51 protein-coding genes and 4 pseudogenes (1 of these 55 only partly in view) are annotated in these 57,337 nt (G+C 66.7%); 27 read left to right on the top strand and 28 right to left on the bottom strand.

Going from position 1 to position 57,337, the window contains the following annotated elements; genetic code table 11:
• From pks13 to glf, 10 genes and pseudogenes are all read right to left on the bottom strand, one after another.
• A protein-coding gene (gene pks13 / locus BN972_RS21970; RefSeq protein WP_036362523.1) for a polyketide synthase Pks13 crosses the window boundary here: on the bottom strand, positions 1 to 3,313 show its 5' portion. It extends 2,087 nt beyond the left edge of the window; only the first 3,313 of its 5,400 coding nucleotides appear in the window; the start codon lies at positions 3,311 to 3,313; the stop codon falls past the left edge of the window.
• Positions 3,314 to 3,347: 34 nt separating this feature from the next.
• Complete coding sequence (fadD32, locus tag BN972_RS21965; protein ID WP_036362521.1) at positions 3,348 to 5,237, bottom strand: long-chain-fatty-acid--AMP ligase FadD32; 1,890 nt, start codon at positions 5,235 to 5,237, stop codon at positions 3,348 to 3,350.
• Between the two features lie 267 nt (positions 5,238 to 5,504).
• Entirely contained in the window at positions 5,505 to 6,515 is a 1,011-nt protein-coding gene (gene culp6, locus BN972_RS21960; RefSeq protein ID WP_036362519.1) for a carboxylesterase Culp6, read from the bottom strand.
• Between the two features lie 164 nt (positions 6,516 to 6,679).
• A pseudogene (locus BN972_RS21955) lies at positions 6,680 to 7,592 on the bottom strand (esterase family protein).
• Between the two features lie 158 nt (positions 7,593 to 7,750).
• Positions 7,751 to 8,800: a diacylglycerol acyltransferase/mycolyltransferase Ag85A gene (gene ag85A / locus BN972_RS21950; RefSeq protein WP_036362515.1), complete on the bottom strand. Its 1,050-nt coding sequence runs from the start codon at positions 8,798 to 8,800 to the stop codon at positions 7,751 to 7,753.
• A gap of 373 nt (positions 8,801 to 9,173) precedes the next feature.
• Entirely contained in the window at positions 9,174 to 11,105 is a 1,932-nt protein-coding gene (aftB, locus tag BN972_RS21945; protein WP_051545772.1) for a terminal beta-(1->2)-arabinofuranosyltransferase, read from the bottom strand.
• A gap of 34 nt (positions 11,106 to 11,139) precedes the next feature.
• Entirely contained in the window at positions 11,140 to 12,054 is a 915-nt protein-coding gene (locus BN972_RS21940) for a decaprenyl-phosphate phosphoribosyltransferase (RefSeq protein ID WP_036362511.1), read from the bottom strand.
• Positions 12,054 to 12,590, bottom strand: a complete 537-nt coding sequence (locus tag BN972_RS21935) for a phosphatase PAP2 family protein (RefSeq protein ID WP_036362509.1) — start codon at positions 12,588 to 12,590, stop codon at positions 12,054 to 12,056. Before BN972_RS21935 ends, BN972_RS21940 begins: the two co-directional genes overlap by 1 nt.
• On the bottom strand, positions 12,583 to 14,490 hold the full coding sequence (locus tag BN972_RS21930; protein WP_036362507.1) for a glycosyltransferase: 1,908 nt from the start codon (positions 14,488 to 14,490) through the stop codon (positions 12,583 to 12,585). Before BN972_RS21930 ends, BN972_RS21935 begins: the two co-directional genes overlap by 8 nt.
• A complete protein-coding gene (gene glf, locus BN972_RS21925) occupies positions 14,487 to 15,689 on the bottom strand; it encodes a UDP-galactopyranose mutase (protein ID WP_036362504.1) in 1,203 nt (400 codons plus the stop codon). The genes BN972_RS21930 and glf overlap by 4 nt, the downstream gene beginning before the upstream one ends.
• A gap of 232 nt (positions 15,690 to 15,921) precedes the next feature.
• Here glf and BN972_RS21920 point away from each other — a divergent pair.
• The 3 genes and pseudogenes from BN972_RS21920 to BN972_RS30590 all read left to right on the top strand — a co-directional run.
• Positions 15,922 to 16,800, top strand: a pseudogene (locus tag BN972_RS21920) (hypothetical protein); the annotation flags it as partial.
• 367 nt (positions 16,801 to 17,167) lie between these two features.
• Positions 17,168 to 18,760 carry an LGFP repeat-containing protein gene (locus tag BN972_RS21915; RefSeq protein ID WP_036362502.1) on the top strand — a complete coding sequence of 531 codons (1,593 nt, stop codon included), beginning with the start codon at positions 17,168 to 17,170 and terminating at the stop codon, positions 18,758 to 18,760.
• Between the two features lie 22 nt (positions 18,761 to 18,782).
• On the top strand, positions 18,783 to 20,699 hold the full coding sequence (locus tag BN972_RS30590) for a spermine/spermidine synthase domain-containing protein (protein WP_235192545.1): 1,917 nt from the start codon (positions 18,783 to 18,785) through the stop codon (positions 20,697 to 20,699).
• On the opposite strand, the pseudogene BN972_RS21900 reads toward BN972_RS30590, so the two are convergent.
• Positions 20,696 to 22,034, bottom strand: a pseudogene (locus BN972_RS21900) (HNH endonuclease signature motif containing protein). The gene BN972_RS30590 and the pseudogene BN972_RS21900 sit on opposite strands and share 4 nt — an antisense overlap.
• A gap of 218 nt (positions 22,035 to 22,252) precedes the next feature.
• On the opposite strand from BN972_RS21900, the gene BN972_RS21895 reads away from it, so the two are divergent.
• Both BN972_RS21895 and BN972_RS21890 read left to right on the top strand, forming a co-directional pair.
• Positions 22,253 to 23,476 carry a hypothetical protein gene (locus tag BN972_RS21895; protein ID WP_142277154.1) on the top strand — a complete coding sequence of 408 codons (1,224 nt, stop codon included), beginning with the start codon at positions 22,253 to 22,255 and terminating at the stop codon, positions 23,474 to 23,476.
• Positions 23,477 to 23,610: 134 nt separating this feature from the next.
• Complete coding sequence (locus BN972_RS21890; protein WP_036362499.1) at positions 23,611 to 25,164, top strand: PE family protein; 1,554 nt, start codon at positions 23,611 to 23,613, stop codon at positions 25,162 to 25,164.
• 5 nt (positions 25,165 to 25,169) lie between these two features.
• Here the strand turns inward: BN972_RS21890 and BN972_RS21885 are convergent, their stop codons facing one another.
• The 7 genes from BN972_RS21885 to BN972_RS21855 form a co-directional block, all read right to left on the bottom strand.
• Entirely contained in the window at positions 25,170 to 25,628 is a 459-nt protein-coding gene (locus BN972_RS21885) for a DUF350 domain-containing protein (RefSeq protein ID WP_036362496.1), read from the bottom strand.
• A 24-nt stretch (positions 25,629 to 25,652) separates the two neighbouring features.
• Positions 25,653 to 26,819, bottom strand: a complete 1,167-nt coding sequence (locus tag BN972_RS21880) for a glutathionylspermidine synthase family protein (RefSeq protein WP_036362493.1) — start codon at positions 26,817 to 26,819, stop codon at positions 25,653 to 25,655.
• Positions 26,816 to 27,613 (bottom strand): hypothetical protein, encoded by a 798-nt coding sequence (locus BN972_RS30585; RefSeq protein ID WP_235192544.1) that lies wholly within the window; start codon positions 27,611 to 27,613, stop codon positions 26,816 to 26,818. The genes BN972_RS21880 and BN972_RS30585 overlap by 4 nt, the downstream gene beginning before the upstream one ends.
• A gap of 103 nt (positions 27,614 to 27,716) precedes the next feature.
• Positions 27,717 to 28,535: a Cof-type HAD-IIB family hydrolase gene (locus BN972_RS21870; protein ID WP_036362490.1), complete on the bottom strand. Its 819-nt coding sequence runs from the start codon at positions 28,533 to 28,535 to the stop codon at positions 27,717 to 27,719.
• A gap of 13 nt (positions 28,536 to 28,548) precedes the next feature.
• Entirely contained in the window at positions 28,549 to 29,352 is an 804-nt protein-coding gene (locus BN972_RS21865; protein ID WP_036362488.1) for a lysophospholipid acyltransferase family protein, read from the bottom strand.
• A complete protein-coding gene (locus BN972_RS21860; RefSeq protein ID WP_036362484.1) occupies positions 29,345 to 30,124 on the bottom strand; it encodes a lysophospholipid acyltransferase family protein in 780 nt (259 codons plus the stop codon). The genes BN972_RS21865 and BN972_RS21860 overlap by 8 nt, the downstream gene beginning before the upstream one ends.
• Positions 30,125 to 30,127: 3 nt before the next feature.
• Positions 30,128 to 30,907, bottom strand: coding sequence for a lysophospholipid acyltransferase family protein (locus tag BN972_RS21855; RefSeq protein ID WP_036362481.1), 780 nt, complete (start codon positions 30,905 to 30,907; stop codon positions 30,128 to 30,130).
• 78 nt (positions 30,908 to 30,985) lie between these two features.
• On the opposite strand from BN972_RS21855, the gene BN972_RS21850 reads away from it, so the two are divergent.
• From BN972_RS21850 to BN972_RS21840, 3 genes are read left to right on the top strand one after another with little or no spacing between them, the layout of a single operon-like run.
• Entirely contained in the window at positions 30,986 to 31,717 is a 732-nt protein-coding gene (locus tag BN972_RS21850; RefSeq protein ID WP_036362478.1) for an aminoglycoside phosphotransferase APH(3'), read from the top strand.
• Positions 31,718 to 31,776: 59 nt separating this feature from the next.
• Entirely contained in the window at positions 31,777 to 33,327 is a 1,551-nt protein-coding gene (locus BN972_RS21845; RefSeq protein ID WP_036362476.1) for an MBL fold metallo-hydrolase, read from the top strand.
• 5 nt (positions 33,328 to 33,332) lie between these two features.
• Positions 33,333 to 33,662 (top strand): hypothetical protein, encoded by a 330-nt coding sequence (locus tag BN972_RS21840; protein WP_036363672.1) that lies wholly within the window; start codon positions 33,333 to 33,335, stop codon positions 33,660 to 33,662.
• Here BN972_RS21840 and BN972_RS21835 read toward each other — a convergent pair.
• Both BN972_RS21835 and BN972_RS21830 read right to left on the bottom strand, forming a co-directional pair.
• Positions 33,659 to 35,239, bottom strand: coding sequence for a phytoene desaturase family protein (locus BN972_RS21835; protein WP_036362472.1), 1,581 nt, complete (start codon positions 35,237 to 35,239; stop codon positions 33,659 to 33,661). The genes BN972_RS21840 and BN972_RS21835 overlap by 4 nt on opposite strands.
• A 98-nt stretch (positions 35,240 to 35,337) precedes the next feature.
• Positions 35,338 to 35,949, bottom strand: coding sequence for a TetR/AcrR family transcriptional regulator (locus BN972_RS21830; RefSeq protein WP_036362470.1), 612 nt, complete (start codon positions 35,947 to 35,949; stop codon positions 35,338 to 35,340).
• An 88-nt stretch (positions 35,950 to 36,037) separates the two neighbouring features.
• On the opposite strand from BN972_RS21830, the gene BN972_RS21825 reads away from it, so the two are divergent.
• Positions 36,038 to 36,541, top strand: a complete 504-nt coding sequence (locus BN972_RS21825) for a DUF2834 domain-containing protein (RefSeq protein ID WP_036362467.1) — start codon at positions 36,038 to 36,040, stop codon at positions 36,539 to 36,541.
• A gap of 18 nt (positions 36,542 to 36,559) precedes the next feature.
• Here BN972_RS21825 and serS read toward each other — a convergent pair whose 3' ends face one another.
• Entirely contained in the window at positions 36,560 to 37,816 is a 1,257-nt protein-coding gene (gene serS, locus BN972_RS21820) for a serine--tRNA ligase (RefSeq protein WP_036362465.1), read from the bottom strand.
• 87 nt (positions 37,817 to 37,903) lie between these two features.
• On the opposite strand from serS, the gene BN972_RS21815 reads away from it, so the two are divergent.
• Genes BN972_RS21815 through BN972_RS30580 form a run of 3 tightly spaced genes read left to right on the top strand, consistent with a single transcriptional unit; the run spans position 37,904 to position 40,023 of the window.
• Entirely contained in the window at positions 37,904 to 39,406 is a 1,503-nt protein-coding gene (locus tag BN972_RS21815; protein ID WP_390176228.1) for a septum formation family protein, read from the top strand.
• Positions 39,407 to 39,410: 4 nt separating this feature from the next.
• Complete coding sequence (locus BN972_RS21810; protein ID WP_036362462.1) at positions 39,411 to 39,758, top strand: metallopeptidase family protein; 348 nt, start codon at positions 39,411 to 39,413, stop codon at positions 39,756 to 39,758.
• 52 nt (positions 39,759 to 39,810) lie between these two features.
• Complete coding sequence (locus BN972_RS30580) at positions 39,811 to 40,023, top strand: hypothetical protein (protein ID WP_080697077.1); 213 nt, start codon at positions 39,811 to 39,813, stop codon at positions 40,021 to 40,023.
• Here BN972_RS30580 and BN972_RS21805 read toward each other — a convergent pair.
• Together BN972_RS21805 and pheA are read right to left on the bottom strand one after the other, a co-directional pair.
• Positions 40,000 to 40,689, bottom strand: coding sequence for a histidine phosphatase family protein (locus BN972_RS21805; protein WP_036362460.1), 690 nt, complete (start codon positions 40,687 to 40,689; stop codon positions 40,000 to 40,002). The two genes, BN972_RS30580 and BN972_RS21805, sit on opposite strands and share 24 nt — an antisense overlap.
• Positions 40,686 to 41,642 (bottom strand): prephenate dehydratase, encoded by a 957-nt coding sequence (gene pheA / locus BN972_RS21800; protein ID WP_036362459.1) that lies wholly within the window; start codon positions 41,640 to 41,642, stop codon positions 40,686 to 40,688. Before pheA ends, BN972_RS21805 begins: the two co-directional genes overlap by 4 nt.
• A 72-nt stretch (positions 41,643 to 41,714) precedes the next feature.
• On the opposite strand from pheA, the gene BN972_RS21795 reads away from it, so the two are divergent.
• From BN972_RS21795 to BN972_RS21785, 3 genes are all read left to right on the top strand, one after another.
• Positions 41,715 to 42,515, top strand: coding sequence for a DUF2470 domain-containing protein (locus BN972_RS21795; RefSeq protein ID WP_036362457.1), 801 nt, complete (start codon positions 41,715 to 41,717; stop codon positions 42,513 to 42,515).
• 283 nt (positions 42,516 to 42,798) lie between these two features.
• Positions 42,799 to 43,686: an LCP family protein gene (locus tag BN972_RS21790; RefSeq protein ID WP_315968810.1), complete on the top strand. Its 888-nt coding sequence runs from the start codon at positions 42,799 to 42,801 to the stop codon at positions 43,684 to 43,686.
• Positions 43,687 to 43,863: 177 nt separating this feature from the next.
• Positions 43,864 to 44,409: a ferritin gene (locus tag BN972_RS21785; protein WP_036362456.1), complete on the top strand. Its 546-nt coding sequence runs from the start codon at positions 43,864 to 43,866 to the stop codon at positions 44,407 to 44,409.
• 9 nt (positions 44,410 to 44,418) lie between these two features.
• Here BN972_RS21785 and BN972_RS21780 read toward each other — a convergent pair whose 3' ends face one another.
• Entirely contained in the window at positions 44,419 to 45,234 is an 816-nt protein-coding gene (locus BN972_RS21780) for a glycerophosphodiester phosphodiesterase (RefSeq protein WP_036362454.1), read from the bottom strand.
• A gap of 4 nt (positions 45,235 to 45,238) precedes the next feature.
• Complete coding sequence (locus BN972_RS21775; RefSeq protein ID WP_080697073.1) at positions 45,239 to 46,285, bottom strand: DUF4328 domain-containing protein; 1,047 nt, start codon at positions 46,283 to 46,285, stop codon at positions 45,239 to 45,241.
• A gap of 526 nt (positions 46,286 to 46,811) precedes the next feature.
• On the opposite strand from BN972_RS21775, the gene BN972_RS29810 reads away from it, so the two are divergent.
• The 9 genes from BN972_RS29810 (at position 46,812) to rraA (ending at position 52,284) form a co-directional block, all read left to right on the top strand.
• The gene (locus tag BN972_RS29810; protein WP_167659592.1) at positions 46,812 to 46,964 is read left to right on the top strand and encodes a hypothetical protein; all 153 of its coding nucleotides are present in this window, start codon (positions 46,812 to 46,814) and stop codon (positions 46,962 to 46,964) included.
• Positions 46,965 to 47,120: 156 nt separating this feature from the next.
• Entirely contained in the window at positions 47,121 to 47,744 is a 624-nt protein-coding gene (locus BN972_RS21770; RefSeq protein ID WP_036362451.1) for a superoxide dismutase, read from the top strand.
• A 178-nt stretch (positions 47,745 to 47,922) separates the two neighbouring features.
• Entirely contained in the window at positions 47,923 to 48,456 is a 534-nt protein-coding gene (locus BN972_RS21765) for a hypothetical protein (protein ID WP_036362450.1), read from the top strand.
• A gap of 232 nt (positions 48,457 to 48,688) precedes the next feature.
• Positions 48,689 to 49,378, top strand: coding sequence for a TMEM165/GDT1 family protein (locus tag BN972_RS21760; RefSeq protein ID WP_036362448.1), 690 nt, complete (start codon positions 48,689 to 48,691; stop codon positions 49,376 to 49,378).
• 484 nt (positions 49,379 to 49,862) lie between these two features.
• A complete protein-coding gene (locus BN972_RS21755) occupies positions 49,863 to 50,261 on the top strand; it encodes a GreA/GreB family elongation factor (protein ID WP_036362447.1) in 399 nt (132 codons plus the stop codon).
• A gap of 125 nt (positions 50,262 to 50,386) precedes the next feature.
• A complete protein-coding gene (locus BN972_RS21750) occupies positions 50,387 to 51,043 on the top strand; it encodes a DUF6474 family protein (RefSeq protein ID WP_036362445.1) in 657 nt (218 codons plus the stop codon).
• 4 nt (positions 51,044 to 51,047) lie between these two features.
• Positions 51,048 to 51,245 (top strand): hypothetical protein, encoded by a 198-nt coding sequence (locus BN972_RS21745; RefSeq protein WP_036362444.1) that lies wholly within the window; start codon positions 51,048 to 51,050, stop codon positions 51,243 to 51,245.
• Positions 51,246 to 51,363: 118 nt separating this feature from the next.
• Positions 51,364 to 51,792 (top strand): Rv3852 family protein, encoded by a 429-nt coding sequence (locus BN972_RS30895; protein WP_036362442.1) that lies wholly within the window; start codon positions 51,364 to 51,366, stop codon positions 51,790 to 51,792.
• 6 nt (positions 51,793 to 51,798) lie between these two features.
• Positions 51,799 to 52,284, top strand: coding sequence for a ribonuclease E activity regulator RraA (gene rraA, locus BN972_RS21735; RefSeq protein ID WP_036363664.1), 486 nt, complete (start codon positions 51,799 to 51,801; stop codon positions 52,282 to 52,284).
• 7 nt (positions 52,285 to 52,291) lie between these two features.
• Here rraA and BN972_RS21730 read toward each other — a convergent pair whose 3' ends face one another.
• The gene (locus tag BN972_RS21730; protein ID WP_036363661.1) at positions 52,292 to 53,761 is read right to left on the bottom strand and encodes a flavin-containing monooxygenase; all 1,470 of its coding nucleotides are present in this window, start codon (positions 53,759 to 53,761) and stop codon (positions 52,292 to 52,294) included.
• Positions 53,762 to 53,831: 70 nt separating this feature from the next.
• On the opposite strand from BN972_RS21730, the gene BN972_RS21725 reads away from it, so the two are divergent.
• Together BN972_RS21725 and dinB are read left to right on the top strand one after the other, a co-directional pair.
• Entirely contained in the window at positions 53,832 to 54,533 is a 702-nt protein-coding gene (locus BN972_RS21725) for a TetR/AcrR family transcriptional regulator (protein WP_080697072.1), read from the top strand.
• A 23-nt stretch (positions 54,534 to 54,556) separates the two neighbouring features.
• Positions 54,557 to 55,756, top strand: coding sequence for a DNA polymerase IV (dinB, locus tag BN972_RS21720; RefSeq protein ID WP_036362441.1), 1,200 nt, complete (start codon positions 54,557 to 54,559; stop codon positions 55,754 to 55,756).
• Here the strand turns inward: dinB and BN972_RS21715 are convergent.
• On the bottom strand, positions 55,745 to 56,755 hold the full coding sequence (locus BN972_RS21715) for a PHP domain-containing protein (RefSeq protein WP_036362440.1): 1,011 nt from the start codon (positions 56,753 to 56,755) through the stop codon (positions 55,745 to 55,747). The two genes, dinB and BN972_RS21715, sit on opposite strands and share 12 nt — an antisense overlap.
• Positions 56,755 to 57,180, bottom strand: coding sequence for a hypothetical protein (locus BN972_RS21710; RefSeq protein WP_036362439.1), 426 nt, complete (start codon positions 57,178 to 57,180; stop codon positions 56,755 to 56,757). The genes BN972_RS21715 and BN972_RS21710 overlap by 1 nt, the downstream gene beginning before the upstream one ends.
• Positions 57,181 to 57,242: 62 nt before the next feature.
• Here BN972_RS21710 and BN972_RS28920 point away from each other — a divergent pair.
• Positions 57,243 to 57,337: pseudogene (locus tag BN972_RS28920) on the top strand (LLM class F420-dependent oxidoreductase); the annotation flags it as partial.

Below are 57,337 nucleotides of genomic sequence, written 5' to 3'. Positions count from 1 at the left end.
ACACGTGCCGGCCATCCGGCAGCGCGACATGGTTGCCGGGAATCAGCACCGACGCGTCGCCGGAGAAGTGCACGGGCAGCCAGTGCTCCTTGCGCTTGAACCGGGTCGGCGGGATGTTCGCATAGTCCTCGGGACCGGAAGCCCGGGTGAACAGCGTCCGCACGTCCAGGTCGTGGCCGTGCACGTACAGCTGGGCCATCGCCGAGATCATCGACTCGACCTCGTCCTGCTTGCGGGCCAGCGTCGGGATCAGCTGGGCGTCGTGCAGACCGGCCGACGCGGTCGTCAAACCGACCTGCATCAGCGCCACCGGGTTGGGCGCGAGCTCGAGGAAGGTGGTGTGCCCGCTGTCCACCGCGTTACGGATGCCGTGGGTGAAGTAGACGCTGTGCCGCAGACCCTTCTTCCAGTAGTCCACGTCGTGGATCGGGTCGCTACCGGGCTTGATGTAGCTGCCCTCGTGCACGGTTGAGTAGATGCCGCAGGTGGGGCTCATCGGCTTGATGCCCTGCAGTTCGGCCGACAGCTCACCGAGCAGCGGGTCCATCTGCTGGGTGTGGCTGGCGCCCTTGGTCTGGAACTTGCGAGCGAACTTGCCCTCGGATTCCGCCCTGGCGATGATCGCGTCGACCTGCTCGGGCGGGCCGCCGATCACGGTCTGGGTGGGTGCCGCGTAGACGCACACCTCAAGGTCGGGGAAGTCGGAGAACACCGTCTTGATCTCGTCGGCGGAGTACTCCACCAGCGCCATCAACCGGATGTACTCGCCGAACAGCATCGCCTCGCCCTCGCCCATCAGGTGCGAGCGCGAGCAGATGGTGCGGGTGGCGTCGCGCAACGACAGGCCGCCGGCGAAGTACGCCGACGCGGCCTCGCCCAGCGACTGCCCGACGACCGCCGCGGGCTTGGCGCCGTGATGCTTGAGCAGCTCACCCAGCGCGATCTGAATCGCGAAGATGGTGACCTGTGTCGTCTCGATGCCGTAGTCCTGCGAGTCGTCCAGAATCAATTCCAGCACCGAGTAACCCAGCTCGTCCTGGATCAGCGCGTCGACCTTCTCGATCCACTCGGCGAACACCTCGTTGCGCAGATACAGGCTCTTGCCCATCTTGCGGTGCTGCGCACCGAACCCGGCCAGCACCCACACCGGGCCGTTGGTCACCGGCCCGTCGGCGCTGAACACGTTGGGTCGCTGCTTGCCTTCGGCGATCGCGCGCAGACCCTTGATGGCCTCCTCGTGGTCGCGGGCCAGCACCACCGCGCGGGAGCGGCCGTGGTTACGCCGCGACAGCGACCGACCGATCGACTCCAGCGACGCAGCCTGGCCTTCGGGACTCTCCATCCAGTCCGCCAACTCGGCGGCCGCGGCCTTCTTGCGTGAGGTCAGGAACGCCGACACCGCCAACGGAATCACCGGGGCCGGAAGTTCTTGCGTGGCAAGCTCTTCGGATGCCGCCGCCTTGAGCGCCAGCGCCTCTTCGGTGATGCCGGGCAGTTCCGGCTCGTCCTCGGCGACGGCCACTGGGACGTCGTCGGTGATGATCTCGCCGTACTCGTCGAAGCGCAGCGAGTGGCCCTGACCTTCGGCCAGGTCGCCACCGGCCGACACCACCGCGGCTTGCGGGGAGGTCTCGGGCTCCGGCTCACGCTCGATCACGTCGCGCGGCAATGCCTCGCGCACAACAATGTGCGCATTGGCGCCGCCGAACCCGAAGCTGGACACACCGGCGAGTGCGTAGCCACCGTAGCGCGGCCAGTCGGTGGGCTGGTCGATCACCTTCAAACGCGTGGCCTCGAAGTCGATGTAGGGGCTCGGGCCTGCGAAGTTGATCGACGGTGGCAGCTTGTTGTGCTGCAGCGCCAGCACCACCTTGGCCATGCTGGCCACACCGGCGGCCGACTCCAGGTGGCCGATGTTGGTCTTGATCGCGCCGAGCAGCGCGGGCCGATCAACCGGACGGCCCTTGCCGACGACGCGTCCCAGCGCTTCGGCCTCGATCGGGTCGCCCAAGATGGTGCCGGTGCCGTGCGCCTCGATGTAGTCGACAGTGCGCGGGTCGATGCCGGCGTCCTTGTAGGCCCGGCGCAACACGTCGGCCTGCGCGTCCTGGTTGGGAGCGATCAAGCCATTGGATCGCCCGTCGTGGTTGACCGCGCTGCCGGCGATGACGGCCAGGATCTGGTCGCCGTCGCGGCGGGCGTCGTCGACCCGCTTGAGCACGACCATGCCGGCGCCCTCGGAGCGGGTGTAGCCGTCGGCGTCGGCCGAGAACGACTTGATCCGGCCGTCCGGTGACAGCACCGCGCCGATCTCGTCGAAGCCGAGTGTGACGGCCGGCGTCACGAGGGCATTGACGCCGCCGGCGATCGCCACGTCGGCCTCGCCGTTGCGCAGCGCCTGCACGGCCTGGTGCATCGCCACCAGTGAACTCGAGCACGCGGTGTCGACCATGACCGACGGCCCGCGGAAGTCGTAGAAGTAGGACACCCGGTTGGCGATGACCGCTCCCGAGTTACCCGTGATCGCGTAGGGGTGCGCGACGGTCGGGTCGGAGATCGCCAGGAATCCGTAGTCGTTGTTCGTGACGCCGACGAACACGCCGACCGACTCACCGCGCAGGCTGGAAGCCGGGATCCGGGCGTGCTCGAGCGCCTCCCAGGTGAGCTCCAGTGCCATCCGCTGCTGCGGGTCGATGTTGTCGGCTTCGGTCTTGGCCACCGCGAAGAACTCGGAGTCGAAACCCTTGATGTCCTTCAGGTAGCCGCCGCGGGTGCGGGCCTTGGCCACCCGCTCGGCCAGTCGCGGCTCCTCGAGAAATTCCGACCAGCGGCCCTCGGGCAGGTCGGTGATCGCGTCCCGGCCCTCCATCAGCGCCTGCCAGGTCTCCTCCGGGGAGTTCATATCGCCCGGGAAGCGGGTGGACAGGCCGACGATCGCGATGTCGACCCGTTCGGCCGGGCCGTTGCGGGTCCAATCCGCACCATCGGAGTCGTCGTCGGCCGTCTCCGGCTCGCCCTCGATGATGCGGGTGGCGAGCGACTCAATGGTCGGGTGCTGGAACGCGACCGCGACCGACAGGGTGACCCCGGTCAGGTCTTCGATGTCGGCCGCCATCGCGACCGCGTCGCGCGACGCCAGGCCGAGTTCGACCATGGGCACCGACTCGTCGATGTCGTCGGGAGACTTCCCGACCGCCTTGCCCACCCAGTTGCGCAACCATTGCCGCATTTCGGGCACCGTCATGTCGGTCTTCTTGGCGGGCTCGGCGCTTGTGGCGGGCAGGTTCTCCTGGGAATCGCTGATGTCAGACATTGACTACCTTTAGTTCTGCGCTCTGGTTCTGCGCTCAGTTGTTGGCGGCGAATGCCGTCGGCGAGCCGATGCCACTGCGCAGGCTGCCGTCGATGTAGGCCGCGCGGCAGGCGCGACGGCCGATCTTGCCGCTCGAGGTCCGGGGGATCGTGCCGGCGGAAACCAGCAGCACGTCACGCACGGTCACCCCGTGCCCGACGGCGATGGCCGCGCGGATGTCGTCGGCGATCGGCTGGTACTCGAGCTTGTGCGTACCGGCCGCGCGCTCCCCGACGATCACCAGTTGTTCGGAGGTGTCCTCCGGGTCGAACTTCAGGCCGGCGTGCGGGTCGTCGAACACCTTCTGCGGCAGCTGGTTGGCCGGCACCGAGAACGCCGCCACGTAACCGACCCGCAGCGCCTTGGTGGATTCCTGCGCGGTGTACTCGAGGTCCTGCGGGTAGTGGTTGCGGCCGTCGATGATGACCAGATCCTTGATCCGGCCCGCAATATAGAGGTGGCCGTCGTGGTAGGTGCCGTAGTCGCCGGTGCGCACCCACAACCCGTCGTCGGGGGCTCCCTCGGCGTGCGACTGGTTGATCCGCGATTTGAGGATGTTCTTGAAGACGTTGGCCGTCTCCTCCTCCTTGCCCCAGTAGCCGATGCCCAGGTTGTTGCCGTGCAGCCAGATCTCACCGATCTGCCCGTCCGGCAACTCGCTGGCGGTGTCCGGGTCCACGATGACGGCCCACTCGTCGACGCCGATCTTGCCGGCGGAGACCTGCGCGACGGCCTTGGGCGAGTCGGCGGGCACCTCCACGAAGCGCTGCTTGTTCAGCTCGTCGCGGTCGACGTGAATGACGGTCGGCGTCGCATCGGGCGCGGTGGTCGAGACGAACAACGTTGCCTCGGCCAGCCCATAGGACGGCTTGATCGCGGTTTCGGGCAGACCGTAGGGCTCGAAAGCCTTGAAGAACTTACGCATGGACGCCGGTGACACCGGCTCGCTGCCGTTGAGGATGCCCTTGACGTTGCTCAGGTCCAGTGGCGGCTCGTCGTCGCGGGGCAGACCGCGCACCGCGGCGTGCTCGAACGCGAAGTTCGGGGCGGCGGAGAAGGTGCCGCCGGTCTCCCCCGGCTTGCGCGCCAGCTCACGGATCCAGCGGCCGGGCCGGCGCACGAACGCGGCCGGGGTCATGAAGGTGAAGCTCTGGCCGAGGACCGACGTCAGCAACACCGTGATCAGCCCCATGTCGTGGAAGAACGGCAGCCAGCTGACGCCGCGGTCGCCTTCGGCGCCCTCCAGCGCGTTGAGCACCTGCAGCACGTTGGTGGGCAGGTTCAGGTGGGTGATCTGCACACCGGTGGGGGTGCGGGTGGACCCGGAGGTGTACTGCAGGTAGGCGATCGTGTTCTCGTCGGCGTCGGGCTCCACCCAGGTCTGGGCGACCTCGTTGGGCACCGCGTCGACGGCGATCACGCGGGGCCGTTCCTTGACCGACCTGGCCCGGATGAACTTGCGCACACCCTCGGCGGATTCGGTGGTGGTCAGGATGGTCGACGGCGTGCAGTCGTCGAGCACCGCGTGCAGCCGGCCGACGTGGCCCGGTTCGGACGGGTCGAACAGCGGCACCGCGATCCGGCCGGAGTACAGCGCGCCGAAGAAGGAGACCATGTAGTCCAGGTTCTGCGGGCACAGGATCGCGATCCGGTCACCCGGCTGGGTCACCTGCTGCAGCCGGGCCCCCACCGCACGGTTGCGGGCGCTGAACTCCGACCAGAGGATGTCGCGTTCGATGCCGTCCCGCTCGGTGGAAAAGTCCAGGAACCGGTACGCCAGCTTGTCGCCGCGCACCTTCGCCCATTTCTCGACGTGACGAACCAGGTTGGTGTTGGACGGGAACCTGATCTTTCCGTTCACGATGAACGGGTTGTGGTACGCCATGTCGCCCTCTCTGTTAAAAGCTCTCTAGGTGTCGGCTCGGCCGACTGAAGTTCTACGCGCGGCTTGGCTCCGACCCGCGCCCGTCGCCCACGGCGCGTGTCTCAACCGACTTCGACCCAACCGGGTCAACCACATGCTCTTAATTTTCTCTTAATGTTAAGGGGCCGCGAGCGGCAGACCAAATCACAAGGTACGCCTGATCGCGTGACTTACCGCCGCACGAGCGGTGTGTCTAATAGCCCAGCTAGATAATCCCGCTTACAGCGCTCACCCGTGCTTGGGATGCGGAGCCTTGTCCAGCACGCCCTGCGCCCAGTTCAGCGTCCACTGGGTGGCGGACTGGCCGTCCGAGCTCCAGAAGTCCGTCGTGGCATAGAGCGCGTGGATGGGTTGTCCCGCACCGCCGGCGAGGGTATTCAGCGTGGTGGGAAGGTTGGCGGGACTGAACGCCTCCTTCGGGGCGGCGCAGATCAGATCGCCTTCGGCGCAGATCTCGTTGGTGCGGCCGTTGAGGTCGCCGAAGCCGCCCGGCCGGGACCCGGTCATGGTCAGGCCGAGGCCGGCGAGCACGGGCACCTCGTGCAGTGTGATCTCGGCGCCCACGCCCGGCGGCGTCGGGGGAATGTTGTTGCCGACCCCCTCTTCACGCCGCCCGTCAGCGATCAACGTCACACCCAAAACCAGGTCCTCGTCCACCGGACCGCGCCCGTTGCCGATGTCACTGGCGACGTCACCGGCGATCACCGCACCCTGCGAGAAGCCGATGATGACGTAACTGGTCAGCGGGCACTTGTTGTTCATGTCGGTGATTGCCTTGACGGTCGCACGGGTGCCCTCGGCGCGACTGTCGTTGTAGGTCATCTGCCCGTCGGCGGACAGCGGGTTCCGGAACTGGGCGGTGTAGGGAACGGTGTAGGTCTGCACCCGGCCGCCGCCGAACTGCTGGCTGATGGGCCCGGTCACGTTGAGCAACAGGGCCCGCGGGAACTGCGTCGGGTTCAGCGGGTCGTCGGTAGGCCAGGATTCCCAAGTACCGGGAACGGAGACCAACTGCACGTCCGGGCAGGAGGCGTCTTGGGAGGCGGGACGCGGCTTCTTCGGGTGGGAACTCGTCGGCCCTGTCGGCAGCACACCTGGCGGTACCGCGCTGGGCGGCACGTCATGGTGACGCAGCAGCATCACTCCGCCGATGATGACCAGCGCGACCACCAAAGCCAGCGAGCCGGCCGCAAGCCAGGCCAGGCGTCGGTGGCGTTTACGACGGGCGTTGTTGGCCATGTTCTCCCGCTAACAGAGTCGGATGGGGCAAGTGGTCTGCACGAAGATGCGGGAGCGCCACTTCGCGCCCTGACTCACCTCAGTACACGGTACCGGCCCGCCAGGGCACTCCCGCGGATTCTCAGCCGGCCCTCAGGGTGCCGGCGTCGGGTCGGATCGGAAGGCTAGCGAATCGCGCCGACGATGTCACCGGACATCGCGCCAAGCTGCCCGGCCCACGAACCCCAGCCGTTGTCACCGCCGCCCGGGAAGTCGAAGTGGCCGTTGTGGCCGCCGACCTCGCGGTAGTGCTGGTAGAAGTTGCGGCTGGTGCCCATCGCCGCATCCTGAGCACCAAGCATGGCGGCCGGATTGCTGGCCCACCCCGATGGTCGGGCTCCAGACCCACACCCGGGTGTTGTTCTGCGCCAGCAGCGCTTCGTGCACCCAGGGGTCGTGCCACTTCCAGCGGCCCAGCTGCGGGGCGCCCCACATGCCGTTGCCGTCCACGCCGCCGAACTGCTGCAGCCCGGCCAGGATCGCGCCGTTGGTGAACGTCTCCGACGGGTACAGGAACCCGGACAGGGACCCCGCGAAGCCGAAGCGGTCGGGGTGGAAGGCCGCCAGCGCCATTGCGGCGTACCCGCCCTGGGAGGCGCCGACCACGCCGTGCCCGCCGGGCGCCAGTCCCTTGTTAGCCGCCAGCCAGTCGGGCAGCTCGCTGGACAGGAACGTGTCCCACTGCTTGCTGCCGTCCTGCTCCCAGTTGGTGTACATGCTGAACGCGCCACCGGCGGGCGCCGCCACCGAGATGCCCTTGCCCGCAAGCGTGTTCATCGCGTTGCCGGCGGTGACCCAGTTGCTGACGTCCGGGGCCGCGTCGGCCGCGTCCAGCAGGTACACGGCGTGCGGGCCGCCGGCCAGGAACGCCACCGGGATGTCGCGGCCCATCGCCGCCGAGGGCACCATCAAGGTTTCGTACGGGGCCGCGTTGGCGTGACCCGCGAGACCAAGTGACCCCCCGGCCGCCAGCCCAGCGAAGGCGACTGCCAGCACGGCAACGCCGAGCAGTCGTACCAGCACCGACAGACCCCTCATGTGCACCTCCATGGTGTTTTGCCGCGCAGCGCATCCTGCCCGCAAGGTAGCTAACCACACCTGTATCTACCGGATAAAGGGGAGCTGACAAGCCGATAACAAACGGCGGCGACCCGAGTGGGTCGCCGCCGTTTGCAGCGGTTCTTACGCCTGACGGCTTAGGTACCGGTGCCAGTGCCCTGGTTCACCCCGACCTGAGCGGCGGTCGCGGGACCGGCGCCCGGGGTCGCACCCAGCGTGCTCTGCAGGTCACCCTTCATGGCGTTCAGCTGCGAGCCCCAGTACGGCCAGTCGTGCGTGCCGTTGGCGTCGAAGTTGAACACCGCGTTGTGGCCACCGGCCGCGTTGTAGGCGTCCTGGAACTTGATGTTGCTGGTCCGCACGAAGCCTTCCAGGAACTTGGCGGGCAGGTTGTCGCCACCGAGGTCCGAGGGCTTGCCGTTACCGCAGTAGATCCAGATGCGGGTGTTGTTCGCGACCAGCCGGCTGACCTGAAGCGACGGGTCGTTGCGCTGCCACGCCGGGTCTTCCTTCGGGCCCCACATGTCGGAGGCCTTGTAGCCACCGGCGTCACCCATGGCCAGGCCGATCAGCGACGGCCCCATGCCCTGGGACGGGTCCAGCAGCGCCGACAAGGAGCCGGCGTAGATGAACTGGTCGGGGTGGTAGGCGGCCAGGATCAGCGCGGACGAACCGGCCATCGACAGACCGACAGCAGCGCTGCCGGTCGGCTTGACCTGCTTGTTGCTCGACAGGTAGGCCGGGAGCTCGCTGGTCAGGAAGGTCTCCCACTTGTAAGTGGTGCAGCCGGCCTTACCGCAGGCCGGGTTGTACCAGTCGCTGTAGAAGCTGGACTGGCCGCCGACGGGCATGACCACCGAGATGCCCGACTGGTTGTACCACTCGAAGGCCGGGGTGTTGATGTCCCAGCCGTTGAAGTCGTCCTGCGCACGCATGCCGTCGAGCAGGTACAGCGCGGGCGAGTTGGCTCCACCACTCTGGAACTGGATCTTGATGCTGCGGCCCATCGCGGCCGAGGGCACCTGAAGGTATTCCACCGGAAGGCCCGGGCGCGAGAACGCACTCGCGGTCGCCGAGCCGCCGACGAAACCGACCAGACTCGCCAGCAGGGCCGCACCAACGGCTCCCACAGCGAGACGGCGCGGCATCCCCGTCAGGGCGCCACGAAACCTGTCAACAAGCTTCATCCTTGCTTCCTCATCCTCATCCTTTTGGGCGCATCCTTGCGCATCGCTGTGCTTGGGGGGCGCGTCCCGATTTGGGTCAGACTGCACGCACGCGGCGCTGCAGTGCTCGTGTAGTCAACCACACGATGCCCCAACCGCTCTTCTCCAGGAGGTCGCTGGCGGCGTTATCCAGGCGTGATCCGAGGCCGTTTACGACTCCGAAAGCGGGTCTCGCATCGGCATTTCCGCATGTGCCCGTCGACCGGTGCGCGCAGGTGAAGGGCAGATGTGATGTTGCTGTCAGTCTCATGGCAGTACCAGAATCGGTGTCGCGACCAGCTCGCGCAAAAAATATTCGCAACCGCGTCGAGCGGCCGCTGATTTCGCCCGGCGCTCACTCCCGCGGCGGGGACGGTGGGACGTGCGGAACCGGCAGACCACAGCGGGCGAGTTCGTACCGCGGCACCCGGTCGATGCGGTACTGGGTGAACTCGAACGAGTGCAGCAGGTTGGAGAGGAAGCGGCGCGGCGTCATCGGTGCCCGTACCGAATTGAGCACCGCGCGGGTGCCGGGGCACTGCAGTGCCGCCTCCGCCTCGGCCACCCACTGCTGGTCGAGATAAGCGGGGATGCCCGGCGGCCACTTCACCCACGGCCCGTCGGCAACCACCCAGTCCGGGAACAGGTTCTTGTCGTGGCCGATCCGTCCGTGCTTGAGCCGCTCGGTGTGCGCGGCCAGCGGGTTGGCCAGCCCGATCTGATCGAGTACCCGGACGTCCAGACCCACGTTCATGCCCAGCATGCCCAGGTTGGTGAAAAACACCGCGTGCTGCGGCTTTTGGTTCGCCGGGACAGCGGGCGAGCTGCCGGGCGGGATCATCGGCACCAGGTCCCATTGGGTGTAGTTGCCCGACGGCAGCAGCAATGCTCCTTCCGGGGTGTTGTCCAGGGCGACCAGAACGGCGGCCATGCGCGGGTAGTCGAGGTAGTCGGCGGCCGTCAGCGGGTGCGCGCGGCCAGTGGCCTGGGCGTAGAAGCGGCGCTCGTCGACGATCCCGGAGTAGGTCACGTGCGTCGCGTCGTCGCCGAGGCCCGGCGAGTTCGCCGCCCACAACGACCAGCCGGCGACACCCAGCCAGAGCACGCTGACCGCCCCGGCCAACCAGTAGCCGGTCTCGCGCGAGAAGTCCTTGCCGTCGGGAATCGCCACCGGGATCACCGCCACCGGCGCCAGCAAACAAAACAGCGGCGTCAGCAGCACCCGGCCGTGCATGAAGTCGCCGCCTTGGCGGATCCAGTACAACGCCTGCAGGAGGCCGCTGCCGACCATGAAGATCACCACTGCGGCCGGGCTCTGCACCGCACGGGCCACCCGCCCGTAATCGGGCGCGAGCGCCGGCCGCATGAACGAGGGCCTGCGCCGTGCCGCCATCAGCAGGATGCCCAACGGCACCAGCAGGACGACGGGCACCCACAGCGCGTAGGGCCGGTTGAAGTTCGAGAGATAGATCAGGCCTTGTGACCACTTGTCTCCGGCAGCGTCCTTGGCCAGCGCGGTCCCCGGTACCAACAGTCCGTAATAACCCATCCGGAAGATCTGGTAGGCCACCGGCAGCAGGCCGCCGGCCAGCACGATCAAACCCCGCCGGCGCCAGCTGCGCGCGGCGATCATCATCATGACCAACGCCGCCCCGCCGATCAGCGCCAGCTCTGGACGCACCAACACGCTGCAGCCCGCGACGAAGGCCAGCGCGACGATGAACCACTGGCTCTCCGCACGCACCCGCAGCGGCTGGGCCCAGCAAACCATCATCCACCAGAGCAGCCCGAGATAGGCCATCACCAGTCCGCTTTCCAGACCGGATGTCGCGAAGTCTCGGGCGGGTGGCACGGCGATGTAGACCAGCGCCCCGGCCGGCAACATGATCGCCCGGCGGCCGCGCAGGCTGGGCGCAAACAGCCGGGCCGTACCCAGCATCAGCAGCACCATGCCCAGCACGGACAGCGTCAGGGCAACGGCCAGGGCTACGTATTCCAGGCGCAGCGGGCCGCCCACCCAGCTCGCCACGTACAGCAGATACGTCCAGACCGTAGAGGTGTTGGCCTCCACCCGCTCGCCGGCATTGAACACCGGCCCGTTGCCGGCCAACAGGTTTCGCACCGTGCGCAGCACGATCAATCCGTCGTCGGCGATCCAGCGGCGTTGCCAGGCACCCCAACCAAACAGCACGGCGACCACCGCCACGCTGACCCACAAGCTCACCCGAGCGCTGAGATCGAGGGGAAAGACCGGCCACTTGACCCGCCGCACCGGCGACCGCCGCACGAGCGCCGCCTGTTGTAGGGCTTTGAACTTCTCGCTAGCCGAAAGCAACAGCAGCACCAACTGTTGCGATCCACGCCAGCGCCAGCAGTTGCAGAACCCGGTCGCGCAGCGCGATGTCTTCGGGCTCGCCGGCCAGCCCGCCGTCGACGTCCACCGCGTACCGCAGGATCGCGATGGTGAACGGAATCATCGACACCGCGAACCAGGATCCGCTGCGGCCGTCGCGTTCGAAAGCCCACAGTCCGTAGCACAACACCACCGCGGTGGCCGACAACGTCCACACAAAGCGCAGGTAGGTGCTGGTGTAGCTCTCCAGTGACTTGCGGATGGCCGCGCCGGTGCGCTCGGCCAGCTGCAGCTCGGCGTAGCGCTTGCCGGCCACCATGAACAGTGACCCGAATGCCGCCGTCAACAGGAACCATTTGGACAGATAGATATTCGTGGCAGCACCGCCGGCGATGGCGCGGATCAGGTACGCCGACGAGACGATGCAGATGTCCATCACCGCTTGGTGTTTGAGGCCGAAACAGTAGCCCAGCTGCATGCCCAGGTAGACGGCCATCACGACGGCCAGATTTGGCGTCAGCCAGAAAGCCAGCAGCAGCGAACCGACACCCAGCGCCACCGCCAACGCGTACGCCAGCCATTCGGGCACGACACCGGCCGCGATCGGCCGGAACCTCTTGGTGGGATGTTCGCGGTCCGCTTCGACGTCACGCACGTCATTGACCAGGTACACCGCCGATGCGGCGAGGCTGAACACCACGAACGCCACGGTGACCTGGAACGCCAGTTTCTTGTAGTCGTAGGGGTCGGGACCGCCCAACGCGGCCAACGGCGCGGCGAGCACCAGCACGTTCTTCACCCACTGCCGCGGGCGGATCGCCTTGATCACCCCGGCGACCAGGTTCCCCGGCGGTCCAGCAACCTTCGTCGCGTCGTCGCTCATCACACCCACCTCTTTCGAACCGCGCTGTCCACCCGAACCGCTAGTCCGGCGACCCCGGCGCCGAGCGCAACACCTGCGGCCACGTCGCTGGGATAGTGCACGCCCAGCAGAATTCGCGACAGCGCCATCGGCGGGACCAATAGCGCAGGCAGCGGCAGATCCGTCACCCGGCCAAGCAGGATCGCCGCGGCCGTCGTCGAAGTGGCGTGCGCCGACGGGAAGCTGAGCCGGCTGGGCGTGCCGACGTTCACCGCGACGGCCGGATGGTGCGGCCGTTCCCGCCGCACCACCCGCTTGACGAGGACGGCCGCCGCGTGGGCGGCGAACGCGCCGCCGCCGGCCAGGATCCACTCCCGGCGGCGGCTCGGCGAGAGGAACGCCCCGAGCAGTGCCACCACGAGCCACCCGAGGCTGTGCTCGCCGAAGTGCGACATCGCGCGGGTGGCGGGCAGCACCCCGGGGCGGTCAGCCAGCGCCGACTGAACGGCCACCATCGCGGCAACCTCGCCGCGCGGTGACTCCGCGGTATCAGCCATGTCTGGGCTCTTGGCTGGCTGCCGCGCCGCTGGGAAGCAGCACCGTCTCCCACTTCTGCTTGCTCGACAGCACCGGCAATGCTTCGCGGTAGACCCGGCGCATCTCGTCGAATCGGCGGGCCAGCTTGCGCTGCCGGCGGATCGACTGGAACAGCAGCGAGAGCATCTTTGCCCGGTCACGCTGCCGGTAGACCACACCGCACCCGTCGGCGGTGGTGACGGTGACGCCGTCGACCGTGCACAGCCGGAACCAGCGCGCGTCCTGGGTGGGCACGTTGTACTCGGGCCGTACGTGGTGCGCCGGGTCGGCCGCCTTCATGTTGTGCAGAATCCCGCGGGCCAGTCGGTAGCTGATGGTCACCGGGTTCACCGGCGGCTTCATCTCCCTGGTCATGTTCAGCGGCGCGGGAAGTTCGCTGGCCGCCGGCAACACCACCGCATCCGGGTAGGCCTTGCGCAGCCGGTGCACTTCGGGCAGCGCCGATTCCAGGATCGAAAAGATGTGCTCCGGCCCGGCCAGGAAGTCGTCGATGGCCCGGTTCTGAATTTCCACCGTCGAATACTCAAGGCAGGCAAGGTGTTTCAGTGTGGCCTTGAGGTGGCTGCGGACCAGACCGGAGATGTCGCCATCCCAGTGCATGGCCGCGACCACCAGCCGGTTGCGCAGGTGGAAGTAGGCCTGCCAGTCGATGGCGTCGTCCTTGTCACTCCACGCCATGTGCCAGATCGCCGCCCCGGGCAGCGTGACGGTCGGGTAGCCGTGCTCGGCGGCCCGCAGCCCGTAATCGGCGTCGTCCCATTTGATGAACAACGGCAGCGGCTGGCCCAGCTCCTCGGCGACCTGCCGCGGGATCATGCACGTCCACCAGCCGTTGTAGTCGACGTCGATGCGCCGGTGCAGCAGCTTGCTCTTGTCCTCTTTGTCGCTGAGCGGGTACTCGGCGAAATCGTGGTCGTATTCGGTGTGCGGCGCGGCGGTCCACATGAAGTTCGACCGGTTCACCACTTCGCCCATGATGTGCAGGTGCGAGGGCTCCTGCAGGTTCAGCATCTGGCCGCCGACGAGCATCGGGCTCTTGGCGAACCGGCTCATCGCCAGCACCCGCAGGATCGAGTCCGGCTCGATTCGGATGTCGTCATCCATGAACAGGATCTGTTGGCAGTCAGTGTTTTTCAGCGCTTCGTACATCACCCGGCTGTAGCCGCCGGAACCGCCCAGATTCGGCTGGTCGTGAATGGATAGGCGGGCACCCAGTTTCGACGCCGCCGCCGGGAAGTTCGGGTGATCACGCACCTTTCGGGTGCCCTGATCGGGCACGATTACCGCGCCGATCACCTCATCCACCAGCGGGTCCGCGGTGAGCTCGGACAGTGCGTTGGCGCAGTCCGACGGCCGGTTGAACGTCGGGATCCCGACGGCGATGTTGGCCGTCCCCGGGGCCGGCATCGGCGCGTACCAGCCGCCGCTGACCAGGGTGACCTTGGTGTCGGTGGTGATGTCGAACCAGATCCAGCCGCCGTCCTCGAACGGCCGCAGTCCCACCTCTATTTCCAGCACCTGGGGCTGGTCCTCGCTGCCGGCGAATTCGCGGCCTTCGATGAAGATCCGCGCCCCGGTGGCCTTGGTCCGGTAGAGGTCGACACGCCCGGTTCCGACGAGTTCGACGCGCAGCACCACGGCGGGGCAGATGGACCAGCGCCGCCAGTAGCTGGCCGGGAACGCATTGAAGTACGTCGCGAACGACACCTCGGACTCGGCGCCGATCTGCAGCGATGTGCGGCTGGTCGCATGTGCGCGACGGGAGTTGGTCGAGGACTCCTCGAGGTAGAGCTTGCGGACGTCGAGGGGTTCACCCGGCCGCGGCAAGATGATGCGCGACAGCAGGCTCACGGCACTCATTTGGCGCCTTCTTCGATCAGTGGGGCGCCGTCTCGCAGATGCGGCGCAAGGACGTTGTCGTACATGCTCAAAGCGCTGGCAATGGCCATATGCATATCCAGATACTGATAGGTGCCCAAGCGTCCGCCGAAGAGGACCTTCGATGACGCCGTCTCGGACTTCGCCCTGGCCCGATAGGCGGCCAACAGGGCGCGGTCGGCCTCGGTATTGATCGGATAGTAGGGCTCGTCGTCGTCGGCGGCGAACCGGGAGTACTCGCGCATGATGACCGTCTTGTCGGTCGGGTAATCGCGCTCGAGGTGGAAGTGACGGAACTCGTGGATGCGGGTGTAGGGGACGTCGGGGTCGTTGTAGTTCATCACCGGCGTGCCCTGGAAGTCACCGATCGGCAGCACTTCGACCTCGAAATCCAGTGTGCGCCAGCCGAGTCGGCCTTCGGCGTAGTCGAAGTAGCGGTCCAGCGGCCCGGTGTACACCACTGGCGCGTCCGGGTTGGCGGCGCGCAGTTCGTCGCGGACGTCGAACCAGTCGGTGTTCAGCCTGACCTCGATGCGGTCGTCGGCGGCCATGTTCTGCAACCACGCGGTGTAGCCGGCGGCCGGGAGGCCCTCGTAGGTGTCGCTGAAGTAGCGGTTGTCGAAGGTGTAGCGCACCGGCAGTCGGGTGATGTTCGACGCGGGCAGCTCCTTGGGATCGGTCTGCCACTGCTTTGCGGTGTAGCCCTTGACGAACGCCTCGTACAGCGGCCGGCCGATCAGCGAGATGGCCTTCTCCTCGAGGTTCTGCGCGTCGGCGGTGTCGATCTCGGACGCCTGCTCGGCGATGAGTTTGCGAGCCTCTTCGGGACTGAAATAACGGCCGAAGAACTGGGACACCAGGCCGAGTCCCATCGGGAACTGGTAAGCCTGCCCGTTGTGCATCGCGAACACCCGATGCCGGTAATCGGTGAACTCGGTGAACTGCCGCACGTAGTCCCACACCTTTTTATTGGAGGTGTGGAACAGGTGGGCGCCGTACTTGTGGACCTCGATCCCGGTCTGCGGTTCGGGTTCGGAATAGGCGTTACCGCCGATGTGCGGGCGCCGGTCGACAACGAGAACCCGCTTGTCGAGTTGGGTAGCCACGCGCTCGGCGATCGTCAGGCCGAAAAATCCGGAGCCGACGACATAGAGGTCATAGCGACCTGAAGGAGAAGTCATCGGTTGCCTAGGGTATCGGACCTCGCAGCCAAAACCCGATTTGGCGGGCGGGGGGCTCCCGGTTTTCCCAGGTATCAGAGGATACGAGGCCAGACGTCGGTCGAACGTCACACCTGTGAACCACTCCCCTCACGATTCGGTATCGCCACTCTAGTCACAGCATTCTCACTCGTACCATCGGTCGTGTGGGTCTACGACCCGACTCCACATAATCCAGATTGAGGAGACTTCCGTGCCGAACCGACGCCGACGCAAGCTCTCGAAGACCATGAGCGCGGTCGCCGCCCTGGCCGTCGCAAGTCCGTGTGCCTACTTCCTCGTTTACGAGTCGACCGCCGACAGCAAACCGGTGGAACACCACGAGTTCAAGCGAGCGGCGAACATCGCCGACCTGCCCAACGAACTGATCGGCGCCCTCTCGCAGGGGCTGTCCCAGTTCGGGGTGAACCTGCCCCCGGTTCCCGCGCTGGGCGGCGCCAGTGCCGCCAGCACCGGGCTGGGTACCGGCGGGCTCGGAACCACTCCGGGCCTGGCCAGCCCAGGCCTCGGCGGCGGTGGCCTGACCAGTCCTGGCCTGGCCAGCCCCGGCCTGTCGCCCAGCACCGCCCTGACGCCCAGCACGCCCGGCTCGTTGGCGCTGCCGGGTACCACGGTGACGCCGCCGACCGCGGCAACCGGCACGGGCGTCAACCCGGCGCTGACCAGCCCCACTGGAGTGGCGCCGGGCCTCAGCAGCCCGTCGGCGCTGAGCCCAGCGACCGGCACCGGCGAGGTTCCGATCAGCACGCCGGTCGGCCTCGACCCGGGCGCGGACGGCACCTACCCGATCCTTGGTGACACCTCGGGTCTGGGCGGTGGCGGCGGCGGCCTGACTCCGCTCAGCCCGGTCGCTAGCGGCGGTGGCGGTGGCGGTAGTGGCGGCGGCGGTTTGGTCAACGACCTCATGCAGGCGGCCAACCAGCTAGGCGCCAGCCAGGCGATCGACCTGCTCAAGGGCCTGGTGATGCCGGCAATCATGCAGGGCGTCCAGGGTGGCGCTGCAGGAGCCCCGGCCGGTGCGGCGCCCGCGCTGCCCGGCGTTCCCGCCATACCCGGCGCACCGGCGCTGCCCGCCGCCGGAGCCGCACTTCCGGCTGCCGGTGCCGCGCTGCCCGCTGCCGGTGCCGCGTTGCCCGCTGCCGGTGCCGCGTTGCCGGCAGCCGCCGGCGCGGCAGCGGCACCAGCGGTGCCTGCCGTGCCGGGCATTCCGGCGGCGGCCGCATTGCCGGCAGCCGCCCCGGCGGCGCCGGCGGCAGTGCCCGCGGCGATCGTGCCGGAAGCTCCGCCCGTCTAGTCCCTACGAACCTGTCGCTGGACGGCACCGCGGAGTTGCTCTGCGGTGCCGTCGACAGGTTTTTGGCCCTCCTACCGTGTCGTCTCATATGAAACATCAGACACACACGTAACATCGCCTGGTGCCCCGCGGTCGCGCTCCGACGATGCTGCTTACTGCCGCCTTGGCGACGGTTGTCATCGTGACCTGGGTATTGATGCGTCCCCCGACCGGAACGCAGGCACCGGCGTCCGCCCGCGACACCCAGTTGGCCGAGCGACCGCTGGTGGGCCTTGGTGGCGGCGTGACGGTGCGCGAGCTCACCCAGGACACCCCGTTCTCCCTGGTCGCGTTGACCGGAGACCTCGCCGGCTCCTCCACCCGGGTGCGCGCCAAGCGGCCCGACGGGTCGTGGGGGCCCTGGTATCAGACCGAGTTCCAGACGTCGGCGCCCAACGGTGTCGGAGCCACCGGTGACCCGCGCAGCACCGACCCGGTCTTCGTCGGCAGCACGACCGCGGTGCAGATTGCGGTGACCCGCCCGGTGGATGCACCGGTGACCCAGCCGCCGCCCGCCCCAGGCCCGGCCGACCTCGGGTACCGACCGGTGACCAAGGAGCAACCGTTCGGCCAGAACATCAACGCGATACTCATCTCACCGCCCCGGGCACCCGTGGAAACCCATTGGACGCCGCCGACCGGAGTCAACATGCCGGGACAGGCGCCGCCGATCATCAGCCGCGCGGAATGGGGTGCTGACGAATCGCTGCGCTGCGGCAGCCCGCAGTATGACCGCGCCGTGCGGGCCGCCGTCGTCCACCACACCGCCGGCAGCAACGACTACTCGCCACTGGAATCGGCCGGCATCGTGAAGGCGATTTACACCTACCACAGCAAAACTCTGGGTTGGTGCGACATCGCCTACAACGCGCTGGTGGACAAATACGGTCAGGTATTCGAGGGCAGTTCCGGCGGACTGACGAAGCCGGTGGAGGCCTTCCACACCGGGGGGTTCAACCAGGACACCTGGGGTGTGGCGATGCTCGGCAACTTCGACGACGTGGCGCCCACCCCATTGCAGATCCGTGCTGTAGGCCGGCTGCTGGGCTGGCGGCTCGGCATGGCCGACGTCGACCCCAAAGGCACCGTCGAATTGGTGTCGGCCGGCAGCTCTTACACCACCTATCCCAGCGGCGCCGTCGCGAAGTTGCCGACCATCTTCACCCACCGCGACGTCGGCAACACCGATTGTCCGGGCAACGCCGCCTACGCGTTGATGGACGAGATCAGAGACATTGCAGCGCATTTCAACGATCCGCCGGGAGAGCTGATCAAGGCGCTGGAAGGTGGTGCGATCTACCAGCACTGGCAGGAAATCGGCGGGATGACCAGCGCGCTGGGCGCTCCGACGTCACCGGAGGCGGAGGGCGCGAGTGGTTCGCGGTTCGCGACGTTCGCCAAAGGCGCCATGTACTGGTCGCGCGAGACCGGCGCCCAACCGGTCGGGGGCGCCATCTACGACGCCTGGGCCGCGCAGAGTTATGAACGCGGACCGCTGGGGCTGCCCACCAGCGCAGAAATCCACGAGCCGCTGCGCATCACCCAAAATTTCCAGCACGGGGTGCTGAACTTCGAACTCCTCACCGGCAACATGACCGAGGTCATGGACGGGATCACAACACCGCTCGCCACCCAGCCGCCGAGCGGGCCCGAAGTGCCGCCCGAGCACTTCTCGATGCCGGCCCATCCGCCGAACTGAGCCGGCCGCTAATCTGCGACGTGTGCCGGAGACGCCCTATCTGAGGATCGATCTCGATCGGGTGCGCGGTAATTTCCATACGCTGCGGGCCGCGCTGCCCAGCGCGCGGATTCGCTACGCGGTCAAGGCGAATCCGGCCCAGCCGGTGCTGCGCTTGCTCGCCGACGAGGGGGCCGAGTTCGATGTCGCATCGGTGGGCGAGGTCGACGCCTGCGCCGCGGTCGGCATCGACGGCCGGCGACTGACCTTCGGCAATACCGTCAAGAAGCCGGCCGCGGTGCTTCGCGCCCATGGGTCTGGGGTGCGGCGGTTTGTCTTCGACACTGCGCACGATGTGACTGTGCTGGCCGAGCATGCTCCCGGCGCCGGCGTGGAATGCCGTGTGGCGCCGTTGTTCCCGGCGTCGGTTACACCATTCGGGCACAAGTTCGGTTGCTCGCCGGGGGAGGCTTTGGAGCTGTTGCACCAAGCTCGAAAGCTCGGACTCAGACCGGAGGGAGTGTGCTTTCATGTCGGGTCGCAACAGCTGGACCCGAGCGCGTGGGAGCTGGGGATTCGCACTGCTGCAGAGATATTCGGTGTTTTCGGAGAGCTGACCACACTGAACGTCGGCGGCGGGTTCCCGCTGCCGTATGCGGTTGGAGCGCCATCCCTGACGGTGGTCGCCGACACCATCACGTCGGCACTGGACCGATATTTCGGCTCCCGCCCACCACAATTGGTGATCGAGCCGGGACGGGTGATCGTCGGCTCGGCCGGGACGATCGAGTGCGAGGTAGTGTCGGTGCGCACCGGCACCGACGGGCACCGTTGGGTGTATCTCGACATCGGCCGCTACGGCGGTCTTGCGGAAACCGAGAACGAGTACATCCGGTATCGGTTGCGCACCCAGCGTGACGGTGATGCCGTCGGTGACGCGGTGGTCGCTGGTCCGACGTGTGACGGGGACGACGTGATCTACCGCAGTTATCCGCTGCCCGTCACGCTGCGGCCGGGGGATTCCGTCGAGATCGAGGACGCCGGTGCCTATACGGCGAGTTACGCATCCGTCGACTTCAACGGCTTTCCGCCACTATCAACATTTTTCACCCCCGCCATCGGTGACGGCCGGACGATCGTGGAACCTCTGGCACCCGGACTAACCCGGAACTGGTGGTTGTCGGAGGTCATCTGCGACGTACGGACCGAGTATCAGCAGCTGGTGATCGGCCGGACCTCGCAAGGTGTAGCACTGTTCAGCGACGGCGAACGACAAAGCACGGAGTTCAGCCAGCTGGTCTATCACGAGGCGCTGCTGGTTCCGGCGCTGCTGTTAGCCGAACGGGTAGAGCGCGTGTTGATCATCGGCTCCGGCGAGGGCGTGGTGAGCCAGCTCGCGGTTGCGGCCGGGGCCACGCACGTCGATCATGTCGACATCGACCGCGACGCGGTTCGGCTGTGCGCACAACACCTGCCTTATGGCTACTCAGTGGACGAATTGGACAGAGCCGAACAGGGATTCGGCCCGGTCACGGTGCACTACCATGACGGCTGGGACTTCGTCCAGCACTGCTCGGAGCCCTACGACATCGTGGTCATCGACCTGCCCGACGAACGCGCGGAGACCGCTCAGCACAACCGCCTGTATGACGCCGGCTTCCTGGAAAGGTGCCGCGGGATCGGCCAGGTGGTGGTCGACCAGGCCGGCTGCCCAACGCTGTGGCGGAATGAAACGTTGCGGCGGTCCTGGCGGCGGTTTCACGAAACCTTTGCCACTGTGGTCTATTTCGGCAGCGACGAACACGAGTGGGCTTTCCTGTCCGGCCTTGCCGGCGACCTGCACGATGACCCCGTGACTCTGATGTCGGCGCGGTTGGCGACGCTGCCGTATCGGCCGCGCACCATCGACGCCGCCGCACTGGCCGCGTGCACCGTTCCGCCAAAGACGCTGCGTGGTTAAGGATCTTCGTCGTCTTCATCCGCGAAGAGTTTCTCGGGGTGGTGGAAGGTGTTGATGCGTGGTTGGCCGTGGTCGAGGTGGGCGGGTGGGAGCCATTCGGTTTGGCCGCGGGCGTTTTTGCGGGTGGTCCAGCCCTTTTCGGCCAGTCTGTTGTCAGGTCCGCAAGCCAGGGTGAGGTCGGTGATGTCGGTGCGCCCGGTGCTGGCCCAGCCGCTGACGTGGTGGACCTCGGTGTGGTAGGCCGGTTGATCGCAGCCGGGGCGGGTGCAGCCACCCTCGAGGGCGTGCAGCATGAGCCGCTGCGCCGGGTTGGCGAATCGCTTGGTGTGATACAGCGCTAGGGGTTTGGCGTGGTCGAAGATCGCCAGATAGTGATGCGCGCCCTGGGCGGCCATGCGGATCAGGTCGGCCATCGGCAGCAGGGAGCCCCCACTGGTGCGGGCCGTGCCCGCGCCGGCTTCGAGGTCCTTCAGCGTGGTGGTCACGATCATCGTGACCGGCAGGCCGCGGTGTGAGCCGAGCTGCTCGGAGGCGAACAGCGCCCGGATCGCGGTGATCAGGGCGTCGTGATTGCGCTGGCCGCTGCTGCGGGTATCGCAGCCCGCGGCGTGGTCGGGGTCGCGGTGGGGTCGGGGTGCCGGGGGCGGCCAAAGCGGCGAGCAGGGCTTCGAACAGCGCCCGCAGCTCAGGGGTGATCAAACCGCTGATCCGGCTCATCCCGTCGTAGTCCTGGTTGCCCAGCACGAAGCCGCGTTTGCGGGCCCGGTCCTCATCGGAGAAGTCGCCGTCGGGGTCCAGGGTTCCCATGAGCTTGCGGGCGTAGGCCGCGACCTGATCGGGGCGAAACTCACACGCGCGGCCGGCCAGGTCGGCCTCGGCGGCCTCACGGGTGAACACATCCACCTGGGCGGGCAGGTGGGCGAAGAACCGGCGGATCACCTTCACATGGGCGTCCCCGATCAGGCCCCGGCACTGGGCGGCCGCGGTCGCGATCAACAGCGGCCCCAGCGGTTGCCCGGTCAACGCCCGCCGCGGGCCCAGATCTTCGGCTTCGGCGATACGCCGGCCCGCCTCGGCCTTGGTGATCCGCAACCGATCCGCCAGCGCGCACGTCAGCGTGCCGCCGAGTTCTTCCGTGCTGGCTTGGGCGCCGAGTTCATTGATCAACCCGTGCTGCGGGGTCCGTAGCCGCCGAGCGACGCGCTCCAAACGCTCCAAGGCCCGCAACCGCTCTGGATTCGTCAACACCTCAAAGGACAACCCACACACCCGATCCACCTCGGCATCGAGCGCATCGAAGACCTCCACGATCTCCTCACGCGAACTCGAAAGCATGTTCGAATGATACGTCCGCCTACCGACAAGAATGCCCCGCGATCGACGCCAATTCCGAACTTATGCAACGCCTTTGAATATGGAACCGGCAAAGGGCTGGCTGCGTCTAACGCCCGGGGGTGTGACCGGCCGCCCAAATGGGTAAGTAGTGCAGTTACCGACTACCTGAGTAGCGTGGTCAATCTTGTTCCCAGAGTGCTGAGGGAGGCTGTGCGCCGATGGGGTCCGAGCTGCTCACACTGCAAGCACCCACCCCGACGGTTCCGCTATCCGCGACAACGCCGCCCACACGCACGCGCTCGGGATCCCGTAAGTCGGACCTAGCCATCGGTCTCACCATTGCCGTGCTGTGGCAGGTGCTGATGACAATTCTTGGCGCCGTTTTGTCACCAGATCGTGCCGCCATTTTGGACCACACCATGTTGTGGGACGCGCAGTGGTATTCGAACATTCTGCACGAGCATTATGAGATCAACCCGGCGTCGGCCGCGTTCTATCCGTTGTTCCCGCTTATCGTCGGCACTCTGTCGACGCTGACTCTCCACATCATTCCGAACTCAGCGCTCGGGTTGTTTGTCAACACCGTTGCCCTCGGGTTCGCAATCGCCGCGCTACTGTCCATTTCGCGCGAATTCGAGATCAGACAGTTCCGCTACGCCACAGTCGCGATGTTCCTCGCCGCCCCAGCCGCGGTCTTCATGCACCTTTTCTACACAGAAGCGGTCTTCGTCGCCCTCGGATTCTGGGCGTATGCCTTTGCGCTGCGCAGGCGTTGGGCGCTGATGGCCATTACCCTCGCTTTCCTCACGGCGACCCGTCTACCGGCACTTCTCTTCGTCGGTCTGTGTGGTTTGGAATACCTGCGGGCGTACGACTGGAGCATCAAGAAGGCCGCAAATCGCAAGGCTGCGTACTTCCTACTGGCGCCCGTCGGGTTCCTGCTGTACGGGACGTACCTATGGACCGTGCGCGGCAACTTCCTCGGCATGTTCACCGCGTACCAGTCCACCAAAGCGTGGGGCTACCTCAATTTCGAGCCGAACTTCGCCTATTCCATTTTCCGGTCGACCCGTGAGACGGTCCGGGCCGTCATCGGTCAGCGGCCGATCGACAACGACATAGTCGTCAACTACTCAATCCCCCTACTTTGCCTTGCATTGCTGTTGAGTTGCTCGATTTACCTACTTTGCGGGTATCGGGGCAGGGGCATTCCGCTCGGCATCTTCGGACTGTGTTCCCTGGTGTTCTTCACGATCAACAGCAGCTTCGTGGCGGTACACCGCTATGCACTGCCATGCCTGGGTATCTATGTCGCTCTGGCTCTGATCTACGCCGACCCGCGGCGCGGACGGGCGCTGGTGTTGGGCGCCGGTCTCGCAATGCTTTTCGCCCAAACGGTAATCATCCACCTGCTGTTCGTAACCCGGGATTTCGCCGGATAGCCGGGACGGCCACGAAACGACTGCGGCGCAGCTAAAAAGACCAAACTCCAACGCGTGCGACCCACGTCACATTAGGCTCGACACCGTCTGACGGGCGCGGACGCACCCCAAGATTTTGTCGAGAGGAATCGACCATGTCGTTCGTGGTCACCACGCCGGAGTGGGTAACGACGGCTGCGGAAAATCTAGCCGGCATCGGTTCAACCTTGGAGCAGGCAACCGCGTCGGCGGCCAGCCCCACCACCGGCCTGGCCGCGGCGGCGGCCGATGAGGTTTCGGCCGCCATTTCGCGGGTGTTCGGCGCCTTCGGCGAAGAATTTCAAGCCGTCAGCGCCCAGGGCGCAGCTTTCCATGCCGAGTTCATCCGTCTGATGAGTTCGAGCGCGGCGGCCTACGCCGGCGCCGAAATCGCCAATGCGGCACAGACTTTGGCGAGCATATCCAACGGGACCTCGGTGGGGACGGCGGCGCCCGCGCCTGGCGGCGCGTACGCGCAACTGGTAGTCAATACCGCGAACAACCTGCAGGCGCTGGGCAACAGCTGGGCCGCCAACCCGTTCCCGTTCTTGAGGCAGGTCGCCGCCAACCAACTGTCCTACGCGCAGCAGGCGATCACCGGATTTGCCAACACCATCCAGAACCTCCCGGCGATCATCGCGAATCTGCCGACTACCGTCCCGGCCGCGATCCAGCAGTTCCTCAACATCAACTTCGCGGCGCGCATACAGCAATTCATCGCCACCCAGGCCGGCTTCGCGCAAACGTTCCTCAACGCGACGAGCAGCGGCCTCAGTGGGCTGGTGGCCGGCCTGCCCGCGTTCGCGTCCGGCGTGCAGACGTCCTTCCAAACGCTCGTCACGACCGGAAATTACAACGCCGCGATCGCCCAGCTCGCCGACGCGTACCGACAGCTCCTGATCACCGGGTACGACGTCAGCAACTACTCGGTGAACTTCGACACAACTACGCTGACGCTGACAGGGACCGCCTACCCCAAATTAGTTGGGCCACTTAACGATTTCTTCACCGTCCTGAACATTCCCGCTCAGGAGGCGCAATACTTCACCGATTTGATGCCGCCGTCGATTCCGCGGCAGATATCGCAGAACTTCACCAATGTACTGAGTGCGTTGACGGCCACCAATGTGGAAGCAAAACTGGTCGCGCCGTTCCTCGCACCGCAGACTGCATTCGTTAGCCTCACCTACAGCGTGCCGTTGATCACCACCTATGCCCTGGCGGGTCCGCCCTTCGCCGCTTTGGATGCCTTCACAGCCAGCTTGGTGTCGTTCAACCAAGCGATATCGGCAGGCAACGCAGTCGGGGCGGTCAGCACCCTGATCGACGCGCCGGCCAACATCCTCAATGGTTTCCTCAATGGTCAGGTAATCGTGAACGACACCATCTTGGTGCCGACGGGGCTCAATGACGTCGTCATCGGACCCGTCACCATCCCTCTCCCCCACACCATTTCGATCACACCGCACATCCCGTTTGACGGGCTTCTCGTTCAACCGCACTACCTCACGGCGACGGTCGGGTTGCCCGGCTATGTGCCGCCGCCGCCCTTCCCCCCGCCACCTGACCTCGACTTCACCGTATTCGGTACGCCGTTCATGGGACTCGGGCCGCTGCTGGTCAACTACGTCCCGCAGCAGCTCGCGCTGGCGATCAGGCCCCCCGGGTAGCCAACTCAGAGAATCGCGACCGCCACCACAATGCCCAGCGCGAACTGCGCTGCCGCCACAATCCGCGATTCCCATCGGTACTCGTCCGACTCGAACAACACGTCCATGTCGATACCGATCACCACCGTGGCGATGCGCATCATCAACACCTGTGCCGCAATACCCACCAACCCGAAGACCGCCGACGCCAGCAGCCCCTCACCGAGCTTGCCCGACGACGAGTAGATCGCCAGCACCACGATGAGCGCCATGCTGACCATCCCGGCGGCAGCCACGATGACGGCGTTGGGTTTGCCGGCATTGACCATCTTGCGCAGCGGTCCCGGAGTCGTCAGGTCAATGGCGTAGAACCCGACGACCATCAGGACCAACCCAAGGATGGAATACAGGACGATGGCGGCGGCACCGCCACCGAGCCAGGTCCAGTAGTCCGAGTGCGGCAGCGCCACAATGCTTGTCGTCATCGAAGATCAACTCCCTTGTTTCGGTTACCTGAGCGGGATTCGGTGCGGCACGAACGCGGCGCCGTCGTCGGTGATGAGCCCGGCCGTCTCGCGGATACCGAGCCCCGCGGAGGTGTCGCCGACGATCCAGGCGCCGAGAGCGGGCCGCATGTCGTCGAATTCGGGCAACGGGTCGAGCAACTGGTAGACAAAGCCTTCCTCGCCGTAGAAGCCGCCGGTGGCGGTCTCCATGCCGGCGCCCACGATGGTGACGTTTGCGCCCTCACGACCGAGTTTGGGCTTGCGCACATACTCGGTGAGTTCGTGTGGGTCGTCGAGGTATGCGGGCAGCAGGTTGGGGTGGCCTGGGTACATTTCCCACAACACGGCCAGAATGGCCTTGTTCGACAGCAGCGTCTTCCACAACGGTTCGATCCACATCGTCTGCGGCAGCGTTGACACGACGTACTTGCCGAACTGGTCATCGAGCACCCACTCCCATGGGTGCAACTTGAAGATCGCCTGGATCGGATCCTCTTCCAGATCCACGAACCGCTCCAACGCGGAGTCCCAGCCGACGTCCTCGATCAGTAACCCGACGGTCTGAAAGCCCGCCTCCGCGGCGGTCTCCTGCATGTAGGTCGTGGTGATCTGATCCTCGCCGGTCGCCTCAACGCCGGACCACGAGAAGTGCAACTCGTTGCTGGGCAACAGATCTCGCACTGCCTTCCAGCGGTCCACCAGCTGTTCGTGCAACGAGTTCCATTGATCGTCGCCGGGAAACTTGTCCTTTAGCCAATACCACTGCACGATCGCCGCTTCCAACAGCGTGGTCGGGGTGTCGGCGTTGTACTCGAGCAGCACGGCCGGCCGCCGCCCGTCGTAGCGTAAGTCGAAGCGGCCGTAGACATGTGGGTCGGATCGGCGCCAGGATTCAGCGATATGTGGCCAACTCCACTCCGGCAGACCGAAATCCGCGTACCGCTCCATCAAGATCACCTGCTCGACGGCATTCAGGCACATCGAGTGCAGCAGTTCCACGTCGGCTTCGAGAGCCAGGATCTCGTCCATCTCGAACTCGTAGTAGACCGACTCGTCCCAGTAGGGCCGATCCGCGCCCCCGGCATCGCGCGCCGGTGTCCCATATACGAGCCCTTGCGATTCGACGATCGACTGCCAGTTCGGCCGCGGCGGCGTCCTGCCGCGTTTCACGAGCCCCCGCCGCCCTTGCCACCACTGCCACCGATGCCACCGCGCTGAATTGTGGTGCCCGATTTGGTGGTGACGGTGGCCCCCTTCGGCAGAGTGGTCGAACCGCCGACCGGCCGTTGCCCCACTGACCCCGAGCTGCCGTAGTAGTAGCGGTAAGAATGCCCGCCCCAGAAAAAGAACCCGTTGAGGCCCGGGGTGTGACCGGTGCAGTAGCTGTCGGGAACGATCACCGGCTGACCGTTCGGGTCGTCGCGGACGCATTGGGCGGTGACATGGTTGGGCGACAGCAACCAGTAGCCCACGCCGGCGACCAAGCCGACAACGCCCACCGCGGCCGCGGAGCCCATCAGGATCCGCTTCTGCTTCTGGCGCTTGGCCTCGGCCGCGAGCCGCTGCTCCTCGAGTTCGCGCTGCTTGTCCTCGTATTTCTGCCGGGCGCGCAACTCCGCGGGGGTGGGCGGCCGTGGCTTCGTGGTGGCCGCGTCCTGGAACTGGATGCTGCCGAGCGGCTTGAGCTTGGGTGGCGAGTCGGGCACCTTGCCCGGGCCGTCCTTGCGATTCGCACCCAGCGAGCTCTTGCGGGGCCGTTCCGGGGCGGGACGGTCGCTCGGGGGCTTGGGCTTCTCGGCGGCGTCGGCCTCGCGAGCTTTCCCCCGGCGCTCGATCTCACCCAGGTCGAACTGCTCGGTGACGCCGTCGGCACGGGCTTTCCGCTTACGCTCGATCTCCTCGAGATCGTCGGGCTTGCCCGCCGCGGGCTCGTTACCTTCCCGCGGGTCTTCTTCTGACCCCACTAGCTGTCCTCCCGGTCCCCTCCGGTCGTCGCGCTACACGCGGGCAGTCTCCCACATCCTTGGGGCTGAGGGGGCCAAGGTGGCCTCGGCAGCCGCAAGGTGGCTAAGACCACCAACGCTCCAGGACGCGGGCGACGCCGTCCTCCGAATTGCGGGCGGTCACCTCGTCGGCCGCGGCCAGCGCCTCGGGGTGCGCGTTGCCCATCGCCACGCCGCGCCCGGCCCGCAACAACATCGGAACGTCGTTGGGCATGTCGCCGAAGGCGATCATCTCCGCTTCGCTGATCCCCAACGGCTCGGCGACCTCGCGCAGGCCGCTGGCTTTGCTGATACCCCGCGGCACTATCTCGAGCAGGCCGTTGTTGGTGGAATACGTCAGGTCACCTTCGTCACCGATGTGTGGGGCCAGCGACTTGGCCATCGCCGCGCTGGACGCGCCCGCCTTGCGAATGAGCAGCTTGATCGCCGGCGCGCTGAGCAGGTCGGCAACGGATACCTCCGTGTTGTCGGGGTTGAGCCATGCGTGCTCGTAGCCAGGCGAGCTGACGAACTGCGGGGTTGCGGTGTCATGAGCCCGCTCACCGATCCGCTCCACCGCCAGCCCCGCACCCGGGATCGCGCGCTCGATGATCTCGGCGAGTGCAGCAAGGGTGTCGACGGCCAACGTGCGCGCCGAGATCACCCGGTCGTGTTCGGGGTCGTAGACCACGGCCCCGTTGGCGCAGACCGCCGTCGGTGCGAAGCCGAGCGCGTCCACGACCGGCCGGATCCAGCGCGGCGGCCGACCGGTGGCCAGCACGAAATGAGCTCCGCCGTCGACCGCGGCGCGCACCGCGGCACGGGTGCGCGGGCTGAGGGTTTCGTCGTCGTCGAACAGGGTGCCGTCAACGTCGCACCCGATGAGTGCAGGATGGTTGAGCAATAGGTTCCGTCGGTCAGAGTTTGCCGGTGTCGTCAGCGGGGGTCGGCTTCTTTCGCCGCTTGGACCCGACGCCCTCTTGCGCTCGCTTCTGCGCCCGCTCGGCCAGTTCGGCGATGCGGAATTCTCTGGACTCATCCGGGGTAGGCGCGCTGCCGCCGAGCCGGCGCGGTACCCAGTATTCTCCCTTGGGATGCGGGTAGCGCTCCTGCACCCAATAGAGCATCGACTCCATCGCCTGGCGCAGTACGGCATTGAACTCCTCCGCGGTGCCCTGCGGCCACAGCGGTGGTCCGATCGCGACGGCGATCGGAATCTTGTTGCGCAGCAGTTTCTTCGGATGGTCCTTGGGCCAGATCCGGTGCGCGCCCCAGACGATCATCGGCACGATCGGCACCTGCGCCTCGATCGCCATCCGGGCGGCGCCGGTCTTGAATTCCCGTAGTTCGAAGCTGCGGCTGATGGTCGCCTCGGGATGCAACCCAACCAGTTCGCCTTCCCTGAGGCGCTGCACCGCGACCGCGTACGCCTCCGAGCCCAGGCTGCGATCAACCGGGATCAACTGGGTGTGCTTGATCACGTAGTTGACCGCTTTTACTTCCTGCATCTCGGCTTTGATCATGAAACGCAACCGCCGCTTGCGTTCCAGCGCGGCGAGCGACGCCGGGATCCAGTCGACGTAGCTGGTGTGGTTGAGCGCGATGATCGCGCCGCCGCTCTCGGGGATGTTCTCCAGCCCCTGATATGTGATCTTGTTTCCGTTCAGCGCAACGACCGAGGGAACGAAGAATTCCATAAACCGGAAGAACGGCTCAGCCATGTCTCGACTCTCCTCCCCGCTTCCGCTGCGGTGTACGGCGCGCGGCCTTCGCCCCATTCTTCTCGTCAGCGTCCATTTTCGCTGCTTCCGCCACCGTCGGCGCTGCACCACCGAGCCGATGCGGCACCCAGTAAGCACCCGCCGGATGCGGGTAGTCCCGCTGCACCCGGTGCAGCAGCGCCGTCATCGACGAGCGCAGCGTTTGGCCGGTCGAGGAGATGTCGGCGGTGGCACGGATCGGCGGCCCCGCCGCGACGGTGACCGGTATCTTGTTGTAGCCCAACTGTTTCGGGTGGCCCTTGGTCCAGATGCGCTGCGTGCCCCAGACGATCAGCGGCACGATCGGAACGTCGGCTTCGACGGCCATCCGCGCGGCACCCGTCTTGAACTCCTTGAGTTCGAAGCTGCGACTGATCGTCGCCTCGGGATAGACCGCTACCAATTCGCCCTCGCGTAACGCCCGGAGGGCGAAGGTGTAGGCGTCCGCGCCGGAGCTGCGGTCCACCGGAATGGCGCCGTTGCGTTTGATCAGGAAGTTCACAATCTTGACCCGTTGCATCTCTGCTTTAATCATGAACCGCAACCGACGGCCGCGTCGGCGCATCGCCAATCCGGCTGGTAACCAATCGACGTAGCTGGTGTGGTTGATGGCGACCACCGCCCCGCCGCGCTCCGGGATGTTTTCCTCGTCGAGGTACGTGATCCGGGTTCCGGTTGCTAGAACCAGGAACTGGGCCAGGATCTCGCAGGCGCGATAGGTGGGCTCCGCCATCGTTCACTGCTCCGGCGCTCCAGACGGATGCGCTCGCTCGGCACGGCGCGCCGCCTTCTCCGCAGCCTCATCGGCGTCCATGCGGGCCGCTTCGGCCAACGAGGGTGCGCCGCCACCGAGCCGGTGCGGTACCCAGAACTCGCCCGCCGGGTGCGGCCCGTACTGCTCCTGCGCCCGGATCAACAGGTGCTGCATCCGGGAGTGCAGCAGCGCGGTCAACTCGGCGGTGGACAGCGTGGGTTCGATCGGTTCACCGACGATCACCTGGATCGGCACCTTGGGCCGGAACAACTTCCGTGGATGGCCTTTGGTCCAGATCCGCTGGGCGCCCCAGATGACGTGCGGCACGATCGGTACGCCGGCCTCCACCGCCATCCGTGCGGCGCCGGTCTTGAACTCCTTGATCTCGAAGCTGCGGCTGATCGTGGCCTCGGGGTAAACGCCCACCAGTTCACCGGCCTTGAGTTTCTCGACCGCCGCGGCATACGACGCGGCGCCGCTATCGCGGTCCACCGGGATGTGCCGGAACGAGCGCATGAGCGGGCCGGCGATCTTGTGGTCGAAGACCTCCTGCTTGGCCATGAACCGCACTTTCCGGCCCAGTCCCTGCCGGTAGGCGGGCAGGCCGGCAAGGGTGAAGTCCAGGTAGCCGGTGTGGTTGATCGCGACCACGGCGCCGCCACTGGTGGGCAGGTTCTCTACCCCCGTCACGGTGATCTTGAGACCCTGTAGACGAAATATCAGGCGGGCAAGAGTTATGGCAGTGCCGTATGCCGGTTCCACAGCAGATCAGCCTAGTGCGCTCGGCTGGCAGGCACCTGAAGTGGTGCAAACCGGACGGGTGACGAGACGGGATCATCGGTGAGCTACCCAGCTAATTTCCCCCGCACGGGGGTGCCCGCGGTGGTGCGCCGGCTGGCGGCCGGCAGACCGGTGCGCGCGGTCTGGCGCAACGAGTTGGGCGACGTCACGTTCCGGGTGGATTCGGGGGCCGAGTTCATCAAGGTGGGCGCCGAATACTCGGTTGACTTCACCGCCGAGGCGCGGCGGCTGCGCTGGGCCGCGCGGTACATCCCGGCGCCGCCGGTGCTGGATTTCGGGGTCGACGACGGCTGCGCATGGCTGCGCACCCGCGGGCTGCCGGGGCGGTCCGCGGTGCACCCGCGCTGGCGGGCGCAGCCGGCGGTTGCGGTCGCCGCGATCGCAGTGGGGTTACGCACCATGCACGACGCGTTGCCGGTGTCGTCGTGCCCGTTCGAATGGTCGGTAGCGAGCCGGTTGCCGTTGCTGCACCCCGCGCACCGGGCGAACCTTCCCGATCCGCCGCCGATCGATCGGCTGGTGGTGTGCCACGGCGACGCGTGCGCCCCCAACACACTGATCGACGACGCGGGGCGCTACTGCGGACATGTCGACCTCGGTGACCTGGGCGTGGCCGATCGGTGGGCGGATCTCGCGGTCGCCACCCTCTCGCTGAGCTGGAACTACCCTGGTCGGGACTGGGCGGCGGAGTTCTTCAACGCGTACGGCGTCACCCCGGATCCGGTTCGGATCGACTACTACCGGCGGTTGTGGCAAGACCCCGACCTTTGACGCCAGCTAAACTCGGGACGAACTCCCAGCGTCTTCTCAGCCGAATCTGAAGGGTATTTGTGCAGGTCACCAGCGTCGGCCACGCCGGCTTTCTAATCCAGACCCGGGCGGGCAGCATCCTGTGCGACCCGTGGGTGAACCCGGCGTACTTCGCGTCGTGGTTCCCGTTCCCGGACAACAGCGGGTTGGACTGGGACGCCCTCGGCGACTGTGACTACCTGTATGTGTCGCATCTGCACCGGGACCACTTCGACGCCCGGCTGCTGACCGCCCACGTGAACAAGGACGCGGTCGTGTTGCTGCCCGACTTCCCGGTGCCCGACTTGCGAAGTGAACTGGAGAAGCTCGGGTTCCACCGGTTCGTCGAGACCAGGGACTCGGTGCAGCATCGGCTGTCCGGTCCCAAGGGCGATCTCGACATCATGATCATCGCTCTGCGCGCCCCCGCCGACGGCCCCATCGGCGATTCGGCGCTGGTGGTTTCCGACGGCGACACCACGGTGTTCAACATGAACGACGCGCGACCGGTCGACCTGGACATCCTGGCCGCCGACTTCGGTCCGATCGACGTGCACCTGCTGCAGTACTCGGGCGCGATCTGGTACCCGATGGTTTACGACATGCCGGCCCGCGCCAAGGAGGCGTTCGGCACCCAGAAGCGGCAACGCCAGATGGACCGCGCCCGCCAGTACATCGCCCAGGTCGGGGCGACCTGGGTGGTGCCGTCGGCCGGCCCGCCGTGCTTCCTGGATCCCGAACTGCGCCACCTCAACGACGACAGCGGCGATCCGGCGAACATCTTCCCGGACCAAATGGTGTTCCTCGATCAGATGCGCAGCCACGGGCAGGGCGGCGGCCTGCTGATGATGCCGGGGTCAGTCGCGGACTTCACCGGCTCGGCGCTGAACTCCCTGACCCATCCCCTGCCCACCGAAGAGGTCGAGGCGATCTTCACCACCGGTAAGGCGGCCTACATCGCCGACTACGCGCAGCGGATGGCGCCCGTCCTGGCCACCGCGAAGGCCGGCTGGGCTGAGCCGACCGGAGAGCCGCTGCTCGAACCGCTCCGCGCGCTGTTCGAGCCGATCATGCTGGGCAGCAACGAGATCTGTGACGGCATCGGCTACCCGGTGGAGCTGGTGATCGGTCCTGAAACGGTAGTCCTGGACTTCCCCAAACGAGCGGTTCGGGAACCCATCCCGGACGAGAAGTTCCGCTACGGATTCGCGATCGAACCCCAGTTGGTGCGCACGGTGCTCCGCGACAACGAGCCGGACTGGGTCAACACCATCTTCCTGTCGACCCGCTTCCGGGCCTGGCGCGTCGGTGGCTACAACGAATACCTCTACACCTTCTTCAAGTGCCTGACCGACGAGCGGATCGCTTACGCCGACGGGTGGTTCGCCGAAACCCACGACGACTCCGCATCGATCACCATGGACGGCTGGGAGATTCAGCGACGGTGTCCGCACCTGAAGGCCGACCTGTCGAAATTCGGTGTGATCGAGGGTGACACCCTGACGTGCAATCTGCACGGGTGGCAATGGCGGCTGGCCGACGGCCGTTGCCTGACCACGCGCGGCCACGAACTGCGGAGTAGCCGGGCATGACCACCATGGCCGAACGGTGCTATGACGACGGCGTGGTCCAGCTGGACCAGATGGCGATCACGTTGCGCCGCTACCACTTTCCGTCCGGCACGGCGAAGGTGATTGGGCTGGACCAGATCCGGTCGTACAAAGCCGAGCCGCTGGGCCTGTTCACGGTCCGATTCAACGTCTGGGGCAGCCCCGATTTCCGCCGCTGGCTGCCACTGGACATGTACCGGCCGCTCAAGTCCACCTTGATCACACTGGACATCCCTGGGTCCAAGCCGGCCTTCACACCCGCGCGTCCCGACGAGTTCCTGGCCTGCTTGGAGGAACTGCTGGCCGAACGCCGTTAGCGATCTTCCAGCGCGGCCCGGCCGGCGTTGTAGCCGGGCGTGAAGGTGATCCCCGGCCCGCCGTGGCAGCCGGCGCTGCCGAGATACAGCCCCCGCACCGGAATGGGTTGTCCGATGTAGCCTCTCGGGCCCGGCCTGTTCTGGCCTATCTGGTCGGAGTGCAGCAGCCCGTGGCAGTAGTCGCCGCCCGGCGCGCCGAACATCACTCCCATGTGCTTGGGCGTGAAGGTGGTGTGCCGAATGATGCTGCGTTCGAAATTCGGTGCCAGACGGGTGATCTTGTCGATGACGCGCTGCCCCATTTCGACCTTGGCCTGGCCGTAACGTCCCTCGTCCTGGGCGCCACCCTCGATCGGGAACCACAGTGCGAACGCCGAAGCGGCATGCTTGCCGTCGGGGGCCAGATCAGGGTCATGCACCGACGGGATTTGTAACACCAGTGTGGGATCCGCCGGCACGATGCCCCGCCGGCAGTCCTCCCACTGCTGCTGAACCTCCTCCGGCGTGCAGAACAACCCGATGGACGCTTGCATGGTCGGGTCGTTGAGGGCCTCGTAGGGGGCCGCGAACTGCGGGGCCTCTTCGAGGGCGAAGTGCATTTGCAGGTAGCTGCCGCGGTGGTCGATGCGCGAGTACCGGTCACGGATCTCCGACGGCAGCACGGCGGGGTCGATGAGGTCGTTGAGCGTCACGTCGGGCGCGATCGAGGACACCACGATCGGCGCCGAGAAGGTGTCGCCCCCTTCGGTGCGCACCCCGGCCACGCGGCCGTCCGTAACCAGGATCTCGCTGACTTTTGAGCGCAGCCGTACTTCGCCACCGTTGTCCTCCAGCACGCCGGCCAGGTGGGCGGTGAGCGCGCCGATCCCGCCGCGCAGCTTTTTCATCTGCATGAAGTCGCCGTCGGGAATCCCGAGCCCGAAGGCCAGCGCGGCGGCGCTGCCCGGAGTCGACGGTCCCCGGTAGAGGGTGTTCACCGCCAACACCGTCATCGAACCGCGTATCGCCCCGTGCTTTTCCTTGTCCGGGAAGTAGCGGTCCAGCACGTCGGTGACCGAGCCGAACAGCATGTCGTCAATCGCGGATCGTTCGAATTCGTTTGTGGCGCAGGCATACATCTCGTCGAATGTCTTAGGCAGCGTGCCCGCCTCGAATCGCCCCAGGGCGCGGGTCGGGGCCTGTGCCCACATGAGCAGGCCGCCCATTCCGGCGACGGCGTCCGCCCCGTGCACTTCGTTGAGGTGCGCGAACATTTTCATCGGGTCGCTGTACTGGACCAGCGGGTCGTCCCCGACACCGCGCAGCGCTACCGACATCACCTCGAGATCGACCGTCGGAATGGTGTCCAGGCCGAGTTCGCTGATGACCTCCAGCGACGTCGGGAATTGCACCGAACCGGCGATCTCGAAGTGATAGCCGTCGAACAGTTCCACCGTGGCGGCCATACCGCCGGCGTAGAGCTTGCCGTCCAGGCACAGGGTCCGCAGACCCGCTCGTTGCAGCAGCACGGCCGCGGTCAGCCCGTTGTGGCCTGCGCCGATGACGATCGCGTCGTATTGGGCTCCAGATTCAGACATGCGCCACCTCCCGGAGTGGAGGCTGGCATGCCCGCCAAGTTTTGTCAATTATGACGAAACTTGGCGCGGGGAGTTCCGTCGGAGCCGCGCCCGGGCGGTCAGTCGGACCAGGTGTCCTCGATGCCTTCGCGAAGCGACTCCAGCGCCTGATGGCTCATCTTGGCCAGCGCACCGAGCGTCCGGTCATCGCCAACCATCCACGCCTCCATCGCCCCGAAGACGGCCGCTGCGATGCACCGGCTGATCACCGTGGCGCGCAGCCGAGTGTCGGAGGTGAGTGTTCCCGGACGCCTGCGGCGCTGTAGTTGGACCTGGATCGCGTCGGCCAGATCGGCCTGCACATCCCGGATGTGCCGGACGATGCGGCCCTGGTCCAGCTCGCCACCCCGGAGCGCAGCGATCTTGGTGACGGCCTCCACGTCGTAGGGGAACGCGAAGATCGCCGCTTGCACCGAATCGATGACCGGCTCGTCGGCGGGCCGGGCTTCCAGCGCGGCACGGAACCAGTTCAGGCCGGTGTAATCGGCGAACAGCAGATCATGTTTGGAGTTGAAGTGGCGGTAGAAGGTCCGCAACGAGACGCCGGCATCCGCGGCGATCTGTTCGGCCGACGTCTCCTCGACACCCTGGGCGAGGAAGCGCACCACCGCGGCTTGGCGCAGCGCCTCCCGCGTGCGTTCGCTACGCACCGTCTGAGCTGGGCGGACCATTGCGACAACGTACCAAAAGCTCAAGTTTTCGCTATGTAGGGTTTCGGCAATATTGACAAAACTTTCCGAAGAGGGCGAAACTGCGCGCATGGTGTCACTCATCGCCCACGCCGTGCTCGGGATCGCCGTCATCCTGTGGATAATCAAGTCGAATCCGGCGGTCTACGCCAGGCCCGCCAATGGACCGGCGTTCTCAGCCCTGGAGATCGTCTACTACGTCGTCGGTATCGCCTCGATCGCGCTGGGCTGGTACTTCAACATCCGGTTCGTACAGGGGTATGCACCGCACGGATTCACCGGCACCCACAACCCGATCTGGGGCCCCGGCAGTTGGACGCAGTACATCCAGCTGATGTTCACCAACCCGGCGGCGGGCTCGGCCAGCCAGGATTACACGATTGCGAATGTGATTCTGCTGCCGCTGTTTTCGATCACAGACGGGTACCGGCGTGGCATCAAGCGGCCGTGGTTGTATTTCGTCAGCAGCCTGTTCACCAGCTTCGCATTCGCGTTTGCCTTCTACTTCGCCACCATCGAACGCCAGCGCCGGCACGAACAGTCGGGCCGGCCGGCCGACGCTCTGGTCTCTTAGCCGGATGCGGTAGCCGTCTCAGGCCGGCTCGAGCACCTCGGTGCCGACGTAGGGCACCAGCGCGGTGGGGACGCGCACGCTGCCGTCGGGCCGCTGGTGGTTTTCCAGAATCGACACCAGCCAGCGGGTGGTGCCCAGCGTGCCGTTCAACGTGGCCGCGGTTTGCGGCTTGCCGTTGGCGTCGCGGTAGCGCGTGGCCAACCGCCGGGCTTGGAACGTGGTGCAGTTCGACGTGGAAGTCAGCTCGCGGTAGGTCGCCTGGGTCGGCACCCACGCCTCGCAATCGAACTTCCGCGCGGCCGATGAGCCGAGATCGCCGGCGGCCACGTCGATCACCCGGTAGGGCACCTCGATGTGCGCCAGCATCTCGCGCTGCCAGCCCAGCAGCCGCTGGTGTTCGGCCTCGGCCTCGTCGGGCCGGCAGTAGACGAAGCCCTCCACTTTGTCGAACTGATGCACCCGGATGATGCCGCGGGTGTCCTTGCCATAGCTGCCGGCCTCCCGGCGGAAGCAGGACGACCAGCCCGCGTAGCGCAGCGGCCCGCCGGACAGGTCCAGGATCTCGTCGGAGTGGTAACCAGCCAGCGGCACCTCGGAGGTGCCGACCAGGTAGAGATCGTCGGCCTCCAGGCGGTACACCTCGTCGGCGTGCGCGCCCAGGAAGCCCGTCCCCGACATCACCTCGGGGCGCACCAGCACGGGCGGGATCATCGGGATGAAGCCGTTGTCGATCGCCACCCGTAGCGCCAGTTGCAGCAGACCGAGCTGTAACAGCGCGCCGCGGCCGGTGAGGAAGTAGAACCGCGAACCGGAAACCTTCGCGCCCCGCTGCATGTCGATCAGACCCAGCGACTCGCCCAGTTCGAGGTGGTCCTTGGGGTCGGTCAGCGCCGGCGGCTCGCCGACGACCTCAAGAACCGCGTAGTCGTCCTCTCCGCCGGCGGGCACGCCGTCGATGACAACGTTGGAGATCGCCATGTGCGCGGCGCTCAGCGCCGCTTCGGCCGCGGTCCGGTCCGCCTCGGCGGCCTTCACCTGGTCGGCGAGATTCTTCGCGCGTTCCAGCAACGCCGGCCGCTCCTCGGCCGAAGCCGCGCCCACGCTCTTGCTAGCCGCCTTCTGCGCGGCGCGCAGCGCGTCGGCGGCCGCGATTGCCGCCCGACGTGCGGTGTCGGCACTCAACAGCTCGTCCACCAGCGCGGCATCTTCGCCGCGGCTGAGTTGGGAGCGCCGTACGGCGTCAGGGTCTTCCCGGAGCAGCTTCAGGTCGATCACGGCCGCAAGATTACTTGGGTCCCCCGCCCGGTCTCACATCAGCAACATTGGTAACGCCGCCCATCCGCGCCTGTCAGAATGGAGCCGATGTTGGACGAGCAAGACGAAAAGCGCGACCTCGACGCCGCCGGCGCCAAGGTGAACGAGCCGTCGGCCGAAGCGACGCCGGACGAGCCCGACGCCGTCGGCGCGACCCAGGATGCGGCCGAGCACGAGACCGACGAGGACTTCGGCGAGGACGTGCCAGAGGACTCCGAAGCGGACGTGCCTGAGGACTCAGCCGGGGACGCGAAGGACGCCGTCGACGATCCCGATGACGAGGACGGCGGTGCCCCTGCCGGCGGGTTCCGCTGGCCGCGGGGGTTGCAGGCTTCAGCGACCCGACGCGGGCTGCTTTTGACGGCCCTGGGTGGTCTGCTCATCGCTGGGCTGGTCACCGCGCTGCCTTCCGTCGGCACCGGCCCCGGCCGGCTGGCCGGCTACATCGACAGTGATCCGGTGCCCAGCACCGGATCCAAGAGCAATGCCGCGTTCAGCCGCGCGGCCAGCGGCGACTGCCTCAACTGGCCGGACGGCACACCGGAGTCGGCGACCATCGTCAACTGCGCCGACGATCACCGCTTCGAGGTCGCCGAGTCCGTCGACATGCGGACCTTCCCGGGCACCGAATACGGTCCCAGCGCACCGCCGCCGTCGCCGGCGCGCATCCAGCAGATCAACACCGAACAGTGCGAGCCCGCGGTGCGCCGCTACCTCGGCCCCAAGTTCGATCCCAACAGCAAATTCACTGTGAGCATGCTGTGGTCCGGTGACCGCGCCTGGCGGCAGGCCGGTGAGCGGCGCATGTTGTGCGGTCTGCAGCTGCCCGGCCCGAACAACCAGCAGGTCGCGTTCAAGGGCAAGGTCGCCGAGATTGACCAGTCGAAGGTGTGGCCGGCCGGTACCTGCCTGGGCATCGACCCGACCACCAACCAGCCGGTCGACGTGCCAGTGGACTGTGCGGCCCCCCACGCGATGGAAGTCACCGGCACCGTCAACCTGGGTGAAAGGTTCCCCAACGCGCTGCCCCCCGAGGCCGAGCAGGACGGGTTCATCAAGGACGCCTGCACCAAGATGACCGACGCCTACTTGGCACCCATAAAGCTGCGCACCACCACCCTCACGCTGATCTACCCGACGGTGTCGCTGCCCAGCTGGTCGGCGGGTAGCCGCGAGGTGGCCTGCAACATCGGCGCGACGCTGGGCAACGGCGGCTGGGCGACCCTGTTGAACAGCGCCAAGGGCCAGCTGCTGATCAACGGTCAGGCGCCTGTGCCGCCGCCCGACATCCCCCAGGAGCGGCTCACGCTGCCACAGATCCCGGTTCAGGTGCCGACCCAGCAGCCGTCGGCGCCTTCGCAGCAGACGCCGAGCGCCCCGCCGGGCAATCAGCACCTGCCCAACCAGCAGCCGGTCGTGACGCCTACCCGGGAGCCATCCACTCCCGCGTCCCAGGCGCCGGCCACCCAGGCACCGCCTCCGGCACCGGACGGCGGCGCCCCGCCGCCGGCTGACGGTCCACCACCCGCCGAGCCGGCACCGGTGAACTGACGCCGTGGCAGTGCGGATGGACCCGCAGCGTTTCGACGAGCTGGTCTCCGACGCCCTCGATCTCATCCCCGAGGAGCTGACCGCCGCGATGGACAACGTCGTGGTACTGGTCGCCGACCGGCATCCGCAGGAAGATCTGCTGGGTCTGTACGAAGGAGTGGCGCTGACCGAGCGGGACTCGGACTACGCCGGCGCGCTGCCGGACACGATCACCATCTTCCGCGATCCGCTCTTGGAGGTGTGCGACTCGGAAGATGACGTGGTGGATCAGGTCGCGATCACGGTGATCCACGAGATCGCACACCATTTCGGCATCGACGACGACCGGTTAGACGAGTTGGGCTGGGGCTGATCGGTCCGGCGTTGCTCCCCCACTTGTCCGTATCGAGTGCTATGAACGGCTTATGAGCACAGGCTGCCGCGACTGCCGGGCAGGCTTAGATCACTGCCACGGCACCGTTATTCGTCATTGGCTGGGCAGACCGGAATGTACCGACCCGGACTGCGTTGCCCCCGAACTGTTCACCCACACCTTCGTGGTCGACTGCGATGCTGTCGGCTGCACCTGCGTGGAGACGACCACCATGGTCGGTTCAACCCATCGGGTCGGTGCTTGACGCGACTGCGTCCTGAACTGGCGTGGCGCCGGGCTCGGGGTAGAACGGCGGCGTCAGCTGCCCCCATCGCACGCAGCTCCACCGGCCGTCGGTGATCGGCGCCAGCACCACAGATTCGGCATTGTCCAACGGGTTGTCCAACACGAAACTGCCGTCCACGCCGGCCAGCACAGCCGATGCCAGGCGGATCGCAGCGCCGTGGCTGACGACCACGATGTCGCCATCCCAACCGTCATCGTCCAGATAACGCATCCGCAGCTCGGTCAGCACCGGCACGTACCGGTCGAGCACCTCGTCGGCGCTTTCACCGCCGGGCAACGCCACATGCCGCTCGCCGAGGTGCCACCGCTTGTAGATGGCGTTGAACTCGGCGACCGCGTCGTCGTCGTTGCGATTCTCCAGCTCCCCGACCTGCACCTCGTGGATGCCGCCCAGCTCGACGGGAGGGAGATCGAACTGCGCGGCTATCACCTGCGCCGTCTCGGAAGCCCGCACGGCGACCGAATGCGCCAGCATCGCCGGCCGGCTGGACCCGCCGCGCGCAAACGCTCGAGCCTGATCCCTGCCCAGCGGCGTCAGCGCGGCCCCCGGCGGACGGGTGTCCAGCCTGCGCTCGACGTTGCCGTACGACTGTCCATGCCGAAGCAGCACCAGTCGGCCACTCATTGCTGTCCTTCCCCCACGTTCACGGCCGGATCCGGTCTGCCCTCCCGCAGCGCCGCCAACCAAGTCGATGCCTCGTCCGAGGACGGCGGCGGCACTCCCGCGGGCCGGCCCGTCGGCCAGGAACCCAGGTAACGCACCTCCGCGCAACGGCGGTGCAATGCCTTCAATGCCTCGGCGACGGCGTCGTCGTCGATATGTCCCACGCAGTCCACGAAAAACCGGTACGTGCCCAAACTGGTGCGCGTGGGCCGGGATTCGATGCGGGTCAGGTCGATGCCCCGCATCCCGAACTCGGTCAGCGCCAACAGCAGCGCCCCCGGCGCGTTCTCGATACGCAGCACCGCCGAGGTGCGATCGGCCCCGGTTCGCGCCGGCGGCGGCCCGGGCGGACCGATCAGGACGAACCGGGTCCGGGCGCCGGCCTCATCCACCACACCCTCGGCGATCGCTGCCAGCTTCCAGTGCACGGCGGCCAGCGGAGACGTCACCGCGGCGTCGACCTCCCCGTCGACCACCTGGCGCGCGGCGTCGGCATTGGAGTACGCGGGTCGCAGTTCGGCACCTGGCAGATGGGCCGTCAGCCACTGCCGCACCTGCGCCGCGGCCACCGGAAACGCTGCCACGGTGCGCACGTCGGTCGCGTCGCGGCCGGATCGGACGGCGATGCTGAAAGCCACATCCAGCGTCGTCTCGGCGAAAATCTGCAGCGGCGAACCGATCGCCAGGCTGTCCAGCGTGGAGGCCAGCGAGCCGTCGATCGAGTTCTCGATCGGCGCGCAGGCGTAATCCGCGGCTCCGCCCCGCACCGCGTCCAGGGCGGCGGGTGTGCTCTCCACCGGCACCCGCTGCACCGCACCGGGCTCGTGGCCGGGAACGAACCCGGCGGCCGTCATCTGAAGCAGAGCCGCCTCGGTGAAGGTCCCTTCCGGACCAAGATAAGCGATGCGGGCCACGTCACAACCCTAACGGCGGTCCGGCTCTTGCGGCCTTACCAGGCCTAAGTTACCTTAGCCTTACCTAATTTTATGGAGGTAAGCGTGCTACCGGTCACACACCCTACGCCGACCACTGCCGAGCGGATTCGCAGCGCATGTGTCCGGGCCGGCGGGGCATTGCTCGCCGTCGAGGGTGCGGATCCAGTGGCCACGCCGGTCCATCACCTGATGCACGACGGCACCTTCGCCGTCGCGGTCGCCCGCGAGCAGGCCGGTCCCGATGAGCTGCCGTGCGGAACGCAAGCGCTGCTCGAGTTGACGGACTATGCGCCGCTGCCGCTGCGCGAGCCCGTCCGCTCGCTGGTGTGGGTGCGCGGGCGGCTGCACCAGATCCCGCCCGGCGCGGTGACGAAACTGCTCGACCTGATCGCCGCCGAGAACCCTGCCCCGGTACTGCTGCAGGTCCAGACGCCGAAGTCCGATCCGGCGGAATCGGACGACCCGCGCTACACCCTGTTGCGCCTGGAAATCGACTCGGTGGTGGTGACCGACGCGACCGGCGCGGAGCCGGTCAGCGTCCACGAACTGCTCTCGGCGCGGCCCGACCCTTTCTGTGAGGTCGAGTCCACCCTGCTGTGGCACCTGTCCACCGCTCACAACGACGTGGTCGCCCGCCTGGTCTCCCGGCTGCCGGCGCCGCTGCGGCGCGGGCACGTGCGCCCGTTGGGACTGGACCGGTACGGCGTGCGGTTTCGCGTCGAGGGAACCGACGGCGACCGAGACATCCGGCTGCCGTTCCACAAGCCCGTCGACGACATGACCGGCCTCAGCCAGGCGATCCGCGTCTTGATGGGATGCCCGTTCGTCAACGGTCTGCACGCGCGTCGCTAACCGGCAGCCGCCCCGTCCGGGCGCGACCACGTACGTTAGCCAGGTGACCGGCGATCAGCCACAGCGGGAACCCCCGCCGGCGATGCGCCGCGCCGTTCGTCCAGCGCCGTCGCGACCGCCGTCGCAACCACCGCCGGCACCGCCAGCGGCGCGGACGCCACCGCCGCCCCGACCGGTCGGGCCGAGACCACGCGGCAAACGCGCCAAGCGCCGGTGGATCCGGACGACGGCGCTGTGCTTGCTGATCCTGTTGCTGCTGGGAACGGCGGGGATCCTCGGCGGGATGTTGTGGTTCGACTCCGCGGTGCATCGCCAGGCCGTGCTCACCGACTACGCGGGTCGCCCCGCGGGGGGCAGCGGCACCAACTGGCTGCTGGTCGGCTCCGACAGCCGCCAGGACCTCACCGCCGAGCAGCAGCAGGATTTGGCCACCGGCGGCGATGTGGGCACCAGCCGCACCGACACCATCATGCTGGTGCACATCCCTGGGTTCACCAGCAGCACGCCGACGACGCTGGTGTCGATACCGCGCGACTCGTACGTGCCGATTCCCGGCCATGGCCGGGACAAGATCAACGCCGCATTCGCGATCGGTGGCGCGGCGCTGCTGACACGGACGGTCGAGCAGGCCACCGGCCTGCGCCTCGACCACTACGCGGAGATCGGTTTTGCCGGATTCGCCGTTCTGGTCGACGCGCTCGGCGGGGTGACCGTGTGCCCGACCGAACCGGTCCGGGACCCACTGGCCGGCCTGGACCTGCCCGCGGGATGCCAGAAACTGGACGGGCGCGGTGCGCTCGGCTACGTGCGGACCAGGGCCACCCCGCGGGCGGATCTGGACCGGATGACCCACCAGCGCCAATTCATGTCGGAGTTGCTGCGCCGCGCCAGCAGCCCAGCGGTGTGGCTCAACCCCTGGCGGTGGTACACGGTCCCGCGCGCGACGGCCGCGGCGCTGACCGTCGACCGCGGCGACCACGCGTGGGATCTGACCCGGCTCGGCTGGGCGCTGCACGGACCCACCACCCCGATCACGGTGCCGATCGGCGAATTCACCGACAGCGGCGCCGGCGCAGTGGTGGTGTGGGACCACGATGCCGCCAGCGAGTTGTTCGACGCGCTCGGCGCCGACCGACCGGTGCCGGCTGCGGCGCTTGACGAACAGCCCTGACGGCCACGGACCTGCGCCGGAGAAATGGCGTATGGAAATTCAACATAGGCTTCCTTAACTTAGGTAATGCTGCCCTGCCAGAGAATGCGGTCGGCTCGGATTTTAATTAGGAAATCCTTTCCTGACTAAGTGCAACCTTCGTTGCAGATGCGCCCTGAGCTGCACTAACCTGTTGCCATGACCGATTTTGATGGGCCCAGGACAAAATTCCATGCGCTAATGCAGGAACAAATATTCAATGAATTCACGGCCGCCCAACAATATGTCGCAATTGCGGTTTATTTCGACAGCGAGGACCTGCCTCGGTTGGCAAAGCATTTTTATGGACAGGCCGTCGAGGAACGCAATCACGCGATGATGCTGGTGCAGCATCTGCTCGACCGTGATCTGCGAGTGGAGATTCCGGGCGCCGACACCGTGCGTAACCAGTTCGATCGGCCACGGGACGCGCTGGCACTGGCGCTCGAGCAGGAGCGCGCCGTCACCGACCAGGTGAGCCGGCTGACCGCGGTCGCCCGCGACGAGGGCGATTATCTGGGCGAGCAGTTCATGCAGTGGTTCCTCAAGGAGCAGGTCGAAGAGGTCGCCTTGATGACCACCCTGCTGCGGGTCGCCGACCGGGCTGGTTCCAACCTGTTCGAGTTGGAGACCTTCGTTGCCCGTGAGGTCGAGCAGGTGCCGGTCGGGTCGGGCGCGCCGCAGGCAGCGGGCGGTCACCTCTAGACGCTGGGATCAGCCGCTGTTGTTCTTGCCTTCCAGCCACGCCTTGGTGCGGCCAGGGTTGTTCGTGGCGATCCAGGCGACGCCGACCTCCCGGCAGAAGTCGATGTCGGCGTACTCGTCGACCGTCCAGCAGTACACCGACCGGCCCTGCGCGGCGGAACGATCGACCAACTGGGGATAGTCCCGCAGCGCGGGCAGCGAAGGGCCCACCGCCGTGGCGCCGACGGCGGTGGCGGCGCTGCTGCTCAGGTAGCGCCCGGTCTTGCCCAGCAGCACCGTGGGCAGCATGGGCGCAGACCGCCGCACCCGCCAGACCGCGGCCGCGGAAAATGACATCACCACCGCGCGGGACCGGTCCGCGGACGGGGGCGAGGCGATACCGAAGCGGTGCAGCAGCGCCAGCAGTTTGGTTTCAACCAGGGATCCGTACCGCACGGGGTGCTTGGTTTCGATGAAGATTTTCACCGGGCGGTTCCAATCCAGCACCAGAGCCACCAGTGCGTCCAGGGTCAGCAGGCTGGTGTCACCGTGGGCGCCGTCCGAACGCCAGCTGTCGTGCCAGGCGCCGTAATCCAGCTCGTGCAGCTCGGCCAGCGTCGCGGTGCTGACCAAACCGGCGCCAGTCGAGGTGCGATCCAGCCGGCGGTCGTGGACGCAGACCAGGTGGCCGTCGCGGGTCAGCCGCACGTCGCACTCCAGCCCGTCGGCACCTTCCTTGAGGGCCATGTCATAGGCGGCGAGGGTGTGTTCGGGCCGAGCGGACGAGGCGCCGCGGTGGGCGACCACGAAGGGGTGGCCAGTCAGGACCTCATCCGCCCGCGTCATAGGCCTATGCTGCCGGTTCCTGTCCCTCCGACTCAACCGGAGCCGCAGGGACGGGCCGCGCCGGTTGATCAGGTCCTACAGATTCGACGATGACCCAGCGATGCGTGGGCCGTTCGACCGGCTTGCGCTCGAATCCCTCGAAGACACGCCCGGCGGTGGCCACCGTGAGCGCCGCGACCACATAGGAGAGCACCACCATCACAGTGTTGTTGGCGATCCCCTGCGCGTCGCTGGACAAGCTGGTTGCCATTGCGAACAGCGACACCAGATAGCTGAGGACCCACGCCAGCCACCAGGTGGTGATCGGCCTGCGCAACCGTTCGTAATGGTCTTCGACGAGTGCGAGCTCGATGACGTACACCGGCGCCATCACCAGATTGGCGAAGGGGAGCAGGCACCCCGTCCACAAGCGGCGGGCCGACCGGTGCTCCGGCAAACCGTGATGGGTGAAGGCGGCGGCACGGCGGGCGATCAGCCACTTGATGAGCACCACGAAGCAGGCCAGCATCGACGCCAGCGCAGCCACGCTCGCGGCAATCCCCAACCAGTCCGCGGTGGCCGCCACCAGCGAGTTCAGCAGCGTGTTCCGGTTGAAGATGAGCAGCGCGTACCGCACGGTGTAGACCAGTGCCGCGCCACCCAGCACCAGCTGGGTCGCGAGCAGCAACACGCGGACCATCTCGGCGCTGGGTCCGGCTTTGACCGGCGAATCCGTCGGGGCGGGTCCGGCCTGGACCACTCGGTCCGCCAAGCCCCAACGGGGGACGACGGCGTAGCGCGGAGTCGGACCCAGGGGGCGCCTGGGCCGCCTCGGCGGCGGGGCGGCGCCCGGCCGAACCGCAATCCAGCGGAACCCCGGGGGCAACCGAGGTGGCGTGCGTTGGCCGACCGGCCCGGCGGATACCGGTCCGGCGGGCGGCCGCCACCGGGGGTCGCCGGGCGGGGGGTCGGGCAGCGGCGCCATCAGCGCGCCTCGACAGCGCGGGCACCAGGAACGCTGCCGCTCGCGCACATTCCACCGCGTGCCGCACTGAGAGCACACCTGGATCACCGGACCAGCGTAACTTGGCCTCGCGGCGATTCGGATATCCCGGCAGGCGTATCACAACCACCCGCACACGGCCCGGCCGGGGGCGTGACCTACGCCACAGCTAAATGCGACTATCCACAATTTCCACAGGTTTATCCACAATGGGTATGGGTGGGGGATACAGCCTCTATCGGCCAGATTTGCAAGCGACTGTGGATAACACCCCGGTAACAAAGCGCATCAATCGACAGCCCAGCGGTGCCCTGAGCGAAATGAATTGTCGTGCTGAGAGCGCCGATTACCCAATCGCGGCTTTCACCAAACATGGCCGTCGGCGCGCATTGGGCCATCGGCTCCGGCACGGCCTATGGGCCTGCAAATGCCCTGATCAGAGCCGCGCCAGTGACCAGTGGGCGATCGGTTTTCCACTCGGCCACGTAAGCGTTATGATCGCGAACGCTATACTCAGTTGTGACTCACCTCACGTGCGATCGGTGATCAGCCCGGTATTGGTCGACGAGGTGAACGTGCAGGTGGAGGGCGTCTGATGGCCACACATTCGTTCGGTCCGGGATCGACACCGTCGAACTCGTACTCCGGGTCGCCCGCCTGGAATCAGGCCTACATGGTCGCCGCCCTGCGGGCCGGCTTGATCGCCCTCGCGCTGCTGGGCGTCTTGGCCCTCATCGCGCTTTCCTGACGACCACTGCGGCTACTCCCGCGCACGGTGTCCCAGCGGGGCCCGTCCTTGCGGCATAGGCCACCATGGAGCAGGGTTGAAGGTGCCAGGTTTCGTCCGTGGCGGGACCCCGCGAGTAACACGTCAGACGATCCGCTCATCGAAGGAAGGAAAGCCGTGGCTGAATACACCCTGCCCGACTTGGACTGGGATTACGCAGCACTCGAACCGCACATCTCCGGTCAGATCAACGAGATCCACCACACCAAGCACCACGCCACCTACGTCAAGGGTGTCAACGACGCGGTCGCCAAACTGGAAGAGGCGCGGGCCAAGGGTGACCACTCCGCGATCTTCTTGAACGAGAAGAATCTGGCCTTTCACCTGGGCGGGCATGTCAACCACTCCATCTGGTGGAAGAACCTGTCGCCGGACGGCGGCGACAAGCCGACCGGTGACCTGGCGGCTGCCATCGACGATCAGTTCGGGTCGTTCGACAAGTTCCAGGCCCAATTCAGTGCGGCCGCGAACGGCCTACAGGGCTCGGGCTGGGCGGTGCTGGGTTATGACACGTTGGGCGGCCGGCTGCTGACCTTCCAACTGTATGACCAGCAAGCCAACGTGCCGCTCGGCATCGTTCCGTTGCTGCAGGTCGACATGTGGGAGCACGCCTTCTATCTGCAGTACAAGAACGTCAAAGCCGATTACGTGAAAGCGTTCTGGAATGTCGTGAACTGGGCCGACGTCCAGTCCCGCTACGAGGCAGCGACTTCGAAGACCTCGGGACTGATATTCCCCTGATTTCACCTCCCGTCAGGGGCGTCGCGCGGCATCGTGCGGCGCCCCTGTCTTTTGGCCAAATCGTTAGCCGTGTCGAGTTGCACGACACCAAAACCCCGCGCATGCTTAATTATTCGAGCTACCATTTTGTTCGAGCTACCAGCGTGGTTACTTCGGATGAAGGCGTCACGGAGGCAACATGGATGCGGGGTCAGAACGGCCGATCGGGATTGCTCCTTTTCATGCTCGCGGTGCATTGAAAGGGTTCGTCATCTCTGGCCGCTGGCCTGATTCCACCAAAGAATGGGCGCAGTTGCTGATGGCTGCGGTCCGCGTCGCCTCGTTGCCCGGATTGCTCTCCACCACAACGGTCTTCGGTGCCCGTGAAGAACTGCCCGACGAACCGCAACCTGGGACTGTCGGCCTGGTGTTGGCCGAAGGCACCGTCACCGGCGAAAAGGCAATCCGGCCCGGGTATTTCGCGGACCACCAGCCGCCCGCCCTATTGATGTTGCACCCGCCCTCAGAAACGACGCCGTCGTTGCCGGAGTGCACCGGCGCCGCGTCGGGGTGCGTACTGCTGCCCGGGCTGCCGTACCTCGGCCTCGAGCATCGGGCGGCGTGGGTGGAGGCCGAAGCGGACGGCACCATCACCTCGATGGTGAGCCGCGTTGGCGTCGACCCGATCAGCCATCCCGACACCGCGATTCTGGCGATGCTGCTTGCGGCATAAGCAAATTCAAACCAAAGAATACGGCCACCCGAACATCGCCCGCACGCTGGCGCAACCCGGACCCGGCCGCTAGCCTGGGTTTTGTCAGCGAAGGGGAGTAGCCCCCAATCGTCGTGTCGACATACTGGCGCAAGCCCGGCCGGCGAACCGATCCACGCGGACGGTGGGTGAGACCTTCGACCGGTGTCGACGGCTTTGCGGCCGCCGACGACGCGTCGAAAGGTCGTCTCACATGCTCGCCGCCACTTTGCTGAGCCTGGGTGTGGTGTTCCTGGCCGAACTAGGTGACCGCTCGCAGCTGCTGACCATGACCTACGCGTTGCGCTACCGCTGGTGGGTGGTGCTGAGCGGGGTCGCCATCGCGTCCGCCACGGTGCACGGCGCCTCGGTGGCAATCGGGCACTTCCTGGAAACCACGCTGCCGTCACGGCCGATGGCGTTCGCCTCGGCAATCGCCTTCCTGATCTTCGCCGCCTGGGCGTGGCGAGAAGGCACCGAAAGCGGCGGCGAGGACGTGTCAGCGCCGCGGCAACCCCGTTTCGCTCTGCTCACGGTCGTGTCGTCATTCGTACTGGCGGAGATGAGCGACAAGACCACCCTCGCCACGATCACGCTCGCCAGCGAGCACGATTGGGTCGGCGTATGGATCGGCACCACGCTCGGCATGATTCTGGCCGACGGCTTGGCGATCGGTGCCGGTCTGTTGCTGCATCGGCGCCTACCCGAGCAACTCCTGCACTTCATAGCCAGCCTGCTGTTCCTGATGTTCGGGTTGTGGATGCTGTTCGACGCGGCGCTGGGGTGGCGCTGGGTCGCCGTCGGGGCAACCGTGGCGGTCGGGTTGACGGCTGGGGCGGCAGCCGCGGCGCAAACTCTGCAACGGCGCCGCAAGGCCGCCGAGAGCGTCCCCCCTGCGTCCTGACGGACGCCGCCTCAGCATTCGGCCGACGGCTTACCCAGCGTCTCATTCGCAGAAGCGCCGGTAACTTGCCGACGGGCTGCCCGCGCCGTTGCGCGACCACAGCGCAGGTCCGGTGATGCGCGCTTGGGGTGCCGGGCAGCAAAGTGCGCATTTGCGGCTTTCTCGCTTGTCGCTGGTTGCCGGGAAGCCCGCACAGAAGACTCGTCCGGCCCCCAGAGCCATCTCGACGAGCGTTCAGGAGGACGACGACCTCGTGCGTCACCACTGCGTTTTCTGCGGATAACCTGTGAGATTTGGACTTTTTCTGGACACCCGGCCGTTTCATTTGGATGCTCATCGGGGGTGTCTCGTCGAGGCACCTTGCACGGCCGTACCGAATCCGATCAGGTTTGCACTTGGTTGTTGCACACAAGTGTCGCTACCATGATCAGCAAATACCTAGTGATTACCGTTTACCCTTAGAGCTCCGTTGGAGGTCATATCGATGAGCACGACGTTCGCTGCCCGCCTGAACCGCCTGTTCGATACGGTTTATCCCCCGGGAAGGGGTCCGCACACCTCGGCGGAGGTGATCGCGGCGCTCAAGGCGGAGGGCATCACGATGTCGGCTCCCTACCTGTCGCAGCTACGTTCCGGCAACCGCACGAATCCGTCTTCGGCGACCATGGCTGCCTTGGCCAACTTCTTCCGGATCAAGCCGGCCTTTTTCACCGACGACGAGTACTACGAGAAGCTCGACAAGGAGTTGCAGTACCTGTCGGCGGTCCGAGAGAACGGCGTCCGCCGCATTGCGGCGCGGTCACAGGGTTTGACGCCCGAAGCCCAGCAGAAGGTGCTGGACCGGATCGACGAACTGCGTCGCACTGAGGGCCTGGACGCCTAGAACCGCTGACGGCCACCGGCTCCTCTGACCTGGCGGGCCGCGGGCGTTGCGCGCGGATTAGGGTTGGCGCAGCGCTTGCGCACCTGCATCGCGCTAGTTCACGAGATACCGGGAGGCGGCCGGGGATGGGCCTGTTCGGCAAGCGAAAGAGCCGCGCGACTCGTCGCGCCGAAGCCCGCGCGATCAAGGCCCGCGCCAAATTGGAGGCCAGGTTGCTGGCCAAGAACGATCGGCGCCGCATCAAGAACGCGGAGAAGGCGGCCGAACGGGCCCTCAAGGCGCAGCTCAAGGCGCAGAAGGACAGCGACCGGACAGCCTTGAAAATCGCCGAAGCGGAGCTCAAGGCGGTGCGTGAGGGCAAATTGCTGTCCCCCACCCGTATCCGCCGGTCGCTGACCGTATCCCGGTTGCTGGCGCCCGTGTTGATCCCGCTGATCTACCGGGCGGCGATCGCCGCGCGCGGTTTGCTCGACCAGCGTCGAGCGGACCAACTGGGTATCCCGCTGGCTCAGATCGGGCAGTTTTCCGGGCACGGCGCCCGCTTGTCGGCCCGGGTGGCCGGGGCCGAGCAGTCGCTGCAGGCGGTGCAGGAGAAGAAGCCGAAAGACCCCGAGACCAAGCAGTTCGTGGCGGCCATCAGCGAAAAGTTATCGGACCTGTCCACCGCGATCACGGCCGCGGAGCACATGCCCACCCAGCGGCGCCGGACAGCCCATGCCGCCATCTCCTCGCAGTTGGATGGAATCGAGGCTGACCTGTTGGCCCGGCTGGGACTCGGCTGAGCGCATGCACCGATTCATCAGCTGGGTTGGTCTCCTGTCGGCCGCGCTGACGACAGCAGTCCTCACCGCGGGTCCCGCGCTCGCGCTCCAGGGCGCCGCGCCTGCCAACGCGGAGCCCGAAATTCCGGCCTGGGTGTTCGGTGTAGGGGCCATCGCCGCCGTAGCCGTGGTCGCGATCTGGTCGGTGCGGCGCAGGCCGTAGGCCGCCGACGATGGGGCCCAGGGCCGCCCCAACCCGCCCTGGCATGATGGACCCAAGTGTTGAGCGACCCCGTTTAGCGATGACAAAGCTGTACACAAAGCTGTGAAGGAGCGGCCGCATGGCAGATCCGCAGGATCGACCCGCCGGCGAGCCCCAGCCGGCCCCGCCGGCGAAGAAGGCACCAGCCAAGAAGGCGGCCAAGGCGCCCGCCAAGAAGGCGGTGGCGAAGAAAGCCCCCGCCAAGAAGGTCCCGGCGAAGAAGGCCCCGGCCAAGAAGGCCCCGGCCAAGAAGGTCGCCGCGGCGGCTCCTGCCGAGCCGCCGGTCGAGAAGCTTGCAGACCTGCAACAGCGCGCGGAAACCAACGGGCAGCTGGCGGCCGCCAAAGACGCCGCCGCACAGGCCAAGTCGACGGTCGAAAGCGCGAAGAACCCGCTGCCCGCCGCTGCCGACGCCCCGACTTCGGCCCAGTCTCCCGTCCCATGGATCGTCGCCGTCGCCGTCAGCCTGCTGGCCCTGTTGCTGGTGCGCCAGTTGCGCCGTCACTGAGTGCCGATGACCGTGTCATTTCGGCCGACGGCCGACCTGGTCGACGACATCGGGCCCGACGTCCGCAGTTGCGACCTGCAGTTCCGGCAGTTCGGCGGTCGAACGGAATTCGCCGGGCCCATCACCACGGTTCGCTGCTTTCAGGACAACGCGCTGCTCAAATCGGTGTTGTCTGAGCCCGGCGACGGCGGGGTGCTGGTGATCGACGGCGACGGCTCGCTGCACACCGCGTTGGTCGGTGATCTGATCGCCGAGTTGGCCCGGTCCAATGGCTGGGCCGGCCTGATAGTCAACGGCGCGGTGCGCGACGCCGCCGCGCTACGGGGCATCGAGATCGGTATCAAGGCGTTGGGTACTAATCCACGCAAGAGCACAAAGACCGGCGCCGGCGAGCGCAACGTCCAAATCACTTTGGGTGGTGTGGTGTTCGTGCCCGGCGAAGTGGCCTACAGCGACGACGACGGCATTGTCGTCGTCACCGCAGGTGCTTAAGCCGCCACTAAACAGATACGGCGACAGGCCTTTTGGCGAACCGCAATCCCTCGTCGTCGATCTTGCCCCGCCGGATCAGGTGGATGTCGCGCAGGTAGTTCTGGTTGAGCCGCCACGGCTTACGCGAGCCCTGCTTCGGTAGCTCGTCCAGCGAGCGCAGCACGTATCCGGGCGTGAACTCCATGAACGGCCGCTCGTCGACATCCGACGGCGGCTGTTCGACGACCACGGTGTCGAAGCCGTTGGCGTCCATATGGTTGAGCATCCGGCAGACGAATTCGGAGACCAGGTCGGCCTTCAACGTCCACGACGCGTTGGTGTAGCCGACGGTGTATGCCATGTTCGGGACGCCGGACAACATCATGCCTTTGTAGGCCATCGTTTTGGTCAGGTCCACCGGTTCGCCGTCGATGCTGGCGGTCGCGCCACCGAACAACTGGAGGTTCAAACCCGTTGCGGTGATGATGATGTCGGCCTGCAGCTCCTGTCCGGAGTTGAGCCGGATCCCGGTCGCGGTGAACCGGTCGATGGTGTCGGTGACCACCTCGGCCTTCCCGTGCCTGATCGCGCGGAAAAGGTCGCCGTTGGGCACCAGGCAGAGCCGTTGCTCCCACGGGTTGTAATGCGGACCGAAATGCTTACGCACGTCGTAGTTCTCGGGAAGCTGAGCCTTGACCATGCCCATGAACATCTTGCGCATACGGCGCGGCCATTTCTGACAGGCCCCGTACACCGCCTGCTGGCGCAGCACGTTCTTCCATCGGATGGCCGTGTAGGCGGCCCGCTCCGGCAGGAAGCGATTGAGCTTCTCGGCGATGCCGTCCTCTTCGGGCTGGGACACAATGTAAGTGGGCGAGCGCTGCAGCATCGTGACATGCTTTGCACCCGAGTTGGCAAGCGCCGGAACGAGAGTGACCGATGTCGCGCCGCTGCCGATGACGACAATCGTCTTGTCCTGGTAATCCAGGTCCTCGGGCCAGTGCTGCGGATGGATGATCGGCCCGGTGAAGTCCTGCTCGCCGGGGAACTCGGGGGCGTAGCCCTGCTCGTAGTTGTAGTAGCCGCTGCACAGGAACAGGAAGTTGCACGTGATGCTGCTGGTGGCGCCATCGCTTTCGATCTGTACGGTCCAGCGGTTCTCCGCCGTCGACCAGTCGGCGCTGATGACCTTCTGGTTCAACCGGATGTGTTTGTCGATCCCGTACATGGCCGCGGTCTCGGTCACGTAATCGAGGATCGGCTTGCCGTCGGCGATAGCCTGACGCTCGGTCCAGGGGCGGAACCGAAAACCCAGCGTGTACATGTCCGAGTCGGAACGGATGCCTGGGTACCGGAACAGGTCCCAGGTGCCGCCCATGGCCGCCCGCTTCTCCAGAATCGCGTAGCTCTTGCTTGGGCAGCGGTCCTGCAGGTGCCAGGCGGCGCTCACGCCAGAGATGCCGGCGCCGACGATGACGACGTCAAGGTGCTCAGTCATGGAACCCACGGTATCAACAGGGTGTTGAGTACGCCAACGGACCGTCGATAGCCCTGGCCGGCAAACGAGCATGATCGGCGCGGCGTCGACAAGCTGTCGAGAAACTCAACACGATGTACGCTGCCGGGGTGGCCACCCCTGCGAGCAAAGCCCCGCTCCCCGCGGTCGGCGCAGCGCGCGGCCGTCGGGCGATGACCGGGAGCTGGCCATTCTCGCCACTGCGGAGCGCCTCCTCGAAGGCCGATCGCTGACCGAGATTTCGGTAGACGATCTGGCCAGGGGCGCCGGCATCTCGCGGCCCACCTTCTACTTCTACTTCCCGTCCAAGGAAGCCGTCCTTCTCACGCTGCTGGACCGAGTGGTCAACACAGCCGACGCGGCCCTGGAGGCTCTCGGCAGGCAGCTGGCCGAGAACGGCGACAATCGCTGGCGACTGGCTATCAACGTGTTCTTCGAGACGTTCGGTGCCCACAAGGCGGTCACCCGGGCATGCATGGCCGCCCGGGACACCAGCCCGGAGATTCAGCAGCTCTGGTCGACGTTCATGCACAAGTGGATCGCGTTTTCGGCCGCCGGTATCGACGCCGAACGCGAGCGCGGCGCCGCCCCACACACCTTGCCCAGCCACGAACTGGCCACGGCGCTCAATCTGATGAACGAGCGCACGCTGTTCGCCTCGTTCGTCGCCGAACAACCGTCCGTGCCAGAAGCGCGGGTGATGGACACGCTGGTGCACGTCTGGGTGAGCAGCATCTACAGCGACAGGCGCTGACTGTCGGACCGGCATGCGAACATATGTTCGTGCGGTGCGAGGCGTCCATCCTGCACGCGGATCTGGATTCGTTCTACGCGTCGGTCGAGCAGCGGGACGATCCGGGATTGCGTGGCCGTCCGGTGATTGTCGGCGGGGGCGTCGTGCTGGCCGCCAGCTACGAAGCGAAGGCGTACGGGGTGCGCACCGCGATGGGGGGTTCGCAGGCGCGCCGGCTGTGCCCGCACGCCGTGGTGGTGCCGCCGCGCATGAGCGCTTACTCGAGGGCCAGCGACGCGGTGTTCGAGGTGTTTAGGGATTGCACTCCGCTGGTGGAGCCGCTGTCGGTGGACGAGGCATTTTTGGACGTCGGCGGCCTACGACGGGCCCGCGGATCGCCGATCGCAATCGCGGCCCGGTTGCGCGCCGACGTGCGTGAGCGGGTCGGGTTGCCCATCACCGTCGGGATCGCCAGGACCAAGTTCCTGGCCAAGGTCGCCAGCCAGGAAGCCAAGCCCGACGGCTTGTTGCTGGTGCCGCCGGACGGGGAACTGGCGTTTCTGCACCCGTTGCCGGTGCGGCGGCTGTGGGGCGTGGGCGCGGTGACCGCCGAGAAGCTGCACACCCACGGCATCACAACGGTGGCGCAAGTCGCCGAGCTGAGCGAGCAGACGCTTGCCTCGATGGTGGGCCAGGCGATGGGCCGGCAGCTCTACGGGCTGTCCCACAACGTCGACCGCCGCCGGGTCAGCACCACGGTGCGGCGCCGGTCGGTGGGCGCCCAGCGGGCCCTGGGCCGCAGGGGCAGCACCCTGTCGGCCGCCGAAATCGACGCGGTGGTGGTCAATCTGATCGACCGCATCACCGGCCGGATGCGCGCAGCGGGTCGCACCGGACGCACCGTGGTGCTGCGGCTGCGCTTCGAAGACTTCACCCGGGCCACCCGCTCGCAGACCATGCCGAGGGCGACCTCGTCGACCCAACCCATCCTCACCACGGCTCGCCGGTTGGTCGCGTCGGCGGCCCCGCTCTTCGCCGAAAAGGGGCTCACCTTGGTGGGGTTCGCGGTCACCGGTATCGACCGCAGCGGCGCGCAGCAGCTGATGCTGCCCTTCGATGGCGACTCACCGGCGGTGGACTCCGCCATCGACGCGGTCCACCGCCGCTACGGCAAGTCCGCCCTCACCCGAGCGGTGCTGGTCGGGCGCGACCCGGGACTGGAGATGCCGCACCTACCCGACTGACTGAGCCCACTCCAGCAACCGCTCCGCCGGCCAGGTGTTCACGATCCGCTCCGCGGGGATGCCGGCGTCCAAGGCCCGCTGCGCGCCGTAGCCCAGGAAATCCAGCTGACCGGGTGCATGCGCGTCGGTATCGATGCTGAAGACACAGCCGATGTCGCGAGCCAGGTTGAGCAGCCGCGTCGGCGGGTCGCGTCGCTCGGGACGGGAATTGATCTCGACGGCGGTGCCGTGGTCGCGGCACGCGGTGAACACCGTCTCGGCGTCGAACTTCGACTCCGGCCGGATCCCGCGGTTACCCGAGACCAGCCGGCCGGTGCAGTGACCCAGCACGTCAGCCTGCCCACCGGACACGGCGCGGACCATCCGCCGGGTCATCGCCGCGGCGTCCATCGACAGCTTGGAATGCACGCTGGCCACCACGATGTCGAGGCGTTCGAGCAGCTCCGGCTCCTGATCCAGGCTGCCGTCCTCGAGGATGTCGACCTCGATCCCGGTGAGGATACGCAGCGGCGCGAAATCCTCCCGCAGGCCGTCGATCACGTCGAGTTGCTTGCGCAACCGGTCCGGAGACAGGCCGTTGGCGATGGTCAGCCGCGGCGAATGGTCGGTCAGCGCGCAATATTCGTGACCGAGCGCGGCGGCGGTGGCCATCATCTCTTCGATCGGCGCGGACCCGTCCGACCAATTGGAATGCAGGTGCAGATCACCGCGTAGCGCGGCACGGAGTTCTCCCCCGCCGAGATCTTCTGCGGTGCCGCGCAATTCGACCAGCTGGTCGGGCTCCTGACCGGCCCAGGCCTGCGCGATCACCTTGGCCGTCTTGGGTCCGATGCCCGGAATCGTCTGCCAGCTGTTGGCCTGGCCGTGCCGCTCCAGCGCGGCCTCATCGAGACGCTCGATGATGTCGGCGGCGTTGCGATAGGCCATCACCCGCCGCGGGTCCTGCCGGCTGCGGTCCTTGTAGTAGGCGATCTGACGGAGGGCGGTGACCGGGTCCATCACAGCAGCTGCCCCACCACGAAACCGGCCAGCACCACCGCGAACCCGCCCATCTCGCCCAGGATGAGCAGCGCCATCGCCAGACGCGTCCCCGGCACCGGCGGGTCGAACTGATTCTCGGTGTCGCGGCGCGCGCCGTGCAGGATGTAACTCCCAATCGCCGCGACGAAGAAAAACACCGCCACCATCGTCGCCACCAGGTTCACCCAGGCCGGCCAAGCGCTGAGTTCCACGAAGGCCGCGAACAGTAACGTCGCGAAGGCATACAGCAACGCGGCACGGTGCGCGATGTCGACATACGGGTGGGCCTGATGGTTCTCGGTAACCATGATCTGGCGGTATTTCCACACGCCGAGACCAAGCGCCAACAGAAAGATCAGGCCGGCCGCGAGCAGGGTGAGTTTGGTGTCGATTCCGATGGTCATTGCCAGCCCGAGTTTACTGGGGACACAGGAACCCTCAGGAAACGACGCCTACTGTCGAAGGCATGCGATTCGCTTTCAAGACCTCACCGCAGAACACCACGTGGCCCGACATGCTGGCCGTCTGGCAGGCCGCCGACGAGATCGACATCTTCGAGTC

It is taken from the genome of Mycobacterium asiaticum DSM 44297, assembly GCF_000613245.1.
GTDB lineage: Bacteria > Actinomycetota > Actinomycetes > Mycobacteriales > Mycobacteriaceae > Mycobacterium > Mycobacterium asiaticum.
The sequence above is the reverse complement of the archived record's forward strand: the minus strand, read 5'-3'. Positions and strand labels throughout refer to the sequence as shown.

What these genes read in the sequence shown, in the direction of transcription:
- BN972_RS21885 (WP_036362496.1), bottom strand. Translation starts at nt 25,628, where the DNA reads ATGACGACAAGCATTGTGGCGCTGCCGCACTCGGACTACTGGACCTGG.
- BN972_RS21935 (WP_036362509.1), bottom strand. Translation starts at nt 12,590, where the DNA reads ATGGCTGATACCGCGGAGTCACCGCGCGGCGAGGTTGCCGCGATGGTG.
- BN972_RS30580 (WP_080697077.1), top strand. Translation starts at nt 39,811, where the DNA reads ATGAGCACAGGCTGCCGCGACTGCCGGGCAGGCTTAGATCACTGCCAC.
- BN972_RS21815 (WP_390176228.1), top strand. Translation starts at nt 37,904, where the DNA reads ATGTTGGACGAGCAAGACGAAAAGCGCGACCTCGACGCCGCCGGCGCC.
- BN972_RS21780 (WP_036362454.1), bottom strand. Translation starts at nt 45,234, where the DNA reads ATGACGCGGGCGGATGAGGTCCTGACTGGCCACCCCTTCGTGGTCGCC.
- BN972_RS21835 (WP_036362472.1), bottom strand. Translation starts at nt 35,239, where the DNA reads ATGTCTGAATCTGGAGCCCAATACGACGCGATCGTCATCGGCGCAGGC.
- glf (WP_036362504.1), bottom strand. Translation starts at nt 15,689, where the DNA reads ATGACTTCTCCTTCAGGTCGCTATGACCTCTATGTCGTCGGCTCCGGA.
- BN972_RS21790 (WP_315968810.1), top strand. Translation starts at nt 42,799, where the DNA reads ATGTTGTGGTTCGACTCCGCGGTGCATCGCCAGGCCGTGCTCACCGAC.
- ag85A (WP_036362515.1), bottom strand. Translation starts at nt 8,800, where the DNA reads ATGAAGCTTGTTGACAGGTTTCGTGGCGCCCTGACGGGGATGCCGCGC.
- BN972_RS21795 (WP_036362457.1), top strand. Translation starts at nt 41,715, where the DNA reads ATGGAGGTAAGCGTGCTACCGGTCACACACCCTACGCCGACCACTGCC.
- BN972_RS21710 (WP_036362439.1), bottom strand. Translation starts at nt 57,180, where the DNA reads ATGACCATCGGAATCGACACCAAACTCACCCTGCTCGCGGCCGGCCTG.
- BN972_RS21745 (WP_036362444.1), top strand. Translation starts at nt 51,048, where the DNA reads ATGCACCGATTCATCAGCTGGGTTGGTCTCCTGTCGGCCGCGCTGACG.
- BN972_RS21765 (WP_036362450.1), top strand. Translation starts at nt 47,923, where the DNA reads ATGGATGCGGGGTCAGAACGGCCGATCGGGATTGCTCCTTTTCATGCT.
- BN972_RS21785 (WP_036362456.1), top strand. Translation starts at nt 43,864, where the DNA reads ATGACCGATTTTGATGGGCCCAGGACAAAATTCCATGCGCTAATGCAG.
- BN972_RS21865 (WP_036362488.1), bottom strand. Translation starts at nt 29,352, where the DNA reads ATGGCTGAGCCGTTCTTCCGGTTTATGGAATTCTTCGTTCCCTCGGTC.
- BN972_RS21830 (WP_036362470.1), bottom strand. Translation starts at nt 35,949, where the DNA reads ATGGTCCGCCCAGCTCAGACGGTGCGTAGCGAACGCACGCGGGAGGCG.
- BN972_RS21860 (WP_036362484.1), bottom strand. Translation starts at nt 30,124, where the DNA reads ATGGCGGAGCCCACCTATCGCGCCTGCGAGATCCTGGCCCAGTTCCTG.
- BN972_RS21805 (WP_036362460.1), bottom strand. Translation starts at nt 40,689, where the DNA reads ATGAGTGGCCGACTGGTGCTGCTTCGGCATGGACAGTCGTACGGCAAC.
- BN972_RS21840 (WP_036363672.1), top strand. Translation starts at nt 33,333, where the DNA reads ATGGCCGAACGGTGCTATGACGACGGCGTGGTCCAGCTGGACCAGATG.
- BN972_RS21750 (WP_036362445.1), top strand. Translation starts at nt 50,387, where the DNA reads ATGGGCCTGTTCGGCAAGCGAAAGAGCCGCGCGACTCGTCGCGCCGAA.
- BN972_RS21730 (WP_036363661.1), bottom strand. Translation starts at nt 53,761, where the DNA reads ATGACTGAGCACCTTGACGTCGTCATCGTCGGCGCCGGCATCTCTGGC.
- BN972_RS21825 (WP_036362467.1), top strand. Translation starts at nt 36,038, where the DNA reads ATGGTGTCACTCATCGCCCACGCCGTGCTCGGGATCGCCGTCATCCTG.
- BN972_RS21895 (WP_142277154.1), top strand. Translation starts at nt 22,253, where the DNA reads ATGGGGTCCGAGCTGCTCACACTGCAAGCACCCACCCCGACGGTTCCG.
- BN972_RS29810 (WP_167659592.1), top strand. Translation starts at nt 46,812, where the DNA reads ATGGCCACACATTCGTTCGGTCCGGGATCGACACCGTCGAACTCGTAC.
- culp6 (WP_036362519.1), bottom strand. Translation starts at nt 6,515, where the DNA reads ATGGCCAACAACGCCCGTCGTAAACGCCACCGACGCCTGGCCTGGCTT.
- BN972_RS21890 (WP_036362499.1), top strand. Translation starts at nt 23,611, where the DNA reads ATGTCGTTCGTGGTCACCACGCCGGAGTGGGTAACGACGGCTGCGGAA.
- BN972_RS30895 (WP_036362442.1), top strand. Translation starts at nt 51,364, where the DNA reads ATGGCAGATCCGCAGGATCGACCCGCCGGCGAGCCCCAGCCGGCCCCG.
- BN972_RS21940 (WP_036362511.1), bottom strand. Translation starts at nt 12,054, where the DNA reads ATGAGCGACGACGCGACGAAGGTTGCTGGACCGCCGGGGAACCTGGTC.
- dinB (WP_036362441.1), top strand. Translation starts at nt 54,557, where the DNA reads ATGTTCGTGCGGTGCGAGGCGTCCATCCTGCACGCGGATCTGGATTCG.
- rraA (WP_036363664.1), top strand. Translation starts at nt 51,799, where the DNA reads ATGACCGTGTCATTTCGGCCGACGGCCGACCTGGTCGACGACATCGGG.
- BN972_RS21930 (WP_036362507.1), bottom strand. Translation starts at nt 14,490, where the DNA reads ATGAGTGCCGTGAGCCTGCTGTCGCGCATCATCTTGCCGCGGCCGGGT.
- BN972_RS21760 (WP_036362448.1), top strand. Translation starts at nt 48,689, where the DNA reads ATGCTCGCCGCCACTTTGCTGAGCCTGGGTGTGGTGTTCCTGGCCGAA.
- BN972_RS21725 (WP_080697072.1), top strand. Translation starts at nt 53,832, where the DNA reads ATGATCGGCGCGGCGTCGACAAGCTGTCGAGAAACTCAACACGATGTA.
- BN972_RS21755 (WP_036362447.1), top strand. Translation starts at nt 49,863, where the DNA reads ATGAGCACGACGTTCGCTGCCCGCCTGAACCGCCTGTTCGATACGGTT.
- BN972_RS21715 (WP_036362440.1), bottom strand. Translation starts at nt 56,755, where the DNA reads ATGGACCCGGTCACCGCCCTCCGTCAGATCGCCTACTACAAGGACCGC.
- BN972_RS21915 (WP_036362502.1), top strand. Translation starts at nt 17,168, where the DNA reads ATGCTGCTTACTGCCGCCTTGGCGACGGTTGTCATCGTGACCTGGGTA.
- fadD32 (WP_036362521.1), bottom strand. Translation starts at nt 5,237, where the DNA reads ATGGCGTACCACAACCCGTTCATCGTGAACGGAAAGATCAGGTTCCCG.